Origin of the sequence: Streptomyces tibetensis (assembly GCF_040647715.1) — a bacterium.
Classification (GTDB): domain Bacteria; phylum Actinomycetota; class Actinomycetes; order Streptomycetales; family Streptomycetaceae; genus Streptomyces; species Streptomyces tibetensis_A.
Genome location: NZ_JBEZCR010000008.1, coordinates 397,580 through 450,766, shown reverse-complemented (window position 1 = coordinate 450,766; position 53,187 = coordinate 397,580). Strand labels below are relative to the sequence as shown.

The following is a 53,187-nucleotide window of genomic DNA, read 5'->3' as shown; positions in this document are numbered from 1 at the left end:
AGTTCTCAAGGAACGGTCGCTTCCTTTGTACTCACCCTCTCGGGCTTTCCTCCGGGCGCTTCCCTTCGGTCTTGCGTTTCCGACTCTATCAGATCCTTTTTCGATCCGATTCCCTGTCGGCGGGATTTGTCGTTGGGCCCGGGCTTTCGCTCGTCGGCCTTTCGACATTCACTACGTTAGCGGATTCCCCGTCCAACTCATAATCGAGTCTGTCGGCGTCGAATTCAGGCATGCGAGCACGCCGAATTCGCCCCTGCTGAGGGGAGTCGCTAGGTAGTTGGTTTGGCCGCTTCCCGCTGTTGGCGATCGCCATACCCGGTTCAACGGCTCGGGCTACATTACGCACCTCGGCAGGGCGCGTCAACTTCGGCGGCGCCTCGGGACGTGGGCCCGATACGGGCTCACCGTCGGGTCGTTGGCCACCCAGAAGCGCCAGGGATGCACGGCCCCCTCGCCGCCGACCCCGGTCCGTGGCCCGTTGAGTACCTGGTCGGAAGGCACGGGCGTGCCGGTGAGCATGCGGAGCGGGGTGTCCTCGGGGGTGCACGCGTCCGTGCCGTCCAGGGAGCGGTCCACGTTCAGAGCGGTGGCCAGACGGGCCGGGCCTTTGGCCAGTTCCTTGTCGTTGCGGGCCGAGAGCCGACGGGTGCGGGCCAGTTCGGGGCCCTCGATGATCTCGCCGGCGCGGAGCAGCACCGCGCTCGACTTCCCCTCAGGGCCGCAGACCAGGTTCATGCAGAACCACATGCCATAGGTGAAGTAGACGTACACGTGTCCGGGCGGACCGAACATCACGCTGTTGCGGGCCGTGCGGCCGCGGTAGGCGTGGGAGCCGGGGTCGTTCTCACCGTCGTAGGCCTCGACCTCGGTGAGGCGGAGGGCGATCGGACCGTCCGGGGTGCTGCGTACCAGGATGCGGCCGAGGAGGTCGGGGGCGACATCGAGGACGGGCCGGTCGAAGAACTCCCTGGACAGGGGCGTACGGTCAGGGGTCGCGATCATGCCGTCCGAGGGTACTGGAGATGAGTGGTGCGGCGGGGTGGCCGTCGGGCACCGGCCTTGCCAGGGTGGGGCATGGAACCGGCCACGGCCGGATCGCGTTTGTATGGATCAAGGATCCACCCGTTGTGGGCGAGAGGGAGAGACATGGCGTTCAAGAAGCTGCTCGCGAGCCTGGGGGCCGGCGGGGCTTCGGTCGAGACGGTGCTGCACGAGGTCAACGTCGTCCCGGGCGGCGTCGTCCAGGGTGAGGTGCGGATCCAGGGCGGCTCCGTCAACCAGCAGATCGAGGGGCTCTCGGTCGGGCTGCAGGCCAAGGTCGAGGTGGAGAGCGGCGACCAGGAGTACAAGCAGGACATCGAGTTCACGAAGTCGCGGCTGGGCGGTGCGTTCGAGCTGCAGGCCGGCGCAGTGCACGCCGTGCAGTTCGGTCTCGAGATCCCGTGGGAGACGCCGATCACGATGATCGACGGTCAGGCCCTGCGCGGCATGAACATCGGGGTGTCGACCGAGCTGGAGATCGCGCGTGCGGTGGACTCCGGTGACCTGGACCCCGTCAACGTGCACCCGCTGCCGGCGCAGAAGGCGATCCTCGACGCGTTCATCCAGCTGGGCTTCCGGTTCAAGAACGCCGACATGGAGCGCGGTGTGATCCGCGGTACGCGGCAGCGGCTGCCGTTCTACCAGGAGATCGAGTTCTACCCGCCGCAGCAGTACCGCGGGCTGAACCAGGTCGAGCTGAGCTTCGTGGCCGACCAGAACGCCATGGACGTCGTGCTGGAGATGGACAAGAAGCCCGGACTGTTCAGCGAGGGCAGTGACACCTTCCGGTCCTTCCAGGTGGGCCTCAACGACTACCAGGGGACGGACTGGACCGCGTACCTGAACCAGTGGCTGTCGGAGGTCGGCAGCAAGCGCAACTGGTTCTAGGCTCGGGGGCTACTGCACGAAACGATCAGGAGGTACCGAGGTGACCGAGCTCAAGCGGCGGCCGCTCCCCCACGACTTCCATCCGCCCGTCGCGTCGTTCACGGTGACGAGCGAGGACATCGAGGAAGGTGCGACGCTCAAGGACGCTCAGGTCCACGCGGCCGGCAACACTTCGCCGCAGCTGCGGTGGGAGGGTTTCCCGCCCGGGACCAAGAGCTTCGCCGTGACCTGCTACGACCCCGACGCCCCGACGGGCAGCGGTTTCTGGCACTGGGTGCTGTTCGACATCCCGGCGTCGGTGACCGAGCTGCCGGTGGGTGCGGGCAGTGGCAAGTTCGAGGGTCTGCCGGAGGGCGCGATCCACGCGCGCAACGACTACGGCGGTAAGGAGTTCGGTGGGGCCGCGCCGCCTCCCGGGGACGGGCCGCACCGGTACGTGTTCACGGTGTACGCCGTGGACCAGGAGAAGCTGGGTCCGGACTCGGACGCGTCGCCTGCGGCCGTGGGCTTCAACCTGCGGTTCCACACGATCGGGCGGGCTCAGCTGATCGGTGAGTACGAGGTGCCCGCCGAGGGCTGAGCAAGCCGCCTCGAATGTCGGCGTTCATGGAACGTTTGCCCGCTCCTGGTCTTGGAATTGATCAGGAGCGGGCATTTTTGTTGCCGGGGGTCGCGGGGGTCACCCCCCGTGAGAGCAGCAGATATTGCGTTGTCCATCTCGGCGTGCCCGGCCAGAGTTGATCCCAGCCCGCCAGGGGGTGGGCCGGTGCACGGGAGGTGGGCTGGTATGCGGGACACGCTGGTACTGAACGCGAGCTTCGAGCCGCTGTCGACGGTGACGTTGAACCGAGCCGTCGTTCTGGTGCTTCAGGACAAGGCCGTCGTCGAGCAGGCCCACCCCGAACTGCGGATGCGGGGTGCCGCGGTCGACATACCGGCGCCCCGGGTGATCAGGCTCTGCCAGTACGTGCGGGTGCCGTTCCGAAGACGAGCGCCGTGGTCGAGGCGGGGGGTGCTGGTCAGGGACCGGCACCGCTGCGCGTACTGCGGCAGGCGGGCGACGACCGTGGACCACGTGGTGCCGCGGTCGCAGGGAGGTCAGGACACGTGGCTGAACACGGTGGCCTCGTGTGCGGAGGACAATCACCGGAAGGCGAATCGGACTCCTGTCGAGGCGGGTATGCCGCTGCTCCGGGAGCCGTTCGAGCCGACGCCGGCGGGTGCGATGCTCTTGGCTCTGACACAGGATGACTTTGCGGCGCTGCCGGATTGGCTGGCGCTGGACGCGGCGTGACCGGTCGCCGGGGGGCCTTGGTGGTTCGTCGGCCGCGGGTTTGAGTGTGGTTGTTCGCGCAGTTCCCCGCGCCCTGGAAGGAAGGGGGTCGCGGGGAACGTTGCGTGGTTGGTGCTGTCAGTCGATCGAAGGCTTCTCGCGGCGTTCCTGGGCGGGGACGCTTGCTCCGGTGGTGCCGCCGTTGCCGCCGGAACCGCCGCCGAGGCCGCCGAAGTTGCCCATGGCGCCGGAGAGGCCCTTGAGGGCGTCGCCGATTTCGCTGGGGACGATCCAGAGCTTGTTGGCGTCGCCCTCGGCGATCTTGGGGAGCATCTGGAGGTACTGGTAGGACAGGAGCTTCTGGTCCGGGTCGCCGGCGTGGATGGCCTCGAAGACCGTACGGACGGCCTGGGCCTCGCCCTCGGCGCGCAGTGCGGCGGCCTTGGCCTCACCTTCGGCGCGCAGGATCTGGGACTGCTTCTCACCTTCGGCGCGCAGGATCTCTGACTGCCGGACACCTTCGGCCTGGAGGATCGCGGCGCGCTTGTCGCGGTCGGCGCGCATCTGCTTCTCCATCGAGTCCTGGATGGAGGTGGGCGGTTCGATCGCCTTGAGCTCGACGCGGTTGACGCGGATGCCCCACTTGCCGGTGGCCTCGTCGAGGACGCCGCGCAGGGCCGCGTTGATCTCCTCGCGGGAGGTGAGGGTCCGCTCCAGGTCCATGCCGCCGATGATGTTGCGGAGCGTGGTGACGGTGAGCTGCTCGATCGCCTGGATGTAGCTGGCGACTTCGTAGGTCGCGGCCCGGGCGTCGGTGACCTGGTAGTAGATGACGGTGTCGATGTTCACGACCAGGTTGTCCTGGGTGATCACCGGCTGCGGCGGGAAGGGCACGACCTGTTCGCGCAGGTCGATGCGGTTGCGGATGGTGTCGATGAACGGGACGACGATGTTGAGGCCCGCGTTGAGTGTGCGCGTGTAGCGCCCGAAGCGCTCGACGATGGCCGCGCTGGCCTGTGGGATGACTTGGATCGTCTTGATCAGGGCGATGAAGACCAACACCACCAGGATGATCAGGACGATGATGACCGGTTCCATCGTCGTTCCCCGTGTCCCTTCTCCGCTTCGGCGTCTTCGGCAGATCTTATGGTTGTCGAAGATCTTGCTGGTCGAGTCTGACAGACCGTCGCGTGGCTGGCGAGGAGTTCCACTCCTGTTACGTCCTGCGAGGTCACATGACGATCGCGGTGGCTCCTTCGATGTCCACGACATCCACTTCCTGGCCTACTTCGTAGGCGTGGCCGGTGTCGAGAGCGCGGGCCGACCAGACCTCGCCGGCGAGTTTGATCCGGCCGCCGGAGCCGTCGACACGTTCCAGGACGACGGCTTGTCTGCCCTTCAACGCGTCGACACCGGTGGCGAGTTGGGGTCGCTGCGCGCGGTGCCGGTTCGCGATGGGCCGTACGACGGCGATGCCCGCGGTCGAGATGACGGCGAAGACCGCGACCTGGGCGACGGCTCCGCCGCCGAAGACGCCGGTGACCACCGCCGCCGCGATGGCGCCCACCGCCAGCATGCCCAGTTCGGGCATGGCGGTCACCACGAGCGCGATGCCGAGCGCTGCCGCGCCGATCAGCCACCACAACCATGCGTCGATGTCCACCTGGTCATGGTAGGTCCGCGGGCCCCGTCGACGACAGGGCGCCCGTGGTGTGAAATCCCGTTCTCACCCTGGGGATTGCGCGTCGGCGGGCCGGGTCAGGAGAGCGGGAGGCCCTGGGCGGTCCAGCGCTCGCCCGACTGTTCGACGACGAGCGGGAGGCCGAAGCAGAGGGAAAGGTTGCGGGAGGTGAGTTCGAGCTCCAGCGGGCCGGCGGCGAGGACCTTGCCCTGGCGGATCATGAGGACGTGGGTGAAGCCCGGGGGGATCTCCTCGACGTGGTGGGTGACCATGAGCATCGAGGGGGCGATCGGGTCCAGGGCCAGGCGTCCGAGGCGGCGGACGAGGTCCTCGCGGCCGCCGAGGTCGAGGCCGGCGGCGGGCTCGTCCAGGAGGAGCAGCTCGGGGTCGGTCATCAGGGCGCGGGCGATGAGGGTGCGCTTGCGCTCGCCCTCGGAGAGGGTGCCGAAACGGCGCTCCAGGTAGTCGCTCATGCCGAGGCGGTCGAGGAAGGCGCGGGCGCGCCGCTCGTCGATCTCCTCGTAGTCCTCGTGCCAGGTGGCGGTCATGCCGTACGCGGCGGTCAGGACCGTCTCCAGGACCGTCTGGCGCTTGGGGAGCTTCTCGGTCATGGCGATGCCGGCCATACCGATGCGGGGGCGCAGCTCGAAGACGTCGGTGCCGGGCTTGCCGAGGGTCTCGCCGAGGATGGCGGCGGTGCCCGAGCTGGGGAAGAGGTAGGTGGAAGCGAGGTTGAGGAGGGTGGTCTTGCCGGCGCCGTTCGGGCCGAGGATGACCCAGCGCTCGCCCTCCTTGACCGACCAGGAGACCTGGTCCACCAGAGCCCGGCCCTCACGGACCACGGATACGTCCTGAAGCTCCAGAACATCGCTCATGAGCGCGTTGTCTCCCCTTGCAGTGTGGCCGGTCTCGGCTGTCGCGTAAGCCTGTGGCTCGGTCCGCCGCGCCGGTGGGCGCAGCCCTCCATGAAATCTACGCCACCGGTCGTACCGGGCGTTCCCTCGGTCCGGTCCTTGGAGGGTCCTAGGGTGGAGGCATGCTCTCGGAACCGCGTGCTGGACGCCTCGCAGCCTGGGGAAATGCCCTATTGGCCGGACTTGTCTCGCCGGACGACGCCGTTGCCGCCGTCGTCGGTGAGGACGCGGTGCACCGGGTGGAGGGGCTGCCGGGTGAGTCGGGGCAGGTCGGGCTGACACTCGCGCTCGGGCGGTTGCGGACGCTCGGGGTGAGCGGGCTGCGGGTGGCGTTGCCCGCGCCGGGGCATCCGCTGGGGCTGAGCGGGCCGCCGGAGTTCAACGCGCGGGCGTTGGAGGCCGAGGAGGCGGTGGTCTGTCACGGGGCGGCCTACGGCTTGGTGCCGGACGTGTACGAGGCCGGACCTGTGGGTGTGCAGGTCGAGGTGGTGTGGCATGTGCTGCCCGTACGGGAGGCGCCGCCCGCGGATGTGCCGTCGCTGGGTGAGGCGGAGCGGGAACTGGCGGAGGCTCTGCGGGAGGCCACCGAGGTGTTGACACGGCTGGATGTGGCCGGGTCGGGGCCGGTGGCGGAGGCGGCGATCGATGCGTACCGGGCGCGGGCCGAGCGGGGGCGGGAGGTGCTGGCTCCGGGCTATCCGCCGCGGGCGGTCCGGGTGCTGGAGCTGGCGCAGCGGGTGGGGACGCTGATCGCCGTGGCGACGGAGGGTGGGCACGGGGGTGCGGTGAGTTCGTCCGAGATCTCCGCGCGGCGGGAGGCGTTGCGGCCGGTGGAGCGGACGGCTCGGCGGGCGCAGGTCGCGGCGTACAACTCCGTTGTGGAGGAGCGGGAGCGGGGGGTGCGGTGACGGTTCTTCGTGTGGTGCCCGGCGTGGAGGCTGGAGGCTGGAGGCTGGAGGCTGGAGGCTGGAGGCTGGAGGCGATGGTTTCGCAGCCCGGCGTAGCGGGACGCCGAGCGGCCTCCCGGTGGGGGCCGGGAGGCCGTTTCACCTCCGGCTCGGAGACGGAGGTGGGGCGTCAGTGGTTGACGGCGAGGTTGCCGAAGGCCGGGTTCAGGATGCCCACGACGTTCACGCTGTTGCCGGACACGTTGACCGGGACGTGCACCGGGGCCTGGACCACGTTGCCCGAGCCGACACCCGGGGAGCCCACGGCCTGGCCGTCGGCGTGCGCGCTGGTGGCGGAGGCCATACCCGCGCCGGCGGCCAGCAGGCCGCCCGTCACCATCGTCACGGCCGCTGCCTTCTTCAGGTTCTTCACTTCTGAGCCCTCCTAGCGATTGCCGCGGCAGGCGCCGCAGCACGCACTGGAGAACGGCGGAGATCCATCGAGGTTGCGCCATCCGGGGGACGTTCCCACGACAGTATGAATCTCGGTCCGGAACGCAACCTTCCGTGTTGCCGTCGGGTGAGCGTCAGCCGGTCACACCATGGCGAACGGCCCACAGAGCGGCCTGCGTTCGGTCGGACAGATCGAGCTTCATCAGGATGTTCGACACGTGGGTCTTGACGGTCTTCTCGGACAGGACCAGCGCGCGGGCGATCTCCCGGTTGGACCGGCCGTCCGCTATGAGGCCGAGGACCTCGCGCTCCCGCTCGGTGAGCGAACCGGCCCTCGTGGTGCCCGTGTTGGTCTCCTCCTGCGCCAGCAGCGCGCCGGCGACCTCGGGCTGGAGGAGGATGTGCCCGGCGTGGACCGAGCGGATGGCTCCGGCGAGGGCGTCGGGGTCGACGTCCTTGTACACGTACCCGGCGGCGCCCGCGCGCAGGGCCGGGACCACCGTGCGCTGTTCGGTGAAGCTGGTGACGACCAGCACACGTGCGGGGTTGTCCAGCTCGCGGAGTCTGCGCAGGGCGTCGACGCCGTCCATGCCCGGCATCTTGACGTCCATGAGGATGATGTCGGGCTTCAACTCCTCGGCGCGGTCCACTCCTTCGGCGCCGTCCGCCGCCTCTCCGACGACCTCGATGTCGTCCTGCACTTCGAGGAAGGTGCGCAGACCCCGGCGGACGACCTGGTGGTCGTCGACGAGCAGCACCCTGATTGCGTCAGCCACCGGGGACCTCCATCTCGATCACGGTGCCCTTGCCGGGCGCCGATTCCACGGCCAACGTGCCGCCCGCACCGCTCGCCCGGTCCCGCATCGAGACCAGGCCGAGGTGGCGTCCCGCGCGGCGGACCGCGCTGGGGTCGAAGCCGCTGCCGTCGTCCGTGATGCGCAGGACGGCTCCGCCGCCGCGGCGGTCCAGGGTCACGTCGACGTGGTCGGCGCCGGAGTGGCGAAGGGCGTTGTGCAGGGCTTCCTGAGCCACGCGCAGGAGGGCTTCCTCCTGGGAGGCGGGCAGGGCCTTCACTCCGTGACCGGCGAAGGTGACGCGGGCGCTGTGCGCCCGGTCGAGGACCTGGATCTGCGTGCGGAGGGTCGCGACGAGACCGTCCTCGTCGAGGGCGGCGGGGCGCAACTCCACCACGGCTGCGCGCAGTTCGTCGGCGGCCTCGGCAGCCAGGACGGCCACCTGCTGGAGTTCGCCCTTGGCCCGGGAGGGGTCGCGGTCCACGAGGCGGGCCGCGGCCTGCGCGGTCAGGCGCAGGGAGAACAGCTTCTGGCTGACCGCGTCGTGCAGTTCGTGGGCGAGGCGGGAGCGCTCCTCGGCGATGGTGAGCTCGCGGCTGCGTTCGTAGAGGCGGGCGTTGGTGAGGGCGATCGCGGCGTGCTGGGCGAGGATGCCGAGCAGTTCCTCGTCCTCCTCGGTGAAGCCGCAGCCGCCTTCGGGCCGCTCGCAGTTCTTGTTGGCCAGGAACAGCGCACCGATGACCTCGTCGCCGTCACGGATCGGCAGGCCCAGGAAGTCGACCAGGTCGGGGTGGGCCTTCGGCCAGCCCTCGAAGCGGGGGTCCTTGCGGACGTCGGCGAGGCGCTCGGACCTGGCCTCGCGCAGCATCGCGGCGAGGATGCCGTGCTGGCGCGGGAGGGGGCCGATGGCCTTCCACTGTTCCTCGCTGACGCCGTCCACCACGAACTGGGCGAAGCCGCCGTGGTCGTCCGGGACGCCCAGGGCGGCGTACTGCGCGTCGAGCAGCTCGCGGGCCGAGGCGACGATCGTCTTGAGGACGTCGCGCACCTCGAGGTGCCTGCTCATGGCCAGCAACGCGGAACTCACCGCGGCGAGGCCGGACCGGGGGCCGTGACTCATGACCTCACGGTACCGGCGGGCTGTGACAGCGCGGATCGGACCGGTGGCGGCGGGGCGCCCGTTCCGTGGGCCTAGGTCGCTGGGCCGAGAGGCCGGGCCTCGCGGTGCACCGCCGGTCCGCGGGCCCAGGTCGCGGGGCCGAGAGGCCGGGCCCTAGGTCCGGGTCCCGGGGCGCCGGGCCCGCGGCGTAGGGCGAAGGGACCCGGTGGAGTGCGGCCCGCGTCCGAGGCGGTCCGGGCGGGCCCGTTCCTACGTTGAGGGCAAGCGATCACGACGAGGGAGCTGATCATGCCGGTTGCGATCATCACCGGGGCCTCGAAGGGGCTGGGCCGTGCCCTGGCCGAGGCCCTGGCCGGGCGGGGCTGGGACCTGGTGCTCGACGCCAGGGGTGCCGAGGCGCTGGCGAACACCGTCGGAGCCGTCTCCGCGCGCGGCACGCGGGTGACCGCCCTGCCCGGGGACGTGACGGACGCCGCTCATCGGGCGGAGCTGGTGGCGGCGGCCCGGCGGCTGGGCGGGGTCGACCTGCTGGTGCACAACGCGAGCGCACTGGGTGCCGAGCCGCTGGTCAGGCTGGCGGAGCTGCCCCTGGAGGGGCTGCGCCGGGCGCTGGAGGTGAACCTGGTGGCGGGGCTGGGCCTGGTCCGGGAGGCGCTGCCGCTGCTGCGGGCCTCGCGCGCGGGCACCGTCATCGCGGTCAGCTCGGACGCGGCCGCCGAGGCGTACGAGACCTGGGGCGGTTACGGGGCGTCCAAGGCGGCCCTGGACCATCTGGTGGCCGTGCTCGCCGTGGAGGAGCCGGGGCTGCGGGTCTGGGCGGTGGATCCCGGGGACATGGCCACGGACCTGTACGCGACGGCCGTACCGGACGACCGGGAGCCGCGGCCCGAGCCTGCGGCGGTGGTGCCGGCGTTCCTGCGGCTGCTGGACGAGCGTCCGGCGAGCGGGCGCTACGGGGCTCCGGCGCTGCTGGACGAGGCCCGATGACGGTGCGGGTGCGGGTGCCGGAGGAGCTGTCGGCGCGGGTGCCTGTCGAGCAGCGGGGCCCGGGGCTCGAGCGGGACGCCGTACGGATGCTGGTGTCGCGGGGTGCCGAGGTGGCGCATCACACGTTCACGGAGCTGCCGCGGCTGCTGAGGGCCGGGGACCTGCTCGTGGTGAACACCTCGGCCACGCTGGCGGCGGCCGTGGACGGTTGGTCCGGCCCCGCGCGCGTGGTGGTGCATTTCTCCACCCGGGGGGACGACGGCCGCTGGGCGGTGGAACTGCGGGAGCCCGACGGGCGGGGCACCACGCGCGCGCGTGCGGGCGGGCCCGCGGGGAGGGAGGTGTGCCTGCCGGGGGGTGTGCGGCTGGTTCTGGAGGAGCCGCTGAGCGGGCGGAGCGAGCGGCTGTGGTGGGCGCGGGTCTCCGGGGCCGCGGTGCCGGGGCTGCTGCGGGAGTACGGGCGGCCTGTCCGTTACGCCTATACGGAGCGCGACCAGCCGCTTTCCGTCTACCAGACGGTGTTCGCGCTGCCGTCGGCGGACGGCACGGGAAGCGCGGAGATGCCGAGCGCGGCGCGGCCCTTCACGGCGCGGATGGTGGCGGAGCTGGTGAGCCGGGGGGTGCAGTTCGCGCCGGTCACCCTGCATACGGGGGTGGCCTCGGCGGAGGCGCACGAGCCGCCGTACCCGGAGCGATTCGCGGTGCCGGAGGCGTCCGCGCGGCTGATCAACGCGGCGCGGGCCGGTGGGGGCCGGGTGGTGGCGGTGGGGACGACCGCGGTGCGGGCGGTGGAGTCGGCGGCGGGCACGGACGGGTCCGTACGCGCCGTTGCGGGGTGGACGGATCTCGTCGTCACCCCGGAGCGCGGGGTGCGGGTGGTGGACGGGCTGCTGACCGGGCTGCACGAGCCGGAGGCCTCGCATCTGCTGATGCTGGAGGCGGTCGCGGGGCGGGGGGCGATCGAGCGGGGATACGAGGCCGCGCTGCAAGGCCGCTATCTGTGGCACGAGTTCGGGGACGTGCACCTCGTGCTGCCCTGAAAAGGCCTCACACAGAGCATCGCTTGTGCAACGCGCCGTAAGTCTGATCTCAGGGCGATGTGAGCCCCCGCATAGGACCCACGTCACGTACGAAAGTGCGTAGGAGACAAAGCCCCACCTTTTGAGCGGCGCAGACAGTCCAATCTGTCCTGATTTCACCCTCCCTGATCCACTATCTCCTTTCGTACGTCACACCTTTGCCACGCCATTTTGCGGCCGCTAAGAATTGCTGACGTCGCTCAGCGCCGTGGGTTCACCTCCGCGGCGTTCGTGTCGGAAACACACCGAGTCCAACGCCGGACGCCGAGCGACTCCCGCGCTATTCGAAGAGGTCCAACGCAGCATGCCCAAGAACATCTTCAGCCGTGTTCAGAGTCGTAGCCTGACCCGTCACCACAAGATCGCCATGGCGGGTGTCGCCACCCTCGGCGCCGCCGCCATCGGGTTCTCCGCGGTGCCGAGCGGCGCCTCGACCAAGACCACGACCGAGGCCGCTCAGCCGGCTGCGGTGGCGTACAGCAACCAGCAGATCAAGGACGTCAAGGCGAGCGTCACGGACCAGATGGCCGGCGCCACGCTGAAGGCCGAGCAGATCGCGGCGAAGAAGAAGGCCGACGCCGCGGCCGCCGCCAAGAAGAAGGCCGCCGCCGAGGCGGCGAAGAAGAAGGCCGAGGCCGCGCGCCAGGCCAAGGAGGCCGCGAGCCGCGCCGCCAAGCGCGCCGAGGCCAAGAAGGCCGCCGTCAAGACCTACCCGAACAACCTCGACGGCTGGATCCGCGAGTCGCTCGCCATCCTGAAGAAGCACGACATCCCTGCGTCCTACGACGGCATCCACCGCAACATCATGCGCGAGTCCTCGGGTAACCCGAAGGCGATCAACAACTGGGACATCAACGCCATCAACGGCATCCCGTCGAAGGGTCTGCTCCAGGTCATCCCGCCGACCTTCAAGACCTGGCACGTCCCCGGTACCTCCTGGGACATCTACGACCCGGTCGCCAACATCACCGCCGCCTGCAACTACGCGGCCGACAAGTACGGCTCGATGGACAACGTCAACAGCGCGTACTGAGGCCGGCGCGGACCTCTCTGCTTCGCTGTACGCAACGCCGAAGGGCGGCACCCACCTGACGGGGTGCCGCCCTTCGGGCGTCGCGGAGCGGGGACTACTTGCGCATGACCTCCGGCTCGTGGCGGCGCAGGAAGCGGGCCACGAAGAAGCCGCAGATCACGCCGAGAACGAGGAGGGCGCCCATGTCCATGGCCCAGGCCCCGACCGTGTGCTCCCACAGCGGATCGTTGTCACCGGCCGTCTCGGGCGGGCTGATCTTGTTGAAGTCCAGCGTGGCACCGGAGGCGGCGACCGCCCAGCGCGACGGCATCAGGAACGAGAACTGGTTGACGCCGATCGAGCCGTGCAGGGTGAACAGGCAGCCGGTGAAGACGACCTGGATGATGGCGAACATCACCAGCAGCGGCATGGTCTTCTCGGCGGTCTTCACCAGTGAGGAGATGATCAGGCCGAACATCATCGAGGTGAAGCCCAGCGCCATGATCGGCACGGACAGCTCCAGCAGCGTCGCGCTGCCGAAGACCAGGCCCTCCTCGGGGATCTCCCGGCTGGAGAAGCCGATCACGCCGACCAGCAGGCCCTGGAGCACGGTGATCATGCCGAGCACGAACACCTTGGACATCAGGTACGCCGAGCGCGAGAGGCCGGTCGCGCGCTCCCGCTCGTAGATGACCCGTTCCTTGATCAGCTCCCGGACCGAGTTCGCCGCGCCGGCGAAGCAGGCGCCGACCGCGAGGATCAGCAGGACGGTGGTCGCCGTGCCGTTCGGGATGATCCGGCCGGTCTGCGGATTGGCCGGGTTCGGCAGCAGGCCCCGGTCTGCGTCGATGAGCAGACTGACCGCGCCGAGCACGGCCGGCAGGATCACCATCAGGGCGAGGAAGCCCTTGTCGGAGGCGATCACTGAGACATAGCGCCGGACAAGCGTGATGAACTGGGACATCCAGCCCTGCGGCTTCGGCGGCTTCATCGCCTGCATCGGCGGAACCTGTACGGACTGCGGCGCAACGGCGTCGATGTCCGCGGCGTACATCTGGTAATGCTGCGAGCCCTTCCAGCGACCCGCCCAGTCGTAGTCGCGGTAGTTCTCGAAGGCGGAGAAGACATCGGCCCAGGTGTCGTAGCCGAAGAAGTTCAGCGCCTCGTCGGGCGGGCCGAAGTAGGCGACCGAGCCGCCCGGCGCCATCACCAGCAGCTTGTCGCAGATCGCCAGCTCGGCCACCGAGTGGGTGACGACCAGGACCGTGCGGCCGTCGTCGGCGAGGCCGCGCAGCAGCTGCATGACGTCGCGGTCCATGCCCGGGTCGAGGCCGGAGGTCGGCTCGTCCAGGAAGATCAGCGACGGCTTGGTGAGCAGCTCCAGGGCGACCGAGACGCGCTTGCGCTGGCCGCCCGACAGGGACGTGACCTTCTTGTCCTTGTGGATGTCGAGCTTGAGCTCGCGCAGCACCTCGTCGATGCGGGCCTCGCGCTCGGCGGCCGTGGTGTCCGCCGGGAAGCGCAGCTTGGCCGCGTACTTGAGGGCCTTCTTGACGGTCAGCTCCTTGTGCAGGATGTCGTCCTGCGGGACCAGACCGATGCGCTGGCGCAGCTCGGCGAACTGCTTGTAGAGGTTGCGGTTGTCGTACAGCACCTCGCCCTGGTTGGCGGGGCGGTAGCCGGTGAGCGCCTTGAGCAGGGTCGACTTGCCGGAGCCGGACGGGCCGATGACCGCGATCAGCGACTTCTCCGGCACGCCGAAGGAGACGTCCTTGAGGATCTGCTTCCCGCCGTCGACCGTGACGGTCAGGTGGCGGGCGGAGAAGGACACCTCACCGGTGTCGACGAACTCCTCGAGCCGGTCGCCGACGATGCGGAACGTCGAGTGACCGACGCCGACGACGTCGGCCGGGCCGAGCAGTTGAGAGCCGCCCTTGGCGATCGGCTGGCCGTTGACGTACGTGCCGTTGTGGGAGCCGAGGTCGCGGATCTCCATGCGCCCGTCGGGCATCGCGTGGAACTCGGCGTGGTGCCGGGAGACCTGCAGGTCGGAGACGACCAGCTCGTTCTCCAGGGCACGGCCGATGCGCATCACGCGGCCGAGGGAGAACTGGTGGAACGTGGTCGGGCTGCGGTCGCCGTGAACCGGCGGAGCCCCCGCGGCACCGCCGGAACCCTGCTGCTGCGGAATGTGCGCGGCGGCCTGCTGCGGCTGCTGCCAGCCGGCCTGGGGGGCCTGCTGCTGCGGCGGCTGCTGGGCCGGAACCTGCTGACCCCAGCCGGGGTTCGCGCCCTGCGCCGCGTACGGCTGCTGGGGCTGGGCCTGCGGCGTGGCGACGGAGGCCGCGGCGCCGGACAGGTTCAGGCGCGGGCCGTCGGTCGCGTTGCCCAGGTTGACGGCCGAGCCGGCGCCGAGCTCCATGTGATGGATGCGCTGGCCCTGCACGAATGTGCCGTTGGTGCTGCCGTGGTCCTCGATGACCCAACTGCGGCCGTTGAAGCTGACCGTGGCGTGACGCCAGGAGACCCTGGCGTCGTCGAAGACGACGTCCCCCTGCGGATCACGTCCGAGGGTGTAGGCCCTGGACGGATCGAGCGTCCAGGTACGTCCGTTTGATTCCAGTACGAGTTCCGGCACTCCATGCCCCACTGAGTTGTCCCCCGAGTTACCCCCGACATGGGGAGTCTAGGGATGTCGAACATCGGGGGGAACTATTTCAGTAGCGCCCCCCTGACCGAAAGTCGGGCCTTGTGAAGACCGCGTTCGGACGCATCGGCCGATTCCGTTGACGGGGTTGAAACCGGGCCGGAGAGTGGTATTTCGACGCGAGGGGGACATGCGTGGTGTTCCCGTCGTGCCGCGGATCGGGGGGTCTGCCATGAGTGCTGCCGCAGGGGCCGGGACGGCGAAGGGTCACGGGCGCGTGCCGTGGGGGGACGTTCTGATGTCCGCCGTGGCCGCCGTGAGCTGGGCGTTGATCGGGATGGCGGGGACGGCGGCGCTGGGGCTGCGGTTGCTTCAGGCGGACAGCGCGGGGTCGTTGGGACCGATGACCGCGGCCGTGGTGGCCCTCGGGGCGGGTGGTTCGGTCACGCCGTCCGGGGATGTGTCGGTGTTCGGCCTGTCGGGCGCCGAGGCGGACACGGCCATCGAGATCACGCCACTGGGGGTGAGCCTGGTCGGGGCGGTGCTGCTGTCGTGGTTCTTCCTGCGGTCCCTGCGGGGGGTGGGAGTTGTGATCGCACCGTCCGAACTGCTCGCGCGGGCGGGGTCGGTGGTGGTGCTGTTCGTGGCGATGCTGGGCGGGCTGGCGTGGGCGGGGCACGACGTCATCACGATCGACGGCGGGTCGCTGGGGCTGGACGACGTCACCGGCGGGAGCGGCAGCGTGGAGATCCCGGGGCTGGGGGACATCGGGGGGCTGCTGCCGGACCGGCTCGGCGACCTGGTCGACGCGCAGGCCACCGTCGGGTTCACGGTCGACACCGCCCCGACGCTGCTCGGCGGGTTCGGCTGGTCGGCCGGGATCCTCCTCGTCGCCCTGCTGGCCTCGCGCCGTACGCCGTTGCCGCGGGGCTGGGAGGCCGTGCACCGGGTCGTGCGGCCGGCCGTGTCCGCGCTGGTGACCGTGCTGCTGGTGGCGGTGGCGGCGGGATGGGCGGCGGCGGCGTCCGCGGCGGTCGGCGACGGCCACCCCCGGCGCATCGCGGGTGCGGCGCTGCTCGGAGCGCCGAACGGGGTGTGGCTGGGGTTGCCGCTCGGCCTGTTCGTGCCGTGGGACGGCCGGGCGACGGGTGAACTGACCCGGTTCCTGCCCGACCCCCTGGGCGGGCTGCTCGGTACCGGGTCCGACCGGCCGGTGACGCTGGGCCGGCTGGCCGATCTGGACGGGCGGGTGTGGCTGCTGGGGGTGGCGGCCGCGTTGACGATGCTGCTGGCAGGGGTGCTGGCAGCGGTACGGACGCCGGTCGGGGCGGCGGACGGTGCCCTGCGTTTCGCGGGGCGGTGTGCGCCGGCGGTGGGTGCCGCGACCGCGCTCGCCCTGCCGCTGCTGGTCTGGCTCACGGACGTGTCCGTGACCGCGTCCCTGTCCGTGCTCGGCTTCGACGCCCTCGGCGCGGGCATCGCACTGCACGGCCATCTCGGCGCGGCCCTGCTGCTGGGCGGGGTGTGGGGCGCCGGGGCCGGAGCGGCCGGGGCGCTGCTCGCGTGGGGGTGCGGGGCGGCGGGGCGCAGGGCTACCGCCTGGGCTCAAGGGGAGGCGGTGGCCGGAGCCGGTGGGGCAGCGGATGTGCCGGGCGCGGTGTGGGGCGAGCGCGGGGCCTCGGCCGGGCAGGCGGAGGCCCGGGGTGTCTCCGGGCCAGCGGGACGAGGCGATGGGGCCGGGCAGGGGTGGCCGGGCACCAGTGGCACGGTGCGGCACGGAGACGCCGCCGGGGCCGGGCAGCCAGGGGAGCGAGGCGGGTGGGTGCCGCGGGGTGAGGGGGCCGGGCCGTACGAGCCCGGTACGCCGTACCGGCCGCCCGATCCGGGCACCAACCCCTACCTCCGGGTACCGGAGGAACTGCGCGAGCCGGAGGACGCACGGCCTCCCGGGGTGGAACGGCATCCCGGGGCTGAACCCTCCGGGGCGGAACGGCCCTCCGTGGTGGAACGGCCCCCAGGCGAGGAGCGGCCCTCCGGCGCTGCGCCCGGGCCCGGGTACGACGCAGTCCGGGACGACGAGCCCCCGGCCCCGGGCGACCTCTACAGCGCCCCCACCGTCGTACGGCCGGTCGGGCCGCCCCCGCGTGGCCCGCGGCAGTCGCCCGGGCCGCGGAACGGGAACGGGCCGCCCGCGCGTCCGGACGACGGCCCGCCGCCTCCCCCGCCTCCCCCGCCACCGCCGCGGAAACCGCGGGGCGGGAAGTGAGCCGGTGAAGGCGCCGGGCACCGTACCGGTACGTAGGGTGCACGTCATCAACGCGCCATGCAGTGTTCGCTGTCCGCCAGACGGACCTCGGGGGTGACAGGTGCCGCGCGCCGGATACGGTGGAACCACCATGAGCGCTTCGCAGACCTCGTCTTCCGACGTCCCTGCCGACGTCCCCACCCTCCTTGTGAAGATCTTCGGCAAGGACAGGCCGGGCATCACCGCCGGCCTCTTCGACACCCTTGCCGCCTACTCCGTCGACGTCGTCGACATCGAGCAGGTCGTCACCCGTGGCCGGATGGTGCTGTGCGCGCTCGTGACCGAGCCGCCCCCGGGCGTCGAGGGAGACCTGCGGGCGACCGTCCACAGCTGGGCCGAGTCGATGAAGATGCAGGCGGAGATCATCTCCGGCCTCGGCGACAACCGGCCGCGCGGTCTGGGCCGCTCCCTGGTCACCGTCCTCGGGCACCCGCTCACCGCCGAAGCCACGGCTGCGATCGCCGCGCGGATCACGAAGACCGGCGGCAACATCGACCGTATCTTCAGGCTCGCCAAGTACCCCGTGACCGCCGTCGAGTTCGCCGTTTCCGGCGTGGAGACCGAGCCGCTGCGCACCGCCCTGGTGACCGATGCCGCGCGGCTCGGTATCGATGTGGCGGTCGTCGCCGCCGGTCTGTACCGGCGTGCACAGCGCCTGGTCGTCATGGACGTCGACTCGACGCTCATCCAGGACGAGGTCATCGAGCTGTTCGCCGCGCACGCCGGCTGCGAGGACGAGGTCGCCGAGGTGACGGCGGCCGCGATGCGCGGGGAGCTGGACTTCGAGCAGTCCCTGCACGCGCGCGTGGCGCTGCTGGAGGGGCTGGACGCCTCGGTCGTGGACAAGGTGCGCAGCGAGGTGCGGCTGACGCCGGGCGCCCGCACCCTGATCCGTACGCTGAAGCGGCTCGGCTACCAAGTGGGCGTCGTGTCGGGTGGATTCACCCAGGTCACGGACGATCTGAAGGAGCGGCTCGGGCTGGACTTCGCCCACGCCAACACCTTGGAGATCGTCGACGGCAGGTTGACCGGCAAGGTCACCGGCGAGATCGTCGACCGTGCGGGCAAGGCCAGACTGCTGCGCCGGTTCGCGGCGGAGGCGGGTGTGCCGCTGTCGCAGACGGTGGCGATCGGTGACGGCGCCAACGATCTGGACATGCTGAACGCGGCGGGGCTCGGTGTCGCCTTCAACGCCAAGCCGGTGGTGCGCGAGGCCGCACACGCCGCGGTGAACTTCCCCTTCCTGGACACGGTCCTGTACCTGCTGGGCGTCACGCGGGAGGAGGTCGAGGCGGCGGACACCCTCGACGTCGTCTGAGCCGACAGGAGGGGCCCGGCGCCGCACCGGCGCCGGGCCCCTCTGTCACGCGATCACGAGGTCACGCGATCACGAGGTCACGCGGAGGTCGTCACTCGGCCGGCGCCCAGTAGTCCTGCAACGTGGCCACACCCGGCTCCAGGCTCTTCCACGTGCCGCCGAACGACAGCACGGCGAAGGCGGCGGCCGGGAAGCCGCGGCGGGTCATGCGCTCCCTGGCTTCGTCCTCGCCCGAGCCCGCCAGGATCTCGGCGAGTCCCTGGATGCCCGGGTTGTGCCCGATCATGAGGACGTTCTGCGCGTCGTCGGGGGTCTCGTTGAGCAGGGCGATGAGCTCGCCGGGCGAGGCCTCGTAGATCCGCTCCTCGTAGACGGTTTTCGGCCGCTGCGGGAACTCCTGGACGGCGAGCTTCCACGTTTCCCGGGTCCGGACCGCGGTGGAGCACAACGCCAGGTCGAAGGCGATACCGGTGTCGGTCAGCCTGCGCCCGGCCTCCGCCGCGTCCATTCGGCCGCGGTCGGCGAGGGGACGCTCGTGATCGGTGACCTGTGGCCAGTCGGCTTTCGCATGGCGGAAGAGGACAATCCTGCGGGATTCTGCGACGCTCATGAGATCCAGCTTCGCATGAAACACGCCAGCTGGCGCAGGGAGTTGACCACCGGCTTCGGCCGTGATCAGCGGGCGGTGAGCTGCTGTATACGCTCGAAGAGGTGGGTGATCACCGGCTCACCCGTGGCCGCGTGCGCGTCGGAGGGGTTGAGGATCAGGGCGAGCAGCGCGGAGAAGGCGAGCACGGGAAGGGCGAGAGCCCACCAGGGCAGCCGGCCGGCGGCACCGGCCCGGGGCGCCGGATGGAGCCGGGTGTGCGTAGGGGCCGACATGGGTGCCTCCGCTCTTCGAGTGGTCGGTGACCGCCTCGCGGTCACACACTTGAAGCTACGGAATCGGCGGCCGCCGACCCATCCGGTGATCCACCCACTTGACCCTGACCCTCACCCCCTAGGGGACAGGGGGGTTACCCCCACCACGGGCCGCGGGTGCCGGTCATGGCGAGGCGATGGTCGCGATGACGGCGATGACGATGAAGATCGCGAAGAAGGCGCCGAACACGAGCAGCATCTTCTTCTGACCGTGCTGGGGATTCGGGTCGAGCACTGGCATGGGGAAAGTGTCCCACCTCCGTGCATGCGGGATGCCGCGGGGGGTGAGCTCTTGTCCCGGGGCGTGGCTCAGCGGGCCGCCTCGTCCTCCACCGTGCGGTCGCGGCCGGCCAGGAAACCGACGGCCATCTGCGGGACCATCAGGGCGCTCATGAGCGCGATCGGCAGGCCCCAGCCGCCGCTGTGCTGGTAGAGGACGCCCACCAGGAGCGGTCCGGGGATGGAGATCAGGTAGCCGGTGCTCTGTGCGAACGCCGACAGCTGGACCACGCCCGGGCCGGTCCTGGCCCGCATGCCGACCATGGTCAGGGCGAGCGGGAAGGCGCAGTTGGAGACGCCGAGCAGCAGGGCCCAGGCCCAGGCGCCGGCGGCGGGCGCGAGGTACAGCCCGGCGTAGCCGGCGAGGCCGCACAGGCCCAGGGCGAGCACGATCGGGCCCTGGTGGGGCAGCCGGGTGGCCAGGCGGGGTATGACGAAGGCGAGGGGCACGCCCATCACCATGGTGACCGCCAGCAGCAGCCCCGCGGTGCCGGCGGGCACACCGGCGTCCCGGAAGATCTGCGCCATCCATCCCATGGTGATGTAGGCAGCGGTGGCCTGGAGTCCGAAGAAGACGGCCAGGGCCCAGGCGGTCCCGCTCCGTGCCATGCGCAGCCGAGGCGCCTCCACGCGCGCGTGCTCCGTCGAAGCCGGAGCCGGGCCGCGCGTCGGTGTCGCGGCCCCTGCGGCCTTCTCCTCCGCCCCGGGCGGCGTGACGCGTCCCCGGACGAAGGGCAGCCACGGCAGGACGGCCGCCACGGCGAGTCCCGCCCACAGGGTCAGGCCGGTCTGCCAGCGGCCGCCGAGGGCGTCGGTCAGGGGCACCGTGACCGCGGCCGCGAGGGCCGTGCCGAGGGCGAGGGCCATCGAGTACAGGCCGGTCATGGAACCCACGCGGTCGGGGAACCAGCGCTTGACGATGACCGGCATCAGGACGTTGCTGACCGCGATGCCCATGAGGGCCAGGGCGCTCCCGGCCAGGAAGCCGGCCGTGCCGCCCGCGAACGGGCGTATCAGCAGGCCGGTGGCGATGGCGGCCATGCCGGCGCACACCACCGCGCCGGGCCCGAAGCGGCGGGCGAGCCGCGGGGCCATGACGCCGAAGACGGCGAAACACAGCGGCGGCACCGAGGTGAGCAGCCCGGCCACGCTGCCGCTCATGCCGAGCCCGTCGCGGACCTCCTCCAGGAGGGCGCCGAGGCTGGTGATGGCGGGACGGAGGTTCAGCGCGGACAGCACGATGCCGAGGACGAGCAGTCGCGTCGTCCACGCGCGCGGGGCGGCGCCGCCCGGTGTCCCCGGCTCGTGCGCGGATGGGCTGCATACGGTCGGGGGTGTCGTCGTCCGGGTTTCCTCACGAGGCATGAGACCCATCATAGAATCATAGGATGATTGACTGTCCACTCCCTGGTTGCCCTGGGGCGCCCCGGTCGTGCGAAGGTGTGCCATGCCCTTGAGCCATACCCGTCGCTCGGCCCTGTCCGAGCAGGTCATCGCCGCGCTGCGGGCCCAGATCACCTCGGGCGAGTGGCCGGTCGGCTCCCGGATCCCGACCGAGCCGGAACTGGTCGAGCAGCTCGGTGTCGCCCGCAACACGGTCCGTGAGGCCGTCCGCGCCCTGTCGCACAACGGGTTGCTGGACATCCGCCAGGGTTCCGGAACGTACGTCGTGGCGACGAGCGAGCTGGCGGGCGTGATGCAGCGGCGGTTCGCCGAGGCCGACCCCCGGCACATCGCCGAGCTGCGCTCCACGCTGGAGTCGGCCGCCGCCCGGCTGGCCGCCGAGCGGCGTACGGAGAAGGACCTCAAGCAGCTCGACGCACTGCTGCTGCGGCGCGAGGAAGCCTGGGAGTCGGGCGACAAGGAGGCGTTCGTGACCGCGGACGCGACCTTCCACCTGGCCGTGGTGTCGGCCTCCCACAACGACGTCATGACGGCCATGTACGCGGACCTGGGCGAGGTGCTGCGGGACTGGCTGCGTGAGGACGTCGGCGAGAGGCTGACGCCGGAGACGTACATGGACCACGGGCGGTTGCTGGAGGCGATCCGCGCGGGCGAGGCGGACACGGCCGCATCGGAGGCCGCCCGCTACCCGTTCCTGTGCCGCCCGGGCGGGCTCAGCTCCCCGGCCGGTGACTGATACCGCCCGGAAAGCTCTGCTCCCCCACCGGTGACCGATGCCGCCCGGAAGGCTCAGCCCCCGGCGATTGATGCGCCCGGCAGGATCAGCTCCCCCGCCCGTGACTGACCCACACGTCGGCGACCTCTTTCCAGCAGCGTCCCGTCAGCCGCACCGTCTGCGCGGGAGCGGCCTCGATCGGTGAGCTGTCGGTGTCGATGTCCCACCAGCGGACGCACTCCACGTGCAGGCTCACACGGTCGGTCTCCGGGTAGGGGTTGTGGCAGTAGGCGAGCACCTTGGAGCCGGTCACGCGGATCCGGCAGGCCGCGCCGAAGAGGTCCGGGGATTCGCGCTCGCCGGCGGGCACGCGCGCGTGGGGCACCGCCTCGTACGCCAGGGTCAGCACGAGCGCGACGGCGAGGGACACTGAGGCCGTTCGGCGGGACAAGCGCACAAGGGGACCTCCTCGACCGTGCTGGGGAGGGGCTCGCGTGGTGAACGCGTACTCAACAGTGCCCGGTGGACGGCCTCCCCCGCCCGGCCGGCTGAGCCGAACGGGTGACGCCCCGCTCCCCGCACGCGGCGGGAAACGGGGCGTCGAGGAGGTGCGGGAGATCAGGCTCCGATGGCGTGCAGACCGCCGTCCACGTGGACGATCTCGCCGGTGGTCTTCGGGAACCAGTCGCTCAGCAGGGCGACGATGCCGCGGCCGGCCGGCTCGGGGTCCTTCAGGTCCCACTCCAGCGGGGAGCGGCTGTCCCACACCGAGGCCAGCTCGCTGAAGCCCGGGATGGACTTGGCGGCCATGGAACCGATCGGGCCCGCCGAGACCAGGTTGCAGCGGATGTTCTGCTTGCCCAGGTCACGGGCCATGTAGCGGCTGGTGGCCTCGAGTGCGGCCTTGGCCGGGCCCATCCAGTCGTACTGCGGCCAGGCGAACTGGGCGTCGAAGGTGAGGCCGACGACGGAACCGCCGTTCTGCATCAGCGGCAGGCAGGCCATGGTCAGCGACTTCAGGGAGTACGCCGAGACGTGCATGGCGGTGGCGACGGACTCGAACGGCGCGTTGAGGAAGTTGCCGCCGAGGGCGTCCTGCGGGGCGAAGCCGATGGAGTGCACGACACCGTCGAGGCCGCCCAGCTCCTCGCCGACGAGGTCGGCGAGACGCCCGAGGTGCTCGTCGTTGGTCACGTCCAGCTCGATGACCTTGGTGGGCTTGGGGAGCTTCTTGGCGATGCGCTCGGTCAGCGTGGGCCGCGGGAACGCGGTGAGGATGACCTCGGCGCCCTGCTCCTGGGCCAGCTTCGCGGCGTGGAAGGCGATGGAGGCCTCCGTCAGCACACCGGTGATCAGGACGCGCTTGCCCTCGAGAATTCCGCTCATGGTGATCAGTGACCCATTCCCAGTCCGCCGTCAACGGGGATGACGGCTCCAGTGATGTACGAGGCGTCGTCCGAGGCGAGGAACCGCACCGCTGCGGCGATCTCCTCCGGGTGCGCGTACCGTCCCAGCGGCACCTGCGACACGATGTTCGACCGCTGCTCGTCGGTGAGCGCCTTGGTCATGTCGGTGTCGACGAAGCCCGGCGCGACGACGTTGAAGGTGATGTTGCGCGAGCCCAGCTCGCGGGCGAGGGAGCGCGCGAAGCCGACCAGGGCGGCCTTGGACGCGGCGTAGTTCGCCTGGCCGGCCGAGCCCAGCAGCCCGACCACCGAGGAGATCAGGACGACGCGGCCCTTCTTGGCGCGCAGCATGCCGCGGTTGGCGCGCTTGACGACGCGGAAGGTGCCGGTGAGGTTCGTGTCGATGACCGAGGTGAAGTCCTCCTCGGACATGCGCATCAGGAGCTGGTCCTTGGTGACGCCGGCGTTGGCGATGAGGACCTCGACGGGGCCGTGCGCCTCCTCGATCTCCTTGTAGGCCTGCTCCACCTGCTCCGCGTCGGTGATGTCGCACTTGACGGCCAGGCAGCCCAAGTCCGTGAGGGCGGCCGGCGGCTCACCCGAGCGGTACGTGATGGCGACCTTGTCGCCGGCATCGGCGAAAGCGCGGGCGATGGCGAGGCCGATGCCCCGGTTGCCTCCGGTGACGAGAACCGAGCGGCTCAACGGATCACCCTTTCGATAGCGGTCTGGATACCCGCCCGGGCGCCTGGACGACAGGCGGTGATGACAGGCGGCTTCCTCGAAAACCTATCGGTCCCGGCAGGCCCGCGGACAATCGGGCACCGACAGTGGCGTAGGGGACTACCTGTCGGGTCCCTACAGAAAGCCGCGAACCCGGCTCGGGAAAGTCGTGGCCCGCGCGGTGGATGGGCGACATGATCGGAGCAGTCACGACGCACGGCAACCACGGTCACCTCGACAGAAAGAGACGGCGGTGCCTCATACCATCGACGAGGCCTTCACGGCCCTCCCCCTACGCCCTCTGGCCGACGCCGCCCTCGCACGCGCGCGTGCGCTGGGCGCCGAGCACGCGGACTTCCGGTTCGAGCGGGTGCGGGGCGCCTCCTGGCGGTTCCGGGACGCCAGACCCGCCGGGTCGTCGGACACCACCGACCTCGGCTATGCGGTGCGGGTGGTGCACGGCGGTACGTGGGGCTTCGCGTCCGGCGTCGACCTCACCCTGGACGCGGCCGCCAGGGTCGCCGGGCAGGCGGTGGCGATGGCCAAGCTGTCCGCCCAGGTGATCAAGGCGGCGGGGTCGGACGAGCGGGTGGAGCTGGCCGCCGAGCCGGTACACGCGGACAAGACGTGGATCTCGTCGTACGAGATCGACCCCTTCTCCGTGCCCGACGAGGAGAAGGCCGGGCTGATCGCGGAGTGGAGCGCGCGGCTGCTGGCGGCCGACGGGGTCGACCATGTGGACTCCTCACTGCTGACGGTCCACGAGAACAAGTTCTACGCCGACACCGCCGGGACGGTGACCACGCAGCAGCGGGTGCGGCTGCACCCGGTGTTCAACGCGGTGTCGGTGGACGAGTCGAGCGGCGAGTTCGACTCCATGCGCACCCTCGCGCCGCCGGTGGGACGCGGCTGGGAATACCTGACGGGCACCGGCTGGGACTGGGAAGGCGAGCTGGAGCGGATCCCGGAGCTGCTCGCCGAGAAGATGCGCGCGCCGAGCGTGCGCCCCGGCCTGTACGACCTGGTCGTCGACCCGTCCAACCTGTGGCTGACCATCCACGAGTCGATCGGGCACGCCACCGAGCTCGACCGTGCGCTCGGCTACGAGGCCGCCTACGCCGGCACCTCCTTCGCCACGTTCGACCAGCTGGGCAAGCTGCGCTACGGCTCCGAGCTGATGAACGTCACCGGCGACCGCACCGCCGAGCACGGCCTGGCCACCATCGGGTACGACGACGAGGGCGTCGCGGGCCAGTCCTGGGACCTGGTCAAGGACGGCACACTCGTGGGCTACCAGCTGGACCGGCGGATCGCGAAGCTGACCGGCTTCGAGCGGTCCAACGGCTGCGCCTACGCCGACTCCCCCGGACACGTGCCGGTCCAGCGCATGGCCAACGTGTCGCTGCGACCGGACCCGGCGGGGATGTCGACCGAGGATCTGATCGGGGGCGTGGAGCGCGGCATCTATGTCGTCGGTGACCGGTCCTGGTCGATCGACATGCAGCGGTACAACTTCCAGTTCACCGGGCAGCGCTTCTACCGCATCGAGAACGGGCGGCTCGCCGGGCAGCTGCGCGATGTCGCCTACCAGGCGACGACCACCGACTTCTGGGGGTCGATGTCCGCGGTGGGCGGACCGCAGACCTACGTGCTCGGCGGCGCCTTCAACTGCGGCAAGGCCCAGCCGGGCCAGGTCGCCGCCGTCTCGCACGGCTGCCCCTCGGCCCTCTTCAAGGGCGTCAACATCTTGAACACGACTCAGGAGGCCGGTCGATGAGTCCTCTCACCAGCAAGCCGCACGAAGTGGTCGAGCGGGCCCTCGAACTGTCCCGGGCGGACGGCTGTGTCGTCATCGCCGACGAGCAGTCCACCGCCAACCTGCGCTGGGCGGGCAACGCGCTGACCACGAACGGCGTCACGCGCGGGCGCACGCTCACCGTCGTCGCGACCGTCGACGGCAAGGAGGGCACCGCCTCCGGGGTGGTGTCACGGTCCGCCGTGACACCCGACGAGCTGGAGCCCCTGGTGCGGGCCGCCGAGGCCGCCGCGCGCGGCGCCGGGCCCGCCGAGGACGCCCAGCCGCTGGTCACGGGCGTGACGCAGGCACCGGAGTTCACGGAGGCACCCGTCGAGACCTCCTCCGCCGTGTTCGCCGACTTCGCTCCCGCGCTCGGCGAGGCCTTCGCCCGCGCGAGGGCGGGTGGCCGCGAGCTCTACGGCTTCGCCAACCACGAGCTGGTGTCGTCGTACGTCGGCACGTCGACGGGGCTGCGGCTGCGGCACGACCAGCCGAACGGGACGCTGGAGCTCAACGCCAAGTCGCCGGACCGGACCCGGTCGGCGTGGGCCGGCCGCTCCACGCGGGACTTCAAGGACGTCGACCCGGCGGCCCTGGACGCGGAGCTGGCCGTGCGCCTCGGGTGGGCCGAACGGCGCGTGGAACTGCCCGCCGGGCGCTACGAGACGCTCCTGCCGCCGACGGCCGTGGCGGATCTGCTGATCTACCAGATGTGGTCGGCGTCCGGCCGGGACGCCGTCGAGGGCCGCACGGTGTTCTCCAAGCCGGGCGGCGGCACCCGGGTCGGTGAGAGGCTGACCGACCTGCCGCTGACCCTGCGCAGCGACCCGAACGAGCCGGGCCTGGAGTCGGCGCCCTTCGTGATCGCGCACTCCTCCGGGGGCGACCAGTCGGTGTTCGACAACGGGCTGCCGCTCGCCCCCACCGAGTGGATGCGCGAGGGCGAGCTGCGGCACCTGACGACGAGCCGGCACAGCGCGGGCCTGACCGGCCTGCCGGTGGCGCCGGGGATCGACAACATCGTCCTCGACGGGGGCGAGGACCAGTCCCTGGAGGAGATGGTCGCGAACACCGGGCGCGGGTTGCTGCTGACCTGCCTGTGGTACATCCGCGAGGTCGACCCGGCCACGCTGCTGCTGACGGGCCTGACCCGGGACGGCGTCTACCTCGTCGAGAACGGCGAGGTGACGGGCGAGGTGAACAACTTCCGGTTCAACGAGTCGCCGGTGGGGGTGCTGGGCCGGGCCACGGAGGCCGGGCGGACCGAGAAGACGCTGCCCAGGGAGTGGAGCGACTGGTTCACCAGGGCGGCCATGCCCGCGCTGCGGGTCCCGGATTTCAATATGAGCTCTGTCAGTCAGGGCGTATAACCTCGTAGGCGGCTGTCACCCGACTGCCCGAAGATCATCGAGGAGACACGAGAACCGTGACGGACATCGTCGACGAGCTGAAGTGGCGCGGGCTGTTCGCCCTGTCCACCGACGAGGACGCTTTGCGCAAGGCGCTCGCGGACGGTCCCGTCACGTTCTATTGCGGCTTCGACCCGACGGCGCCGTCGCTGCACGTGGGGCACCTGGTGCAGGTGCTCACCGTGCGCCGGCTCCAGCAGGCCGGTCACCGGCCGCTGGCGCTGGTCGGCGGTGCCACGGGCCTGATCGGCGACCCGCGCCCGACCGCGGAGCGCACGCTGAACGACCCGGAGACGGTCCGCGGCTGGGTCGCCAAGTTGCGCGGCCAGATCGAGCCGTTCCTGGACTTCGAGGGCGAGAACGCGGCCGTCATGGTCAACAACCTCGACTGGACGGAGAACCTCTCCGCGATCGAGTTCCTCCGCGACATCGGCAAGCACTTCCGCGTCAACAAGATGCTGACGAAGGAATCCGTGGCCCGGCGCCTGGAGTCCTCCGAGGGCATCAGCTACACGGAGTTCAGCTACCAGCTGCTGCAGGGCATGGACTTCCTCCAGCTCTACCGGCGCTACGGCTGCACGCTCCAGCAGGGCGGCAGCGACCAGTGGGGCAACCTCACCGCGGGCCTGGACCTGATCCACCGCCTGGAGCCCGACGCGACCGCGCACGCGATGGCGACGCCGCTGATGACCAAGGCGGACGGCACCAAGTTCGGCAAGACCGAGGGCGGCGCCGTCTGGCTCGACCCGGAGATGACGACGCCGTACGCGTTCTACCAGTTCTGGCTGAACGTGGACGACCGGGACATCTCGAAGTACATGCGCATCCTGTCCTTCCGCTCCCGCGAGGAGCTGGAGGAGCTGGAGCGGCAGACCGAGGAGCGTCCGCAGGCCCGGGCCGCGCAGCGTGCCCTCGCCGAGGAGCTGACGACTCTGGTGCACGGCGACGACCAGACGGCCGCCGTGATCGCCGCGTCGAAGGCGCTCTTCGGTCAGGGCGAGCTGGCGGAGCTCGACGAGCGGACACTGGCCGCAGCCCTCTCCGAGGTGCCGCACATCCAGGTCGCCGAGCTCGGCCCGGCCGTCGACCTCTTCGCCGAGGTCGGCCTGGTGGCCAGCAAGTCGGCCGCGCGCCGCACGGTCAAGGAGGGCGGTGCCTACGTGAACAACGTCAAGGTCGCCGGCGAGGACGCCGTCCCCGCCAAGGAAGACCTGCTGCACGGCCGCTGGCTGGTGCTGCGCCGGGGCAAGAAGAACCTGGCCGCGGTCGAGGTCACGGGCGGCTGAGAGCGCGACGGCGAAGGGGGCGGTCTCCGTTTTCGGAAGGCCGCCCCCTTCGCCGTGCGCCCCGTTGTGCCCTGCTCCGGTCTCCTCGCCGTGCGCCGCGTTATGCCCTGCTCCGGTCTCCTCTGGCCGCCGTCCAGGCCCGGTCGCCCAGGCCGACGAGGATGATCGCCATCACCAGCTGGAAGACGTGCCGCCACCAGTCGATTCCCGAAGTGGCGTCGACACCGGCCGCCCGGGCGATGGCGTTGCCGGCGATGCCGCCGATCATGCCCAAGATGACGGTCAGCCACAGGGGAAGATGTTGCTTGCCCGGAATGATCGCCTTCGCGAGCAGGCCGAGTACCAGTCCCACGATGATCGCCCACAACCAGCCCATCGCTGCCTCCTCGTGCGGCTCGACGTGAGCACTACGGCCAGTGTCGGCCCAGCTGCCGTACGCCGCATGCCGACGCGGGCCGTACGCGGGACGGCGCAGGCCGTTCGTCCCGCGCTGCGCGACCCGCTCTCGTGGCGGGCCCAGCCGCGGCGTAACGTAAGAGCTGTCCCGGTCAGGTTCCCCGGCCGGCCGGGGAACGGCCACGGGGCGGGTGAGAGTCCGATACGGGCGGATGGTGGAATGCGATGCGGAAGCGGCATGGCGGCGGCAACGTCCAGGTTTTCCGGATCACCGGCGCCCGGACAGGGCTGCAGGAGGACGTGCGCGGGCGGCAGCGCCGGTACGTGATCTCGATGACGGTCCGCACGATCTCCGTGATTCTCGCGGCCACCCTGTGGAACGTCGAACGGCACGTCGCCATCGTGGCGTTGGTGCTGGGGCTGGTGCTGCCGTACATCGCGGTGGTGATCGCCAACGCCGGGCGTGAGAATGCGCCGTCTCTGCCGTCGACGTTCGTGGTGTCGCGGTCGCATCCGATGATCGGCCCGCCGGGTGCGGGTGACGGGTCGGGGGAATCGGTTGCGGAAGATGCGGTGTCCGGGCCGGGGGCGAGCGCGGGGAGCGGATCGCACGAGCGGTAGGCGTGCCTCGGCGCCGTTCGGCGGGAGATCGCGGGAGGGCGGGAAGGGAAGTCAGCTTCCCGCCAAGCTCAAGAAAAGCTCAGATCAATCATGTTGTTCCAGTGCCGGGGTCGGGGTTACCCGTGACATACTTCGTACGCGCTCCGCATCCCCCGTCGGAGCGACGGACCGACGCCGGGCAGCTCCCCCCGTGGCTGCTCGGCGTCGCCTTTTCTGTGTGCTGTGGTGAGACGAACCTGTGAGTGACGAGACGCCCATCTGTTCCGCGAAGGGCTGCCGTGTCGACGCCGTGTGGGTGCTGGCGTGGAACAACCCGAAGATCCATACGCCGGAGCGGCGCAAGACGTGGCTGGCCTGTGAGGAGCATCGCGAGCATCTGTCGCAGTTCCTCGGGGTGCGGGGGTTCTTGAAGGACGTGGTTCTTCTGAAGGAATGGGAAGCGCGGGAGCTCTAGCCGCCGATCGCCGACATCGGCCGGTCCGGCTGTACGAACGTCGGGTCGTCCAGACCCGCTCCCGCCTTCTTGCCCCACATCGCCAGGCGCCAGATGCGGGCGATCTCCTCGTCCGGGGCGCCGGAGCGCAGCGCGGCGCGCAGGTCTGTCTCCTCCTGGGCGAACAGGCAGGTGCGGACCTGTCCGTCGGCGGTGAGGCGGGTGCGGTCGCACGCCGAGCAGAAGGGGCGCGTGACGGAGGCGATGACGCCGACCACATGCGGGCCGCCGTCGACGAGCCAGCGCTCCGCGGGGGCGGAGCCGCGCTTCTCCTCGCCCTCGGCGGTCAGCTCGAAGCGGGTGCGCAGGGAGGCCAGGATGTCGCCGGCCGTGATCATGCCGTCGCGCTTCCAGCCGTGCTGCGCGTCGAGGGGCATCTGCTCGATGAAGCGCAGTTCGTAGTCGTGCTCCACGGCCCAGGCCAGCAGCTCGGGGGCCTCGTCGTCGTTGAGCCCCGGCATCAGGACCGAGTTGACCTTGACCGGGGTCAGGCCCGCGTCGCGGGCGGCGTACAGGCCCTCGATGACGTCCTTGTGGCGGTCGCGGCGGGTGAGGGTCTTGAAGACGTCCGGGCGGAGCGTGTCGAGGGAGACGTTGACCCGGTCCAGGCCCGCCTCCTTCAGGGCGGCGGCGGTGCGCTTGAGGCCGATGCCGTTGGTCGTGAGGGACATCTGGGGGCGGGATTCGAGGGCCGCCACGCGCTTGACGATGCCGACCAGGCCGGGGCGCAGCAGGGGCTCACCACCGGTGAAGCGGACCTCCTCGATCCCGAGGGACGTGACCGCGATGTCGATCAGGCGGACGATCTCGTCGTCGGTGAGCAGGTCGGGCTTGGCCAGCCACTGCAGGCCCTCCTCGGGCATGCAGTACGTACAGCGCAGGTTGCACCTGTCGGTCAGTGAGACCCTCAGGTCGGTGGCCACCCGGCCGTAGGTGTCGATGAGCACGTGGGCCCCCTCCCTCGTCGCGGATCATGCGTGCGGCACTGCTTCTCCGACTACCTGCGAGCCTACGTGACCGCACCGACAACGCCACAGGCCCGATCCCCACGACGCACGGCGCGGCCGGGCCGCGGGGACCTGGAGGTTCCTACGACGCGGCCGCGCGGGTGGGGTGGTGCTCAGTGGGCTCCGGTGCCGGTCAGGGACCGGACCTCCAGCTCCGCGTACTTCTTGGCGTCGGGCTCCTCCTTGGACAGGACCGTGCCGAGCCAGCCCATGAGGAAGCCGAAGGGGATGGAGATGATGCCCGGGTTCTTCAGCGGGAACCAGGCGAAGTCGACCTCGGGGAACATCGCCTTGGGGTCGCCGGAGACGACGGGCGAGAACAGCACGAGGCCGACGGCGACGATCAGACCGCCGTAGATCGACCAGAGCGCGCCCTGGGTGGTGAAGCGCTTCCAGAACAGGCTGTAGAGGATCGTCGGGAGGTTGGCGGAAGCGGCGACCGCGAAGGCGAGGGCGACGAGGCCGGCCACGTTCAGGTCGCGGGCCAGGGCGCCCAGGCCGATGGAGACGACGCCGATGAAGACGGTCGCCCAGCGGGCCGCGCGGACCTCCTCGGCGCCGGAGGCCTTCCCCTTGCGGATGACGTTGGCGTAGATGTCGTGCGCGAAGGACGACGACGAGGCGAGGGTGAGGCCGGCGACGACGGCGAGGATCGTCGCGAAGGCGACGGCCGAAATCGTGGCGAGCAGGATCGCGCCCCACGTCGAGTCGACACCGCCCAGGTGCAGGGCGAGCAGGGGCGCCGCCGTGTTGCCGGACGGGTTGGAGGCGATGATCTCCTCCTGCGAGATGAGTGCGGCGGCGCCGAAGCCGAGCGCGATCGTCATCAGGTAGAAGCCGCCGATGATGCCGATCGCCCAGTTCACGGACTTACGGGCGGCCTTGGCGTCGGGCACCGTGTAGAAGCGGATCAGGATGTGCGGCAGGCCGGCGGTACCCAGGACCAGGGCGATGCCCAGGGAGATGAAGTCCAGCTTGGAGGTGCCGGTCGCGCCGTACTGGAGGCCGGGCTCCAGGAAGGCGGCGCCCTTGCCGCTGTTCTCGGCGGCCGTGCCGAGCAGGTCGGAGATGTTGAAGTTGAACTTCAGCAGCACCAGGAAGGTGATCAGGATGGTGCCGCCGATGAGCAGCACGGCCTTGACCATCTGCACCCAGGTGGTGCCCTTCATGCCGCCGATCGAGACGTAGACGATCATCAGGAGACCGACCAGGGCGACGATGAGGATCTTGCCGGCGTCGGAGGTGATGCCGAGCAGCAGCGAGACGAGGACGCCCGCACCGGCCATCTGCGCGAGCAGGTAGAAGATCGACACCACGATCGTGGAGGTGCCGGCGGCGGTGCGGACCGGGCGCTGGCGCATGCGGTACGCGAGGACGTCGCCCATGGTGTAGCGGCCCGAGTTCCGCAGGGGCTCGGCGACCAGGAGCAGGGCGACCAGCCAGGCGACCAGGAAGCCGATGGAGTAGAGGAAGCCGTCGTAGCCGAAGATGGCGATCGCGCCCGCGATGCCGAGGAACGACGCGGCGGACATGTAGTCGCCGGAGACGGCGAGTCCGTTCTGGAAGGCGCTGAACTGGCGTCCGCCGGCGTAGAAGTCGGCGGCGTCCTTGGTCTGGCGGCCCGCCCAGATGGTGATGCCGAGGGTCGCGAGGACGAACAGCGCGAACAGGGTGATGATCAGCGGGCGGTGCTCGCTGGCCTCGTTCGCGGCGAGGAAGGTCTGCTGTACGGGGCTCATGCGCCGCTCTCCATCCGGGTCTTGATGGCCTCGGCCTTGGGGTCGAGCTTCGCGGCGGCGTGCCGCGAGTACCACCAGGCGATGAGGAACGTGGTGACGAACTGGGCGACGCCGAGGACGAAGGCGACGTTGATGTTGCCGAAGAGCTTGGTGCCCATGAAGCCGCCCGCGTAGTTCGAGAGCAGGACGTACAGCAGGTACCAGGCGATGAAGCCGACGGTCAGCGGGAAGGCGAAGGAGCGGTAGGAGCGGCGCAGTTCACCGAACTCCGCGCTCTCGTGCACCTCGGAGAACTCCTCTGGTGAGGGGAGCTTGTGTTGCTCTTTCGAGGGGGGCGGTGCGTCGGTGGCCACGAAGTCTCCTCGCAAGGACGGCAGCGGTTGTGAACGTGGGCGGAGGCGCGTGTCCTCGCGCTCCTTGTTCAACGTCACGGCGGCGCGTGAGAACCGGTTCAAACGCCCGGCGTTGTTTCCGAAGTCGTTTCGACAAAACGTTGCTGGCCAGCGAGAGGCCGGGATAGCTTCACCCTGCACCACGTCATGTACCTGCCCAGGCACCACCTGTGTCTCGGGCCGGTTTCGTTTCCGGAGGATGTGGAGACCCCATGTCTCACTTGCGTTCCAGACGCCGGCTCGCTCTCGCCGTGCCCGTCGTGCTGTCCCTGACCGCCTCGCTGGGCTTCCTGCCCGCCGCCGCGTCGGCGGCCCCGCAGGCGGAGTCGGCCGTCCGGACGGCGGACGGGCCGAAGCTGGCGTACGTCGTCAACACCAAGGTGGACCGCCACACGGTCGCCTCGGTGAGGAAGGCGATCGGGAAGGCCGACGGCTCGGTCGTGGCCGCCTACGAGCGGATCGGCGTGCTCGTCGTCCACTCCTCGAACCCCGACTTCGCCAAGACGATCCGCAAGGCCCGCGGGGTGCAGTCCGCCGGCGCGACGCAGACCACGCCGCTGGCGCCCGCGGGGACGAAGGAGGAGGGTGCCGTCGAGTACCTGACGGCCGCCCAGGCCAAGCGCACCGAGGCCGCCTCGGCGACGACGCCCGAGAGCGAGCCCCTCGAAGCGGACCAGTGGGACCTGCGTGCGATCGGCGCCGACAAGGCCGCGCGGATCAACCCGGGCAGCCGCAAGGTGACCGTCGCCGTGATCGACACCGGCGTGGACGACACCCACCCCGACATAGCCCCGAACTTCTCCGCGTCCCAGTCCGCCAACTGCGCGGGCGGCAAGCCCGACACCAGTGAGGGCGCCTGGCGGCCGTACACCGCCGACGACTACCACGGCACGCACGTCGCGGGTGAGATAGCCGCCGCCCGCAACGGCGTCGGCGTCGCGGGCGTCGCTCCCGGCGTGAAGGTGTCCAGTATCAACGTGACCGACCGGGCGAACGGCCTCTTCTACCCGGAGAGCGTCGTGTGCGCGTTCGTGTTCGCCGCCGACCACGGCGTCGAGATCACGAACAACAGCTACTACGTCGACCCGTGGCTGTACAACTGCATGGACGACCCGGACCAGCGGGCCATCGTCGACGCGGTCAACCGGGCGCAGCTGTACGCCCAGAGGAAGGGCACGCTGAACGTCGCCGCGGCGGGCAACTCCAACCACGACCTGGACTCGGACGCGATCGTCGACGACTCCAGCCCGGACGACTCCACCCCGGTCGAGCGCACCATCGACCCGCACGAGTGCTTCGACGTGCCGAACCAGCTGCCGGGTGTCGTCACGGTGAGCTCGACGGGCGTCGACAACGTCAAGTCGTACTTCTCGACGTACGGCAAGGGTGTCGTCGACGTCGCGGCGCCGGGTGGCGACGGGCGCTACCAGATACCCGACACGCCCTCGAAGAACGGCCGCATCCTCTCCACCCTGCCGGGCGGCACGTGGGGCTTCCTGCAGGGCACCTCGATGGCCTCGCCGCACGCCTCGGGCGTCGCCGCGCTGCTGAAGTCCAAGCACCCCTCGGCATCTCCGGCCCAGCTGCAGGCACTGCTGAAGGCCCAGGCCGACAAGACCGCCTGCCCCGCCTCCTACGACCAGGACGGCGACGGAACGCAGGACGCGGTCTGCAAGGGCGGCGAGCGCGTCAACGGCTTCTACGGCCACGGCATCGTCAACGCGCTGCGCGCGGTCAAGTGACCCGGCCCGCCATCGAGACCTTCGCACGATCAGCTCGTACCGTGAACGAACTGGAGACAGCATGACTGCGCCGTACGCGCGCTACCGTCGCGCCGCCGCGATCCCGGCCGGGATGGCCGTTGCCACGGCCCTCGCGTTCCTGCCGAACACCGCTGCCTCGGCCACCGAGGACGCCCCGGCCCCCACCGCGGCCGCGGCGACCCCGCTCAGCTACGTCGTCAACGTCAAGCCGGGGCACGGCACTTCGGCGCACGTGAAGACGGCCGTCGCCAAGGCGGGCGGCACGATCGTGACGTCGTACGACCAGATCGGCGTCATCGTCGTCCACTCCTCGAACGCCGACTTCGCCAAGACGATCCGTACGGTGCGCGGCGTGCAGTCGGCGGGGGCCACCCGCACCGCGCCGCTGCCCTCGGCGTCGACGGGTGACCTGGGCGCGCCGAAGGTGCTGAGCGCGGCCGAGGTCGCCGCGGCCGACGCCCCGGCCGGGCAGGACCCGCTGCAGCCCCAGCAGTGGGACCTGCCCGCCATCAAGGCGGACAAGGCGCACCAGAAGACGCTGGGCAGCAAGAAGGTCACGGTCGCCGTGATCGACACCGGCGTGGACGACACCCACCCGGACATAGCGCCCAACTTCGACCGCAAGGCGTCGGTCAACTGCGTGTCGGGCAAGCCGGACACGGCCGACGGGGCCTGGCGGCCGAGCGCCGAGGAGAGCCCGCACGGCACCCACGTCGCCGGTGAGATCGCCGCCGCCAAGAACGGCGTCGGCATGACCGGTGTCGCGCCCGGGGTGAAGGTCTCCGGCATCAAGGTGTCCAACCCGGACGGCTTCTTCTACACGGAGGCCGTGGTCTGCGGCTTCGTGTGGGCCGCCGAGCACGGGGTCGACGTGACGAACAACAGCTATTACACGGACCCCTGGTACTTCAACTGCAAGAACGACCCGGACCAGCGGGCGCTGGTGGACGCCGTCACCCGGGCCTCGCGGTACGCGGAGAAGAAGGGCGCGGTCAACGTCGCCGCGGCCGGCAACGAGAACTACGACCTCGCCTCCGACGAGATCACCGACCCGTCGTCCCCGAACGACAGCACACCGGGCGACCGGGTCGTCGACCCCTCGAAGTGCCTCGACATCCCGACCCAGCTGCCGGGTGTCGTCACGGTCGCCTCGACGGGCGCCAAGGGCATCAAGTCGTCGTTCTCCAACTACGGCCTGGGCACCATAGACATAGCCGCCCCGGGCGGTGACTCGACCAGCTACCAGAAGCCGGAGGCGCCGGCCACGAGCGGCCTCATCCTGGGCACACTGCCCGGCGGCAAGTGGGGCTACATGGCCGGTACGTCGATGGCGTCCCCGCATGTCGCAGGCGTCGCCGCGCTCATCAAGTCGACGCACCCGCACGCCTCTCCGGCCCTGGTGAAGGCCCTGCTGTACGCGGAGGCCGACGCCACGGCGTGCACGGACCCGTACGACATCGACGCCGACGGAAAGGTCGACGCGGTGTGCGAGGGCTCGAAGAACCGGAACGGCTTCTACGGCTGGGGCATCGCGGACGCGCTGGACGCGGTGACCAAGTAGAGCTCGTGTGAAGGTGATCGGGCCGGGCGGGGGCACCCGTCCGGCCCGCTCCACGCCTGCGGCAGGATTCCTTGTCATGGACGTGTACGAGAATCCGGCGACCTGGGCGGCCCGGCCCGTGCGGCCTCAGTGGCAGTTGGCCCTGCGGTTCGCCGGAAGTGTGGTGTGGTTCCCGGTGGTGTGTGTGCTGTGGGCGGCGGTCATGGCCGTGTTCCTCGTCGTCGGCATGTTCGCGGAGGTCGTCACGGCGTTCAGCAACACCCTCGAACGCGGCTACCTCAAAGCCATGAGCTGGACCCTCGACCGCATCGGGAGCCTGGCCTCCTGGTGCGTGTCCTGGCCCGAGCTGCGTCACGAGGGCGACGTCGCGTACTACAGGGCGCGGGTGGACAAGGCCGTGGCGAAGTGGACCGCCCGGGCCTCGGCCCCGGTCGTGCCGAAGAAGCCGAAGCCGCCCGTGGAGTGTGCGATACCCCTGCGGACCTACCGGGGGGTCGGCGGCTGGTACGTCGCCGAGGTCGCCCTCGCGCAGGGGTGGGAGCTGCGGCCGACGGACGAGTACAAGAGGGTGCGGCTGTGGTGGTCGGCCGCACCGAAGCCTTCTTGAGGCCTCTGTGCCGACCTGCCCGGCGGCATCGACGGCCGCTTGAGGCCTCTGTGCCGACCTGCCCGGCGGCATCGACGGCCGCTTGAGGCCTCTGTGCCGACTTGCCCGGCCGTGTGAAGGTTGGTGAAGATCCTGGGGTGACCCTGACACCACCCCCGCCCGCGCCGGCCGGCCGGCAGGAACGCGTGCGGCGTACCGGCGCGGGCCGGGCCGCCGCCGTCCTGGCGCTGGTCGCACTGGCCGCGCTGATCCCGCTGCTCGGCCCGTCGGCCGCGCTGCACGGCACCGGGGAGGCCGAAGCGCCCGGCGCCGGTGGCATCGCGCTGCTGCGCACGGTGCTGTTCGCGGCGTTGTGCATACCCGTCGGCGAACTGTTCGTGAACCGGCTGGCGCGCTCGCTGCCCCTCCCGGACGGGACTCCCCCGGTGCTGCCCCGCAGTTGGGCCCCGCTCGCGGCCGGCGCCGGTTTCCTGGCCGCCCTCGGGCTCGCCGCGGTCGTGGCCACCGGAAATCTCGTGCCGGGCGAGGGGACGGACATCGACGTCGGGGGTCTTTACGCCTCCCGGGACGGCAAGCTCGCCCTGCTGGAGGTCAACGCCTTCTTGCTGGCGGGGCTCTGCGCCGCGTCGCGCCGACCGGTCACACAGGCCTGGCCGCTCGCCGCCGTGGTCGTCGCCGAGGCGCTGCGCGCCCACCCCACGACCGAGCACACCCCGCTGACCGGCGCCGCGCTGACGCTGGTTCACCTGACCTGCGCGGCGCTGTGGGCGGGCGGCCTGCTGCACGTGCTGCGCGTCCTGCGGCCCCGACGCGGCCGGCCCGACGCGGTGGCGGGCGCGGCGCTGCTGGGCCTCTACGCGCGCGTGGCGGTCGTCCTGCTCGCCGCCCTCACCGCGACGGGCGTGTGCAGTTCACTGCGCCGGATGCCGCCGGAGACGATCCTGGAGCAGCTGACCGGGACGGCGTACGGGCGCACGCTGCTCGCCAAGGTGCTGCTCGTGGCGGTCGTCGCCGCCCTCGCGGTGTGGGCCCGGCGACGGCTGCGCCGGGCTGCCGACCCGCTGACCGCGTACGCGCCGGCCCGGGCGGAGGTCGCCGCCCTGGGCCTGGCGGTCGCGGTGTCCGGGGTCCTGACGGCGCTTCCCGTGCCGATCCGCTGGTGACGCCGACGCCCCGATCGCGCCTGCTGCGCGGCCATGATCGTTCTCACCGGATTTCCTGTACCCCGGCTGTTCCGGCCCGGAAGCGTCGTCGGGTCTCCTCCCGTGTCTCCTCGCGTGTCGTGTGCTCTCTAGGTCCACATGCGCGCCGCAGGGGATTGGTGTAGTTCTCGAAGGAGAGACACGCACCACGCTCGGCCCGCCGGCGACGTCCGGACGGCTCGCCCCCGGACTCGTGCACCGTCATGTCCCGCTTCGTACGAGACGGAGGCCGCCGCCATGCAACCCGTCGTCACCGTGGGCCTCGACGGCTCACCAGAGAGCCTCACCGCCGCGCGCTGGGCCGCCGACGAGGCCGAGAAGCGCAAGCTCACCCTGCGGCTGCTGCACGCGTGGCCGATGCTGGTGCCTGAACCGGCCCGCGGGCCCTCGGAAGTCGACCAGAACTACTGGGCGAAGCGTCTGGTCCACACCGCGCAGTCGGAGCTGCAGACACGCCATCCGGGCCTGTCGGTCGTGGGCAGCCTGGTCGCCGAGGACGCCGGAGAGGCCCTGCTGCGGGCGGCATCGGACTCCGAGATGCTCGTGCTCGGCTCGCGGAGGCTGGAGACCTTCTCGAGCTACTTCCTGGGCGACGTCAGCCTCCCGGTCGTGGCACGCGCCGAGCGGCCCGTCGTCGTGGTCCGCACGGCCCCGGGAGAGGAGCACCCGCCTCCGGCAACCGCGAGCCGCGTGGTCGTGGCGGTGGAACCGCGCGGGTCCAGCGACGAATTGCTCGACTTCGCCTTCCACACCGCCGCCGCGCGGGGCGTTCCCCTGCTGGCCGTCCTCGGCCGCAGCGTGCCGCTGCACGCGCGCACCCCCTGGGGTGTGGACCACGACGCCACCGAGGAGATCACGAGGAACGGCCGGAAGGAACTGGGCAAGGCGCTGCGCCCCTGGCAGGAGAAGTACCCGGGGGTGGACGTGTCCGACAGTGTCCGTCTCACGAGCCCCGCCAAGGCCGTCGTGCAGGCCACCGCGGACGCCGGGCTGCTGGTCGTCGGCCGGCGCGTGCACCGGCACACGCACACGGGGCCGCTGCTGAGCCACGTCGCCCACGCCGTCCTCCACCACGGACGCTGCCCCGTGGCTGTCGTCCCCCATACCTGAGTCCGTGGTTGCCGGTCGGATCACTCCGTGAGGGGCAGGCACTCGGCGAGCAGGTCGACGACGTCCCGCCAGGCTCGCTGCGCGTGCCGGGGGTGAAAGCCGACCCCGGGACGCACGGTGTGGTCGACCGGTGGGTGATGGAAGGCGTGCAAGGCGCCGCCGTAGACGACGAGGCGCCAGTCGACGCCCGCAGCCTGCATCTCGGCAGTGAATGCGTCCCGTTGCGCGGGAGGCATGATCGGGTCCTCCGACCCGACCCCGGCCCACACCGGGCAGTGAATGCGCGCCGTCTCGCCTGGTCGGCCCGTGGTCAGTCCGTTGACGGTCGCGATCGCGCGCAGGCCGACGCCGTCGCGCCCGAGTTCCAGCGCGATCGCGCCCCCGGTGCCGTAGCCGACGGCGGCGATCCGGTCCGGGTCGGTCCGCGGCTCGGCGCGGAGCACGTCGAGCGCCGCGTGGCCGATGCCTCGCATCCGGTCGGGGTCGGCGAGCAGCGGCATGCAACGGGCGAGCATCTCCTCGGGGTCGCCCAGATAGCGCCCGCCATGGAGGTCGAAGGCCAGGGCCGCGTATCCCAGCTCGGCGAGCGCATCGGCCCGGCGGCGCTCGACGTCGCTGAGCCCCACCCCCTCGGGCCCGACCAGGACTCCCGGCCGGCGGCCGGCACCGGCCGGGAGCGCGAGATGCCCGATCATCGTCAGGCCGTCGGCCGCGTATGCGATCGTGCGCGTGGTAACGGTCGTCATGGGCCTGGACTGTAGTGATCGCCGAGCCCGGTCGGGCCGGTGTTCTGCCGCCGGCAGAAGGCAAGGCTCCGGCGTCTTCCGGAACCACCCCGTCAGCTGCTCGAAGGTCGGGGAGAACGCCGTGAGCGCACGGCGGCGCGCATCTCGCCGTACGTGGCGGCCGGTGCCCTGCGTGCGTCGAGCGCCCCGAGCGTGCCGACCGTCAGCAGGGTCTGCGCGGCGAGGTACGTCAGCATGATCCAGAAGTCCGGCGCGGGCAGCTGCGGCCACTCGGCCACACCGGTCGCGATGAGCGTGTCGGACAGCAGGAACAGTGCCCCGCCGAGCCCCGCGAAGAGACCCAGCCGGATGCCGGACCGGTACGCCATGGCGGTGAGCAGGAGGCTGTAGCCGGTGACCGGAATGCGCAGGTCCGCGGGCAGGTCCGGCCAGAGCAGCGCCACGGTCGTCACGAGGGCGGCGGCGTAGCCGAGGGCCAGGACGCCCGCACGCGCGCGTGGGACGGCGCCCCGGCTGCCGTACGTCGTGAAGAGCACGAGGTAGCAGACGTGGCCCGCCGCGAAGGAGGCCATGCCCGCGAGGAAGGCCGGCTCGGCGTCCGACAGCAGCAGGACGTCACCGCCCCAGCCGAACAGCAGGGCGGCCAGGAGCGGTCGGGGCGCCTTGCGCAGGGCGGCCCACAGGGCCAGCAGCGGCATCAGCAGGGGCTTGGCGACGGTGTGCCCGGCGTCGGCGCCGGTGGCGAGGCACACGAGGTCGACGGCGCAGGCGAGGCCGAAGGCGGCCAGGAGAAGGCGCGAGGGGGTCACGCCGGCGTGCCCTGCCCGGCCGGGGCGGTCCCGGCACCGGGGGCGACGTCGGCGACCGGCGCTGCCTCGGCGAGGGGCAGGGCCTCGGGGGCCGGGGCGCTCTCGGAAACCAGCCCGCTCCCGGCGACCGGCGGCCTCTCGGTAACCGGCCCACTTGTGGAGATCGACGTGCTCTCAGGCACCGACGTGGTCACGGCGGCCTGGGACGAAGCTGGTGCGGGGCTCGGGGACGGAGCCGGTGCGGGGGCCGCCGGTCCCGGTCCCGGTCCCCAGCCCGGTCCGCGGAACACGCGCCCGGCGCGCTCGCGCCAACTGCGTGCCGCTCGCAGGTCCTTGGCGATGGCCACGTACTCGTGCGTGGCGACCTTGAGCAGGTTGTACGTCGTGATGTTCTTCGTCAGCCCGTACCGGGGCCGCTCGGTCTCCGCGACGAACGACCCGAACAACCGGTCCCAGACGATGAGGATGCCGCCGAAGTTACGGTCCAGGTAGCCGCCCTGGGAGGCGTGGTGGACGCGGTGGTGGGAGGGGGTGTTGAAGACGAACTCGAACCAGCGGGGCATCTTGTCGATGCGCTCGGTGTGGATCCAGAACTGGTAGACGAGGTTCGCCGAGGAGCAGAACGCGAGCGCGGCGGGGTGGACGCCGACGGCGATGAGGGGGACGTAGAACGGCCACACGGTCAGGGATGTCCAGGGCTGGCGCAGCGCGGTGGTGAGGTTGAACTTCCGGCTGGAGTGGTGGACGACGTGACAGGCCCACAGGATGCGGATGACGTGGTGGCCGCGGTGGGACCAGTAGTAGAAGAAGTCCTGCCCGAGCAGCATCAGCGGGACGGTCCACCAGAGCACGGGAACGCGCAGCGGCGTGAGTTCGTACAGGGCCGTGTAGATCGCCAGAATCGGGATCTTCCACACGAAGTCGAAGGCGAGACTGCCGAGCCCCATGCCCACACTCGTAGCGGCGTCCTTCGCCTCGTAGCCCTCCGCGTCCTCGTCGGGATGGAGGCGGTAACTCACCATTTCGACCACGGTGAGCAGCACGAAGGCGGGGATGGACCACAGCACGACATCGGGCAGGTTCGGCATGCAAGCACCGTAGGACCGGAGTCCCGCCCCGGCCAGACGTTGTTACCCACAAGTATTACCGACGGTACGCGCTTGCTTCTTGGCGATCTCCGCCAATCCGGTACGGGGCGAATTCAGACATCGGACGAGGAGACGTCCGGCTGGTCGACTGAGGACCGATCAGACGTACGCCCCTCGAACGGACAGACCGGACAACACGCCTGAGGGGATGTCGGAAGAGGCCGGCCGGCACACCTGACGGACGGCGGTGTCAGTCGCGGCCCGTATCCTCAGTGACCATGCTGGAAGACCTGACGACCGCAGTGTTCTCGGCCACGCCGTGGCCGGCCGCGTATCCCAAGGGATACGCGGTCGTTGACGTGGAGACCACGGGCCTGGCCCGGGACGACCGCATCATCTCCGCGGCGGTCTACCGGCTGGACGAGCGCGGCGAGGTCGAGGACCACTGGTACACGACGGTCAACCCCGAGCGCGACCCGGGGCCGGTGTGGATCCACGGGCTGACGAGCGAGGCGCTCGAGGGGGCGCCCCTCTTCCCTGACATCGCCGAGGAGTTCACCGCCCGGCTGGCCGACAGGGTCCTCGTCGCGCACAACGCCGTCTTCGACTGGCAGATGATCGCCCGGGAGTACGCGCGTGCCGAGCGCGAGGCGCCGGTGCGCCAGCGGCTGTGCACCATCGCGCTCTCCAAGGAACTCGGGCTGCCGTTGCCCAACCACAAGCTGGAGTCCCTCGCGGCGCACTTCGGCGTCGTCCAGCAGCGGGCGCACCACGCCCTGGACGACGCGCGCGTGCTGGCGGAGGCGTTCCGGCCGAGCCTGCGGGCGGCGGCGGCGAACAACGTACGGCTGCCGCTGCACGAGTGCCGGCCGCTGACCGAGTGGACGGACCGTCCCGCCGCGCCCCGCATCGGGCAGCAGGCGGGCCCCGGGGGCTACGGCGGTTACCGGCCCGGCAGTTGGCGCCCGTCCCGCAAGCGCCCCGCCTGCCCCTACCCCAACCCCGGGCGCTACGAGGCGGGCGGGCGGCTCAAGCAGGGCATGCGGGTCGCCTTCTCCGGTGACACCTCCACCGAGCGGGACCTGCTGGAGGACCGGGCGACCGAGGCCGGGCTGCACGTCGCCACGAGCCTGTCCCGTCTGACCAGCCTGCTCGTCACGAACGACCCGGACTCGGGCACCTCCAAGGTCGTCAAGGCCCGGCAGTTCGGCACGCCGGTCGTGGACGAGGCGGCCTTCGGGCAACTCCTCGCGGATGTGGAGCCGGCGCCGGAAGGGTGAGCCGCGTCGCCGGGGTGACACCGCAGGGGTGACCGTACGGACGGGTGATTGCCGGGCGACTCGCCCGGCGCCCGCTCGCTCGCGCGGGGACGACGGCTCACCCTGTGGCGCATGGCGACCTGTGAGGTATGTGGCAATCAGTACGGAATGACCTTCGAGGTGCACGCGCAGGGCGCGGTGCACGTCTTCGACTGCTTCTCCTGCGCGATCCACCGGATGGCCCCCATCTGCGAGCACTGCCGGGTGCAGATCATCGGCCAGGGTGTCGAGGTCGAGGGCCACTGGTACTGCGGCGCCCACTGCGCCCGCGCGGAGGGAAAGGCAGGAATTGTCGACAAGGTCTGAACCCGTACCCGACTGAATGCACCCCACGACCGAGTTGTACGGTCGTGGGGTGTACCGCTTCCTGATGTCCCGGCAGTGGGTGATCCTCACGTTGATCGCCCTGCTCCTCATCCCCACGATGATCAGGCTGGGCATCTGGCAGATGCATCGCTACGAGGAGCGCACCGCCCGGAACCAGCTGGTCACCGACGCGCTGGCGGCCGACCCGGTGCCCGTGGAGCGGCTGACCGCGCCCGGGCACACCGTGACCAGCGCGGAGCGGTACCGCACAGTGACCGCGAAGGGCCGTTTCGACACGGAGGACGAGGTCGTCGTCCGGCGCCGCACCAACTCCGACGACGAGGTCGGCTACCACGTCCTGACCCCGTTCGTCCTGGACGACGGCAAGGTGCTGCTGGTCAACCGGGGCTGGATCCCCTCCGACGGCCCGAGCCAGACGACGTTCCCGCAGGTCCCCGCGCCGCCGAGCGGCGAGATCACCGTCAAGGGTCGGCTGATGCCCGACGAGACGACCGCGGCGAGCGGCATCAAGAACCTCCAGGGCCTGCCGGACCGGCAGATCATGCTGATCAACAGCGAGCAGCAGGCCCGGCGCCTGGACGCCCGCGTGCTCGGCGGCTACATCGCCCAGACCGCCCCCGACCCCAAGGGCGACGTTCCCGAGCTGCTGGGCAACCCCGGCAAGGAGGACGCGGCGCTGAACTACGCGTACGCCGTCCAGTGGTGGCTGTTCTCCGCGGCCGTCCCGGTCGGCTGGGTGGTCCTGGCCCGCCGCGAAGCCCGCGAGCGGGCCCAGGAGGCGGCCGAGGATTCCGACACGACGGAGACCGAGCCGGCTGCGGTGTAGACACCGCCGCCGATCGCGCGAGGCGCGGCCCGACGCCTCGCCCGACGCCCCGCCCGACACCACGGACGACGGCCGCGTGGACATCGGCCGCCCGGCCCCGCACCGGCGGTGGCAGCCGGCCAGGCCACGTCACTCCCCCGGACCCCGCCCTGATTGCCGGGCCGACTTGCCGGGAACCCGCACTGGGTGCCCAGCATCGAGGACTACGCGCTCATCGGCGACGAACAGACCGCGGCCCTGGTCGGTACGGACGGATCCGTCGACTGGTTGTGCCTGCCCCGCTTCGACTCGGCCGCCTGCTTCGCCAGACTGCTCGGCGACGAGGACAACGGCTTCTGGCGCATCGCCCCCGTGGGGGCGGACCGCTGCACCCGGCGCGCCTACCGCCACGACACCCTCGTCCTGGACACCGAGTGGGAGACCGGACAAGGGACGGTCCGGGTCACCGACCTGATGCCCCAACGCGACCGGGCCCCCGACCTGGTCCGTATCGTCGAGGGCCTCGACGGCGAGGTGACGTTGCACAGCGTCCTCAAGCTGCGCTTCGACTACGGCTCGATCGTCCCCTGGGTGCGCAAGGCCGACGGCCACCGCATCGCGGTGGCCGGACCCGACTCGGCCTGGCTGCGCAGCGAGCCGGAGGTGACCAGCTGGGGCGAGGACTTCGGCACGCACGCCGAGTTCACCGTCAAGAAGGGGGAAAAAGTCACCTTCGTCCTGACCTGGCACCCCTCCCACGAGGAGCGCCCGCCGCTCGTCGACCCGCACGACTCTCTGCGCCACAGCGTGGAGGACTGGCGCACCTGGGTGTCGCGCTGCCGCTACAACGGCCCGTACCGGGACGCCGTCGTCCGCTCCCTGATCACCCTCAAGGCACTCACCTACGCCCCCACGGGCGGCATCGTCGCCGCCCCCACCACCTCGCTGCCCGAGGAACCGGGCGGGGTGCGCAACTGGGACTACCGCTACTGCTGGTTGCGCGACTCCACCCTCACCCTGAACGCGCTGCTCGCCGCGGGCTACCAGGCCGAGGCGGAGGCCTGGCGGAACTGGCTGCTACGGGCGGTCGCGGGCGACCCGGCGGACCTGCAGATCATGTACGGCGTGGCGGGCGAGCGCCGGCTGCCCGAGTCCGAGCTGCCGTGGCTGTCCGGCTTCGCCGAGTCAGCCCCCGTACGCATCGGCAACGACGCCGTGAACCAGCTCCAGCTGGACGTCTACGGCGAGGTCATGGACTCCCTGTCCCTGGCCCGCGAGTCGGGCCTCTCCCCGCAGCCGGACGTGTGGGCGCTGCAGACGGCCCTGCTGGACTTCCTGCGCACCCACTGGCAGCAGCCGGACGAGGGACTGTGGGAGGTGCGCGGCGGCCGACGCCAGTTCGTGCACTCGAAGGTGATGGTGTGGGTGGCCGCCGACCGTGCCGTACGCACCCTGGAGCGCCATCCGGAGCTGGACGGCGACCTGGACGGCTGGCGTGCGCTGCGCGACGAGGTGCACGAGGAGGTGTGCGAGAAGGGTTACGACGCGGAACGCAACACCTTCACGCAGTCCTACGGCTCCCGCGAACTGGACGCCGCGCTGTTGCTCATCCCGCGCGTCGGGTTCCTGCCGCCGGACGATCCGAGGGTGATCGGCACGATCGACGCGGTCCGCGAGGAGCTGGCCCACGGCGGCTTCCTGCGCCGCTACAGCACGGACGACGCCGACGTCGACGGACTGCCCGGCGGCGAGGGCGTCTTCCTGGTGTGTTCGTTCTGGCTCGCGGACGCCCTGTACATGACGGGCCGCACGAAGGAGGCCCGGGAGCTGTTCGAGCGGCTGGCGGGGCTCGCCAACGACGTCGGGCTGCTGTCCGAGGAGTTCGACCCGGTGACCGGACGGCATCTCGGCAACTTCCCGCAGGCGTTCAGCCACATCGGGCTGGTGAACACCGCCCTCGCCCTGTTCGGTGAGGACGGGGCAGGATAGGGACCATGGATCTTGGACTGAAGGACCGGGTGTACGTCGTCACCGGGGCCACGCGCGGCCTCGGCAACGCCACCGCGCGTGAGCTCGTCGCGGACGGGGCGAAGGTGGTCGTCTCGGGGCGGGACGAGAAGAGTGTCGCCGAGGCGGCCGCCGAGCTGGGACCGAACGCGGTCGGGGTCGCCGTCGACAACGCCGACCCGGAGGCGGCGGCCCTGCTGATCGCGGCCGCGCGGGAGAACTTCGGCCGTTTCAACGGTGTCCTCGTCAGCGTGGGCGGGCCGCCGGCCGGGTTCGTCGCGGACAACACCGACGAGCAGTGGCAGACGGCGTTCGAGTCGGTGTTCCTCGGTGCGGTGCGGTTGGCCCGCGCCGCCGCGGCCGAGATGGAGGCCGGGGGCGTCATCGGGTTCGTGCTGTCCGGGTCCGTGTACGAGCCGATCCCGGGGCTGACCATCTCGAACGGCCTGCGGCCGGGGCTCGCGGGATTCGCCAAGTCGCTCTCGGACGAGCTGGGGCCGCGGGGCATCCGGGTGGTCGGTGTCCTGCCCGGACGGATCGACACCGACCGGGTACGGCAGTTGGACGCGCTGTCGGCGGATCCCGAGGCGACCCGGGCCGCGTCGGAGTCGCGGATTCCGCTGCGCCGGTACGGGACGCCCGAAGAGTTCGGGCGGGTAGCGGCGTTCTTGTTGTCGCCGGCCGCTTCGTACCTGACCGGTGTGATGGTGCCCGTCGACGGGGGCGCCCGCCACGGGTTCTGACCGTCGCCGTCCGCGGGTCGCGGGGGGCTGGTCGCGCCCACGCGGCAAAGCCGCAGGTCGATCCGGCCCCGCGCCCCTCGGGGCCCGCCCCTGGAGTGCGTCGTCAACTCACTCTTTCCGCGCCGTGCTTGACGGCCCGCAGGCGTACGTCCACCGGAAGCGACTCGAGACCCGCCGACGTCCTCGCGTGGACCAAGGCGCCGCTCGTGAAGTCGGTCAATGCCGTGCCCGGGTCCACGTGGGGCTCCAGTGCGAGACGCACGTGGGCCTCGGGTGCGCTGCGGCGGCCCTTCAGACGGGCGTGGGCCGCGTCCACCCCGTCGACGTGGGCCGACTCCTGGGTGAGGACCTTCTCCAGGGCCCTGCCCCGCACCAGCGCGCCGTCGCCGTCGCCGGTGTCGACGAGGACCTCGGCGAGGCGGCGCCGGCGCAGGACCGCGACGAGCCACCACAGGGCGAGCAGCAGCAGGACCGCGAGGACGGCGATGACGACCGGCCACCACCAGCCGTCGTCACGCCAGCGGGTGCGCTCGGCGTTGCTCAGCAGCACGTCGTGCTTGCTGTCGTGGATCCACCACGAGGGCGCCGAGACGCCGAGGCCGACGGCGAGGACGGAGCCACCCAGCACCAGCAGGATCAGGCCCACCAGGCCGAGGAACAAGCGGTTGACGGTCCTGAGCATCGCTCTCACCCCTTCCGGCCGGGCCGCCGGACCCGCACCGACAGCGAGGGCGGCCGGGACAACCCCAGTCCGCGGACCGCGTCGGTGAGCACGGCGTCCAGATCGGTCTTCACGTCGTCCACCTCCCGGAAGTGCGCCATCGCGCGCACGTCGGCCCGTCTCCGGCGGACCCGCACCTGTGCCGACTGCACGCCGGCCACTTCCATGGCGCGGTCCCGCAGCGCGACGGCGGCGGCTTCCCGGTGCAGTCCGGCACGGACCTCGGTGTGGGTGCGCCGCATCGGGAGCACGGCCCGCAGGCCGGGAGTGGCGGCCAGGATCAGCAGCCACAGGCCGAGGACGGCGGTGATCCCGGCGCCCACGAGCACCCACGTGTCGTCGAGGGGCCGTTCGGCGAGCTGCCGGGCCAACTCCCGCCGCCAGTACATGCCGGGCCGCCCGGCGCGCACGGAGACGATGTCGTAGAGGAACAGCCCGGTCAGGCCCAGGAGCAGCAGGGCGACGATGCCCGCGGGGACGCGGCGCGCCGACCAGAAGCGGCCCTCGCGGCCACCGCCCTCCCCGGGTTCGGCCGATGGCTCGTGGGCGTCCGACGCATCGGACCGGCCGGGTCCGTCGTCGTTCCGCCTCTCCTGCTCGTCGAGGACCGGCAGGCGCTGCGTGGTGCCCTCGGGCGGTTGTTCCCGGCCGTGGGGTTCGCTCATCGCGTCCTCCCCTGTACCGCGCCGGGCCCCGCGACCAGGTGGAGCTGCTCGACGTGGACGACGACCTCCGGCACCTGCATGCCCACCAGGGTTCCCACCCGCTCGACCACGTGGCGACGCACCGTGCGGCAGCGAGCGCCGATGTCGCAGGGGTAGTCGAGGTCGATGTGGACCCGGACGTGGGCGACGTCGTGGTGGACGACGACGGACGCGGAGGGCCGGTCGGCGTCGGGCGGCAGCGTGCCGACCGCCTCACGGGCCGCCTGCGAGGCGATCTTCGCGACGACCCGGTCGGCGATCCGCGTCCCGCCGCGCTCGCCCGGCGGGACGACGCTCAGAGGTCTGTCGAGCTCACCGGCCCCCGTACTCATGGGCGTCACCGCCGCCGTTCGCGTTCACGAGGGCGGAAGAAGTCGCCGAACTCCAGGTCCCCGTCCAGGAACCGGCCGACGACGAAGCCGACGGCGCCCAGCGCCGCCACCAGCACGAAGGCACCGAATCCGCCGAAATATCCGGCGAAGGCCAGCGCCATGCCGGCGATCATGCCGACCACGGCCATGCTCATGCGCTCCTCAGCTCCTCAGCCGCTGTGTCGTTGTCCGATGGCCCGTGCCTCACTGGATCCGGCGCTCCGGTTCCTCTTCCTCCTCGTCCGGCAGCTTCACGTCGCTCACCGCGATGTTGACCTCGACGACCTCCAGGCCGGTCATCCGCTCCACGGCGGTGATGACGTTCTCCCGTACGTCACGGGCCACATCGGCGATCGACACGCCGTACTCGACCACGATCTCCAGGTCGAGGGCCGCCTGCACTTCGCCGACCTCGGCCTTCACGCCGCGCGACACCGACTTGGTGCCGCCGCCGGGCACGCGGTCGCGCACTGCTCCGAACGTGCGGGACATGCCGCTGCCCATGGCGTGCACCCCGTCGACGTCGCGTGCGGCGAGGCCGGCGATCTTCTCCACGACGCCGTCCGCGATGGTCGTCCGGCCGCGGGAACCGGCGTCTCCGCCGCTGCGCTTGGCCAACGGGCTCCTGCGTACCGCCGCGGTCTCGCTCTCCGCACCCCGGTTCTCGGTCATGTCAGTCATCGCCGTACGTCCTTTTCGTCGTCCTTGGACCACCGTAAGCACGGTTACGTGGAAGCGCGCCTCTGATACGGCAGGCTGGAGGAATGACGGCCGACCGATGGGCGCAGACAGTGAGACATCAGCTGGGAATCGGCAGGCTTCTGCCACTGGGTGACGCGCGGGACGGCGCGTGGATCGCGGAGCGGGCAGCGGAGGCGGTGCTGCGGCGTGCGGCGTGGGACACGCCGGGCGTGCGCCTCGACGTGCTCCGGCTCGCCGTCGCCGACGCGGCGGACACCGCCGAACCGGCCGTGCCGGCTCCTCCGAGTGCGCTGCCGCCCGGGCCGCTGAGGGTGACCGCGGAGTTCGCCGCGACGACCTCGCAGTCGCTGCCCGCGACGGCGGCCCTGCTGCGGGAAACGCTGGCGACCGCGGCGAACAGGCGGCTCGGCCTGACGGTGACGGAGGTGGACCTGCGGGTGACGGGGCTGCTGGACGAGGACGAGGAGGCGTCTGCGGCCGCGGGCCTTCCCGAGCCGCCGGGCCCCGCACGGGCCGAGGGAGACGACGAGGCCCGGGTGGCCGCCGCCGCGCTCGGCGTCCAGGGCGTCCTCCATCTGACCGGCACGCTGGGCCACCCCGTTCACATCGAGCTGCTGTTCCCCGAGGGCGCGGCGCTGCCCCACCGCCATGTCCGGCTGGAGCTGGCGGTGAGCTCGGACCGGCGGGCCAGGGACGCGGCCCGGGAGGTCCGGACGGCGGTCAGGCGGACGCTGTCGGATCACCCGACGGTGGCGGTCGTGGTGAGCGCGATCGGCTGACCGCGCTCACGGTCCCGGGCCGGTGGTGCCGCGCGGCCCAAGGCCGGCGGCCTGCCGGCGCGCAGGGCGCCGGTGGACGGGACACCTGCGGCGGACGGCTGGGGTCGGCGCTCTCCCGGCGAGGCTCCCGCCCGGCGCGGCTCAGTCCTCGACGCCCGCGAGGTCCCGCAGCCTTCGGGCCTGGGACTGGCGCTCGGCGGCGCGCTGCTCCTCGTACGTGCGGTCCTGGGCGCCACGCAGCAGCGCCTTGGTCTCGATGACCGCGTCGCGGGGCGCGGCGAGCACGGCCGAGACGAGGTCGCGGACCGTGTCGTCCAGCTGGCCGACGGGCACGGCGAGGTTGGCCAGGCCGGTGGTGACGGCCTCCTCGGCCGTGACGAAGCGTCCGGTCACGCAGATCTCCAGCGCGCGGGCGTATCCGACGAGTCCCACCAGCGGGTGCGTGCCCGTCAGGTCGGGCACGAGTCCGAGGCTGGTCTCGCGCATGGCGAACTGCACGTCGTCGGCGACGACGCGCAGGTCGCAGGCGAGGGCGAGCTGGAAGCCCGCCCCGATGGCATGCCCCTGGACAGCGGCGACGGAGACGATGTCGCTGCGCCGCCACCAGGTGAACGCCTCCTGGTATTCGGCGATGGTCGCGTCCAACTCGGCGTCGGCGCCGCGCGCGAGGTCGATGAACGACGGTTCGCCGTCGAAGCCCTCGGGCGTGAACGCCTGTCGGTCGAGCCCGGCCGAGAAGGACTTGCCCTCGGCCCGCAGCACCACGACGCGGACGGAGCCCGGCAGCTGCCGGCCGGCCTCGGTCAGCGCGCGCCACAGAGCGGGGCTCTGCGCGTTGCGCTTGTCCGGGTTGGTCAGCGTCACCGTGGCGATCGCGTCGTCGACGGTGAGCCGTACGCCGTCCTTGTCGAGTACGGGAACGAGGTCCTTGTCGGGCGAAGCCATGGGACGCCTCCGATGTGTGCGGTCTTACGAGCCCGTTGGACGGCTGCGCCGTCGTGGCAGGCCACGCTTAAGTGACTGCACAGTAACCACCCGGCCGATCAGTCGACCGACCGGGTGGCCACCATCGGAGCCGAGGGGCCACCCGGGGTCAGGCCGTGGCCTTTTTGCCCCGGGTCGCCCCGCCACGCCCTCGCAGCGTGACGCCCGACTCACTGAGCATGCGGTGCACAAAGCCATACGAGCGGCCGGTCTCCTCGGCCAACGCCCGGATGCTCGCACCGGCGTCGTACTTCTTCTTCAGGTCTGCCGCGAGCTTGTCGCGCGCGGCGCCGGTCACCCGGCTGCCCTTCTTCAGAGTCTCGGCCACCCGTGCCTCCTCATGGGAAGTGCGCTCTGGTCTCCTCATGATCACCCCTCCGGGCCTTCCTGGCCACCCATTCGGCAAGGTCCGTGAGACAAGGTTGTGACGACGGGAGCACATCCCCACATGCGGAATGCGGAATTCCGAAGCGTGATGTCCGTACGGCCGAACGGATCGTTCCGGAAAGGCCCAGGTCAGAATGGCGGCGCGGCCGAGCCCGGAAGGATTGGGGGCTCGGCCGCGAAATCGATGTAGGACACACCTCGGTACGAGGAGATCTCACACAGATGATGGATCACCGCTAGGCCGAATGATCCATACGCCGTTGATCACGCATTCGATCACGCGGCGGTGCCGCTCTAGGCCAGGGCGACGAGATCCGCGTAGTCGGCGCCCCACAGGTCCTCGACGCCGTCCGGCAGCAGGATGATCCGCTCCGGCTGGAGCGCCTCGACCGCGCCCTCGTCGTGCGTGACGAGGACGACCGCGCCCTTGTAGGTGCGCAGCGCGCCGAGGATCTCCTCGCGGCTGGCGGGGTCGAGGTTGTTGGTCGGCTCGTCGAGGAGCAGCACGTTCGCCGAGGACACCACGAGGGTGGCGAGGGCCAGGCGGGTCTTCTCGCCGCCGGAGAGGACCCCGGCCGGCTTGTCGACGTCGTCGCCGGAGAACAGGAACGAGCCGAGCGTCTTGCGGACCTCCACCAGGTCCAGGTCGGGGGCGGCCGAGCGCATGTTCTCCAGGACCGTGCGCTCCGGGTCGAGCGTCTCGTGCTCCTGCGCGTAGTAGCCGAGCTTGAGGCCATGGCCCTGGATGACCTGGCCGGTGTCGGGCTTCTCGGCGCCGCCGAGGAGGCGGAGCAGGGTCGTCTTGCCCGCGCCGTTCAAACCGAGGATGACGACGCGCGAGCCCTTGTCGATGGCCAGGTCGACATCGGTGAAGATCTCCAGCGAGCCGTAGGACTTCGACAGGCCCTCGGCCATGAGCGGGGTCTTGCCGCACGGGGAGGGCTCGGGGAAGCGCAGCTTGGCGACCTTGTCGGACTTCCGCTCGGCCTCCAGGCCGGCCAGCAGCTTGTCGGCCCGGCGGGCCATGTTCTGCGCGGCGACGGTCTTGGTGGCCTTGGCCCGCATCTTGTCGGCCTGGGAGTGCAGTGCGGAGGCCTTCTTCTCGGCGTTCTGCCGCTCGCGCTTGCGGCGCTTCTCGTCGGCCTCGCGCTGCTGTTGGTAGAGCTTCCAGCCCATGTTGTAGATGTCGATCTGGGCGCGGTTGGCGTCCAGGTAGAACACCTTGTTGACGACCGTCTCGACGAGGTCCTCGTCGTGGGAGATCACGACGAAGCCGCCGCGGTAGGTCTTGAGGTAGTCCCGCAGCCAGACGATCGAGTCGGCGTCGAGGTGGTTCGTGGGCTCGTCGAGCAGCAGGGTGTCCGCGTCGGAGAAGAGGATCCGGGCCAGCTCGATACGGCGGCGCTGTCCACCGGACAGGGTGTGCAGGGGCTGGCCGAGCACGCGGTCGGGCAGGTTGAGCGC

At 71.1% G+C, this 53,187-nt stretch carries 56 protein-coding genes (1 of these 56 running past the window's edge); 26 read left to right on the top strand and 30 right to left on the bottom strand.

Annotated features, from left to right (window positions below; genetic code table 11):
* Positions 1-360: 360 nt before the first annotated feature.
* Positions 361-1,002, bottom strand: coding sequence for a DNA-3-methyladenine glycosylase (locus tag AB0B29_RS23650; RefSeq protein WP_362243053.1), 642 nt, complete (start codon positions 1,000-1,002; stop codon positions 361-363).
* A 144-nt stretch (positions 1,003-1,146) separates the two neighbouring features.
* Here AB0B29_RS23650 and AB0B29_RS23645 point away from each other — a divergent pair, with 144 nt between their 5' ends.
* The 3 genes from AB0B29_RS23645 to AB0B29_RS23635 all read left to right on the top strand — a co-directional run bounded on the left by AB0B29_RS23645 (position 1,147) and on the right by AB0B29_RS23635 (position 3,223).
* Positions 1,147-1,929: a sporulation protein gene (locus AB0B29_RS23645; RefSeq protein WP_234850249.1), complete on the top strand. Its 783-nt coding sequence runs from the start codon at positions 1,147-1,149 to the stop codon at positions 1,927-1,929.
* A gap of 40 nt (positions 1,930-1,969) precedes the next feature.
* The gene (locus AB0B29_RS23640; RefSeq protein ID WP_362243050.1) at positions 1,970-2,509 is read left to right on the top strand and encodes a YbhB/YbcL family Raf kinase inhibitor-like protein; all 540 of its coding nucleotides are present in this window, start codon (positions 1,970-1,972) and stop codon (positions 2,507-2,509) included.
* A gap of 207 nt (positions 2,510-2,716) precedes the next feature.
* Entirely contained in the window at positions 2,717-3,223 is a 507-nt protein-coding gene (locus AB0B29_RS23635) for an HNH endonuclease (protein WP_362243047.1), read from the top strand.
* A 117-nt stretch (positions 3,224-3,340) separates the two neighbouring features.
* On the opposite strand, the gene AB0B29_RS23630 is transcribed toward AB0B29_RS23635, so the two are convergent.
* The 3 genes from AB0B29_RS23630 to AB0B29_RS23620 form a co-directional block, all read right to left on the bottom strand.
* Positions 3,341-4,300, bottom strand: a complete 960-nt coding sequence (locus AB0B29_RS23630) for an SPFH domain-containing protein (protein ID WP_362243045.1) — start codon at positions 4,298-4,300, stop codon at positions 3,341-3,343.
* A 133-nt stretch (positions 4,301-4,433) separates the two neighbouring features.
* A complete protein-coding gene (locus AB0B29_RS23625) occupies positions 4,434-4,865 on the bottom strand; it encodes an NfeD family protein (protein WP_351626264.1) in 432 nt (143 codons plus the stop codon).
* 95 nt (positions 4,866-4,960) lie between these two features.
* The gene (locus AB0B29_RS23620; RefSeq protein WP_362243042.1) at positions 4,961-5,758 is read right to left on the bottom strand and encodes an ABC transporter ATP-binding protein; all 798 of its coding nucleotides are present in this window, start codon (positions 5,756-5,758) and stop codon (positions 4,961-4,963) included.
* A gap of 161 nt (positions 5,759-5,919) precedes the next feature.
* Between AB0B29_RS23620 and AB0B29_RS23615 the strand changes: the two genes are divergently transcribed.
* Positions 5,920-6,705 carry a hypothetical protein gene (locus AB0B29_RS23615; RefSeq protein ID WP_362243039.1) on the top strand — a complete coding sequence of 262 codons (786 nt, stop codon included), beginning with the start codon at positions 5,920-5,922 and terminating at the stop codon, positions 6,703-6,705.
* Between the two features lie 169 nt (positions 6,706-6,874).
* Here the strand turns inward: AB0B29_RS23615 and AB0B29_RS23610 are convergent, their stop codons facing one another.
* The 3 genes from AB0B29_RS23610 to AB0B29_RS23600 form a co-directional block, all read right to left on the bottom strand.
* Complete coding sequence (locus AB0B29_RS23610) at positions 6,875-7,117, bottom strand: chaplin (protein WP_030852293.1); 243 nt, start codon at positions 7,115-7,117, stop codon at positions 6,875-6,877.
* Between the two features lie 154 nt (positions 7,118-7,271).
* Positions 7,272-7,913: a response regulator transcription factor gene (locus AB0B29_RS23605; RefSeq protein ID WP_362243036.1), complete on the bottom strand. Its 642-nt coding sequence runs from the start codon at positions 7,911-7,913 to the stop codon at positions 7,272-7,274.
* Positions 7,906-9,051, bottom strand: coding sequence for a GAF domain-containing sensor histidine kinase (locus tag AB0B29_RS23600; protein ID WP_362243034.1), 1,146 nt, complete (start codon positions 9,049-9,051; stop codon positions 7,906-7,908). The genes AB0B29_RS23605 and AB0B29_RS23600 overlap by 8 nt, the downstream gene beginning before the upstream one ends.
* 288 nt (positions 9,052-9,339) lie before the next feature.
* Between AB0B29_RS23600 and AB0B29_RS23595 the strand changes: the two genes are divergently transcribed.
* From AB0B29_RS23595 to AB0B29_RS23585, 3 genes are all read left to right on the top strand, one after another.
* Positions 9,340-10,038 (top strand): SDR family NAD(P)-dependent oxidoreductase, encoded by a 699-nt coding sequence (locus AB0B29_RS23595; protein ID WP_362243032.1) that lies wholly within the window; start codon positions 9,340-9,342, stop codon positions 10,036-10,038.
* Positions 10,035-11,078, top strand: a complete 1,044-nt coding sequence (locus tag AB0B29_RS23590; RefSeq protein ID WP_362243029.1) for an S-adenosylmethionine:tRNA ribosyltransferase-isomerase — start codon at positions 10,035-10,037, stop codon at positions 11,076-11,078. Before AB0B29_RS23595 ends, AB0B29_RS23590 begins: the two co-directional genes overlap by 4 nt.
* Positions 11,079-11,421: 343 nt before the next feature.
* A complete protein-coding gene (locus AB0B29_RS23585) occupies positions 11,422-12,150 on the top strand; it encodes a transglycosylase SLT domain-containing protein (RefSeq protein ID WP_362243026.1) in 729 nt (242 codons plus the stop codon).
* 94 nt (positions 12,151-12,244) lie between these two features.
* Here AB0B29_RS23585 and AB0B29_RS23580 read toward each other — a convergent pair whose 3' ends face one another.
* Complete coding sequence (locus AB0B29_RS23580; protein WP_362243024.1) at positions 12,245-14,767, bottom strand: ABC transporter ATP-binding protein/permease; 2,523 nt, start codon at positions 14,765-14,767, stop codon at positions 12,245-12,247.
* Between the two features lie 241 nt (positions 14,768-15,008).
* On the opposite strand from AB0B29_RS23580, the gene AB0B29_RS23575 reads away from it, so the two are divergent.
* Both AB0B29_RS23575 and serB read left to right on the top strand, forming a co-directional pair.
* Positions 15,009-17,042 carry a streptophobe family protein gene (locus AB0B29_RS23575; RefSeq protein ID WP_362243021.1) on the top strand — a complete coding sequence of 678 codons (2,034 nt, stop codon included), beginning with the start codon at positions 15,009-15,011 and terminating at the stop codon, positions 17,040-17,042.
* 130 nt (positions 17,043-17,172) lie between these two features.
* On the top strand, positions 17,173-18,399 hold the full coding sequence (serB, locus tag AB0B29_RS23570) for a phosphoserine phosphatase SerB (protein ID WP_362243018.1): 1,227 nt from the start codon (positions 17,173-17,175) through the stop codon (positions 18,397-18,399).
* A gap of 91 nt (positions 18,400-18,490) precedes the next feature.
* On the opposite strand, the gene AB0B29_RS23565 is transcribed toward serB, so the two are convergent.
* From AB0B29_RS23565 to AB0B29_RS23550, 4 genes are all read right to left on the bottom strand, one after another.
* Positions 18,491-19,009: a SixA phosphatase family protein gene (locus AB0B29_RS23565; RefSeq protein ID WP_362243015.1), complete on the bottom strand. Its 519-nt coding sequence runs from the start codon at positions 19,007-19,009 to the stop codon at positions 18,491-18,493.
* Between the two features lie 65 nt (positions 19,010-19,074).
* Positions 19,075-19,281 carry a hypothetical protein gene (locus tag AB0B29_RS23560; RefSeq protein ID WP_362243012.1) on the bottom strand — a complete coding sequence of 69 codons (207 nt, stop codon included), beginning with the start codon at positions 19,279-19,281 and terminating at the stop codon, positions 19,075-19,077.
* Between the two features lie 163 nt (positions 19,282-19,444).
* Positions 19,445-19,561 carry an SGM_5486 family transporter-associated protein gene (locus AB0B29_RS23555; protein WP_097215821.1) on the bottom strand — a complete coding sequence of 39 codons (117 nt, stop codon included), beginning with the start codon at positions 19,559-19,561 and terminating at the stop codon, positions 19,445-19,447.
* Between the two features lie 68 nt (positions 19,562-19,629).
* A complete protein-coding gene (locus AB0B29_RS23550; RefSeq protein WP_362243009.1) occupies positions 19,630-20,976 on the bottom strand; it encodes a CynX/NimT family MFS transporter in 1,347 nt (448 codons plus the stop codon).
* A 70-nt stretch (positions 20,977-21,046) separates the two neighbouring features.
* Here AB0B29_RS23550 and AB0B29_RS23545 point away from each other — a divergent pair, with 70 nt between their 5' ends.
* Positions 21,047-21,739: a FadR/GntR family transcriptional regulator gene (locus AB0B29_RS23545; protein ID WP_362243006.1), complete on the top strand. Its 693-nt coding sequence runs from the start codon at positions 21,047-21,049 to the stop codon at positions 21,737-21,739.
* Between the two features lie 85 nt (positions 21,740-21,824).
* Here AB0B29_RS23545 and AB0B29_RS23540 read toward each other — a convergent pair whose 3' ends face one another.
* The 3 genes from AB0B29_RS23540 to fabG form a co-directional block, all read right to left on the bottom strand.
* Entirely contained in the window at positions 21,825-22,175 is a 351-nt protein-coding gene (locus tag AB0B29_RS23540; protein ID WP_362243003.1) for a hypothetical protein, read from the bottom strand.
* A gap of 161 nt (positions 22,176-22,336) precedes the next feature.
* Positions 22,337-23,104 (bottom strand): enoyl-ACP reductase FabI, encoded by a 768-nt coding sequence (gene fabI / locus AB0B29_RS23535; RefSeq protein ID WP_362243000.1) that lies wholly within the window; start codon positions 23,102-23,104, stop codon positions 22,337-22,339.
* 5 nt (positions 23,105-23,109) lie between these two features.
* Entirely contained in the window at positions 23,110-23,829 is a 720-nt protein-coding gene (gene fabG, locus AB0B29_RS23530) for a 3-oxoacyl-[acyl-carrier-protein] reductase (protein ID WP_362242997.1), read from the bottom strand.
* A gap of 271 nt (positions 23,830-24,100) precedes the next feature.
* Between fabG and AB0B29_RS23525 the strand changes: the two genes are divergently transcribed.
* Genes AB0B29_RS23525 through tyrS form a run of 3 tightly spaced genes read left to right on the top strand, consistent with a single transcriptional unit; the run spans position 24,101 to position 28,340 of the window.
* Positions 24,101-25,624, top strand: a complete 1,524-nt coding sequence (locus AB0B29_RS23525) for a TldD/PmbA family protein (protein ID WP_362242994.1) — start codon at positions 24,101-24,103, stop codon at positions 25,622-25,624.
* The gene (locus AB0B29_RS23520) at positions 25,621-27,015 is read left to right on the top strand and encodes a metallopeptidase TldD-related protein (protein WP_362242991.1); all 1,395 of its coding nucleotides are present in this window, start codon (positions 25,621-25,623) and stop codon (positions 27,013-27,015) included. The genes AB0B29_RS23525 and AB0B29_RS23520 overlap by 4 nt, the downstream gene beginning before the upstream one ends.
* Before the next feature lie 56 nt (positions 27,016-27,071).
* The gene (tyrS, locus tag AB0B29_RS23515) at positions 27,072-28,340 is read left to right on the top strand and encodes a tyrosine--tRNA ligase (protein WP_362242988.1); all 1,269 of its coding nucleotides are present in this window, start codon (positions 27,072-27,074) and stop codon (positions 28,338-28,340) included.
* Between the two features lie 100 nt (positions 28,341-28,440).
* Here tyrS and AB0B29_RS23510 read toward each other — a convergent pair whose 3' ends face one another.
* Positions 28,441-28,716, bottom strand: a complete 276-nt coding sequence (locus AB0B29_RS23510) for a GlsB/YeaQ/YmgE family stress response membrane protein (protein ID WP_362242985.1) — start codon at positions 28,714-28,716, stop codon at positions 28,441-28,443.
* Positions 28,717-28,961: 245 nt separating this feature from the next.
* Between AB0B29_RS23510 and AB0B29_RS23505 the strand changes: the two genes are divergently transcribed.
* Together AB0B29_RS23505 and AB0B29_RS23500 are read left to right on the top strand one after the other, a co-directional pair.
* Positions 28,962-29,357 (top strand): DUF3099 domain-containing protein, encoded by a 396-nt coding sequence (locus tag AB0B29_RS23505; protein ID WP_362242983.1) that lies wholly within the window; start codon positions 28,962-28,964, stop codon positions 29,355-29,357.
* A 238-nt stretch (positions 29,358-29,595) separates the two neighbouring features.
* On the top strand, positions 29,596-29,811 hold the full coding sequence (locus tag AB0B29_RS23500; protein WP_362242980.1) for a hypothetical protein: 216 nt from the start codon (positions 29,596-29,598) through the stop codon (positions 29,809-29,811).
* On the opposite strand, the gene moaA is transcribed toward AB0B29_RS23500, so the two are convergent.
* From moaA to AB0B29_RS23485, 3 genes are all read right to left on the bottom strand, one after another.
* Positions 29,808-30,797 carry a GTP 3',8-cyclase MoaA gene (moaA, locus tag AB0B29_RS23495; protein ID WP_362242978.1) on the bottom strand — a complete coding sequence of 330 codons (990 nt, stop codon included), beginning with the start codon at positions 30,795-30,797 and terminating at the stop codon, positions 29,808-29,810. The two genes, AB0B29_RS23500 and moaA, sit on opposite strands and share 4 nt — an antisense overlap.
* Positions 30,798-30,970: 173 nt before the next feature.
* Complete coding sequence (locus AB0B29_RS23490) at positions 30,971-32,596, bottom strand: solute symporter family protein (RefSeq protein ID WP_362242976.1); 1,626 nt, start codon at positions 32,594-32,596, stop codon at positions 30,971-30,973.
* Positions 32,593-32,949 carry a DUF485 domain-containing protein gene (locus AB0B29_RS23485; RefSeq protein WP_362242973.1) on the bottom strand — a complete coding sequence of 119 codons (357 nt, stop codon included), beginning with the start codon at positions 32,947-32,949 and terminating at the stop codon, positions 32,593-32,595. The genes AB0B29_RS23490 and AB0B29_RS23485 overlap by 4 nt, the downstream gene beginning before the upstream one ends.
* 251 nt (positions 32,950-33,200) lie before the next feature.
* On the opposite strand from AB0B29_RS23485, the gene AB0B29_RS23480 reads away from it, so the two are divergent.
* The 5 genes from AB0B29_RS23480 (at position 33,201) to AB0B29_RS23460 (ending at position 39,231) form a co-directional block, all read left to right on the top strand.
* Positions 33,201-34,730, top strand: coding sequence for a S8 family serine peptidase (locus AB0B29_RS23480; protein WP_362242971.1), 1,530 nt, complete (start codon positions 33,201-33,203; stop codon positions 34,728-34,730).
* A 61-nt stretch (positions 34,731-34,791) separates the two neighbouring features.
* Positions 34,792-36,312, top strand: a complete 1,521-nt coding sequence (locus tag AB0B29_RS23475) for a S8 family serine peptidase (RefSeq protein WP_362242968.1) — start codon at positions 34,792-34,794, stop codon at positions 36,310-36,312.
* Positions 36,313-36,388: 76 nt separating this feature from the next.
* Positions 36,389-36,919 (top strand): hypothetical protein, encoded by a 531-nt coding sequence (locus AB0B29_RS23470; protein WP_362242966.1) that lies wholly within the window; start codon positions 36,389-36,391, stop codon positions 36,917-36,919.
* A 143-nt stretch (positions 36,920-37,062) separates the two neighbouring features.
* On the top strand, positions 37,063-38,082 hold the full coding sequence (locus AB0B29_RS23465; protein ID WP_362243088.1) for a CopD family protein: 1,020 nt from the start codon (positions 37,063-37,065) through the stop codon (positions 38,080-38,082).
* A 276-nt stretch (positions 38,083-38,358) separates the two neighbouring features.
* Positions 38,359-39,231 carry a universal stress protein gene (locus tag AB0B29_RS23460; RefSeq protein WP_362242963.1) on the top strand — a complete coding sequence of 291 codons (873 nt, stop codon included), beginning with the start codon at positions 38,359-38,361 and terminating at the stop codon, positions 39,229-39,231.
* A 20-nt stretch (positions 39,232-39,251) separates the two neighbouring features.
* Here AB0B29_RS23460 and AB0B29_RS23455 read toward each other — a convergent pair whose 3' ends face one another.
* From AB0B29_RS23455 to AB0B29_RS23445, 3 genes are all read right to left on the bottom strand, one after another.
* The gene (locus AB0B29_RS23455; RefSeq protein ID WP_362242960.1) at positions 39,252-39,977 is read right to left on the bottom strand and encodes a dienelactone hydrolase family protein; all 726 of its coding nucleotides are present in this window, start codon (positions 39,975-39,977) and stop codon (positions 39,252-39,254) included.
* Positions 39,978-40,069: 92 nt separating this feature from the next.
* The gene (locus AB0B29_RS23450) at positions 40,070-40,786 is read right to left on the bottom strand and encodes a lysoplasmalogenase (protein ID WP_362242957.1); all 717 of its coding nucleotides are present in this window, start codon (positions 40,784-40,786) and stop codon (positions 40,070-40,072) included.
* Positions 40,783-41,874, bottom strand: coding sequence for a sterol desaturase family protein (locus AB0B29_RS23445; protein WP_362242954.1), 1,092 nt, complete (start codon positions 41,872-41,874; stop codon positions 40,783-40,785). Before AB0B29_RS23445 ends, AB0B29_RS23450 begins: the two co-directional genes overlap by 4 nt.
* A 278-nt stretch (positions 41,875-42,152) precedes the next feature.
* Here AB0B29_RS23445 and AB0B29_RS23440 point away from each other — a divergent pair, with 278 nt between their 5' ends.
* From AB0B29_RS23440 to AB0B29_RS23420, 5 genes are all read left to right on the top strand, one after another.
* The gene (locus AB0B29_RS23440) at positions 42,153-43,154 is read left to right on the top strand and encodes a DEDDh family exonuclease (protein WP_362242951.1); all 1,002 of its coding nucleotides are present in this window, start codon (positions 42,153-42,155) and stop codon (positions 43,152-43,154) included.
* Positions 43,155-43,265: 111 nt separating this feature from the next.
* A complete protein-coding gene (locus AB0B29_RS23435; RefSeq protein ID WP_078615365.1) occupies positions 43,266-43,499 on the top strand; it encodes a hypothetical protein in 234 nt (77 codons plus the stop codon).
* Between the two features lie 49 nt (positions 43,500-43,548).
* Positions 43,549-44,346, top strand: coding sequence for an SURF1 family cytochrome oxidase biogenesis protein (locus tag AB0B29_RS23430; protein ID WP_362242948.1), 798 nt, complete (start codon positions 43,549-43,551; stop codon positions 44,344-44,346).
* 186 nt (positions 44,347-44,532) lie between these two features.
* Positions 44,533-46,314: a glycoside hydrolase family 15 protein gene (locus AB0B29_RS23425; RefSeq protein WP_362242945.1), complete on the top strand. Its 1,782-nt coding sequence runs from the start codon at positions 44,533-44,535 to the stop codon at positions 46,312-46,314.
* A 5-nt stretch (positions 46,315-46,319) separates the two neighbouring features.
* Complete coding sequence (locus AB0B29_RS23420; protein WP_362242942.1) at positions 46,320-47,075, top strand: SDR family oxidoreductase; 756 nt, start codon at positions 46,320-46,322, stop codon at positions 47,073-47,075.
* A gap of 103 nt (positions 47,076-47,178) precedes the next feature.
* Here the strand turns inward: AB0B29_RS23420 and amaP are convergent, their stop codons facing one another.
* Genes amaP through AB0B29_RS23395 form a run of 5 tightly spaced genes read right to left on the bottom strand, consistent with a single transcriptional unit; the run spans position 47,179 to position 49,552 of the window.
* Positions 47,179-47,757: an alkaline shock response membrane anchor protein AmaP gene (gene amaP / locus AB0B29_RS23415; protein WP_362242939.1), complete on the bottom strand. Its 579-nt coding sequence runs from the start codon at positions 47,755-47,757 to the stop codon at positions 47,179-47,181.
* 5 nt (positions 47,758-47,762) lie between these two features.
* Positions 47,763-48,461, bottom strand: coding sequence for a DUF6286 domain-containing protein (locus AB0B29_RS23410; RefSeq protein ID WP_362242936.1), 699 nt, complete (start codon positions 48,459-48,461; stop codon positions 47,763-47,765).
* Positions 48,458-48,832, bottom strand: a complete 375-nt coding sequence (locus AB0B29_RS23405; protein ID WP_362242933.1) for a hypothetical protein — start codon at positions 48,830-48,832, stop codon at positions 48,458-48,460. The genes AB0B29_RS23410 and AB0B29_RS23405 overlap by 4 nt, the downstream gene beginning before the upstream one ends.
* A gap of 5 nt (positions 48,833-48,837) precedes the next feature.
* A complete protein-coding gene (locus AB0B29_RS23400; protein WP_362242930.1) occupies positions 48,838-49,026 on the bottom strand; it encodes a hypothetical protein in 189 nt (62 codons plus the stop codon).
* Between the two features lie 49 nt (positions 49,027-49,075).
* Complete coding sequence (locus AB0B29_RS23395) at positions 49,076-49,552, bottom strand: Asp23/Gls24 family envelope stress response protein (RefSeq protein ID WP_362242928.1); 477 nt, start codon at positions 49,550-49,552, stop codon at positions 49,076-49,078.
* Between the two features lie 83 nt (positions 49,553-49,635).
* Here AB0B29_RS23395 and AB0B29_RS23390 point away from each other — a divergent pair, with 83 nt between their 5' ends.
* Positions 49,636-50,352 carry a nucleopolyhedrovirus P10 family protein gene (locus AB0B29_RS23390; protein WP_362242926.1) on the top strand — a complete coding sequence of 239 codons (717 nt, stop codon included), beginning with the start codon at positions 49,636-49,638 and terminating at the stop codon, positions 50,350-50,352.
* A gap of 141 nt (positions 50,353-50,493) precedes the next feature.
* Here the strand turns inward: AB0B29_RS23390 and AB0B29_RS23385 are convergent, their stop codons facing one another.
* The 3 genes from AB0B29_RS23385 to AB0B29_RS23375 all read right to left on the bottom strand — a co-directional run.
* Positions 50,494-51,297 carry an enoyl-CoA hydratase/isomerase family protein gene (locus AB0B29_RS23385; RefSeq protein WP_362242923.1) on the bottom strand — a complete coding sequence of 268 codons (804 nt, stop codon included), beginning with the start codon at positions 51,295-51,297 and terminating at the stop codon, positions 50,494-50,496.
* 148 nt (positions 51,298-51,445) lie between these two features.
* The gene (locus tag AB0B29_RS23380; RefSeq protein WP_010037790.1) at positions 51,446-51,664 is read right to left on the bottom strand and encodes a helix-turn-helix domain-containing protein; all 219 of its coding nucleotides are present in this window, start codon (positions 51,662-51,664) and stop codon (positions 51,446-51,448) included.
* Positions 51,665-52,017: 353 nt separating this feature from the next.
* Positions 52,018-53,187, bottom strand: partial view of an ABC-F family ATP-binding cassette domain-containing protein gene (locus AB0B29_RS23375; protein WP_362242920.1) — the 3' portion only. 429 nt of this gene lie beyond the right edge of the window; only the last 1,170 of its 1,599 coding nucleotides appear in the window; its start codon lies beyond the right edge, outside the window; the stop codon is at positions 52,018-52,020.

Bases quoted from the DNA above. Each gene is read 5' to 3' on its own strand.
- AB0B29_RS23650 (WP_362243053.1), bottom strand. From the start codon at position 1,002: ATGATCGCGACCCCTGACCGTACGCCCCTGTCCAGGGAGTTCTTCGAC.
- AB0B29_RS23645 (WP_234850249.1), top strand. From the start codon at position 1,147: ATGGCGTTCAAGAAGCTGCTCGCGAGCCTGGGGGCCGGCGGGGCTTCG.
- AB0B29_RS23635 (WP_362243047.1), top strand. From the start codon at position 2,717: ATGCGGGACACGCTGGTACTGAACGCGAGCTTCGAGCCGCTGTCGACG.
- AB0B29_RS23630 (WP_362243045.1), bottom strand. From the start codon at position 4,300: ATGGAACCGGTCATCATCGTCCTGATCATCCTGGTGGTGTTGGTCTTC.
- AB0B29_RS23620 (WP_362243042.1), bottom strand. From the start codon at position 5,758: ATGAGCGATGTTCTGGAGCTTCAGGACGTATCCGTGGTCCGTGAGGGC.
- AB0B29_RS23615 (WP_362243039.1), top strand. From the start codon at position 5,920: ATGCTCTCGGAACCGCGTGCTGGACGCCTCGCAGCCTGGGGAAATGCC.
- AB0B29_RS23600 (WP_362243034.1), bottom strand. From the start codon at position 9,051: ATGAGTCACGGCCCCCGGTCCGGCCTCGCCGCGGTGAGTTCCGCGTTG.
- AB0B29_RS23595 (WP_362243032.1), top strand. From the start codon at position 9,340: ATGCCGGTTGCGATCATCACCGGGGCCTCGAAGGGGCTGGGCCGTGCC.
- AB0B29_RS23590 (WP_362243029.1), top strand. From the start codon at position 10,035: ATGACGGTGCGGGTGCGGGTGCCGGAGGAGCTGTCGGCGCGGGTGCCT.
- AB0B29_RS23585 (WP_362243026.1), top strand. From the start codon at position 11,422: ATGCCCAAGAACATCTTCAGCCGTGTTCAGAGTCGTAGCCTGACCCGT.
- AB0B29_RS23575 (WP_362243021.1), top strand. From the start codon at position 15,009: ATGAGTGCTGCCGCAGGGGCCGGGACGGCGAAGGGTCACGGGCGCGTG.
- serB (WP_362243018.1), top strand. From the start codon at position 17,173: ATGAGCGCTTCGCAGACCTCGTCTTCCGACGTCCCTGCCGACGTCCCC.
- AB0B29_RS23565 (WP_362243015.1), bottom strand. From the start codon at position 19,009: ATGAGCGTCGCAGAATCCCGCAGGATTGTCCTCTTCCGCCATGCGAAA.
- AB0B29_RS23560 (WP_362243012.1), bottom strand. From the start codon at position 19,281: ATGTCGGCCCCTACGCACACCCGGCTCCATCCGGCGCCCCGGGCCGGT.
- AB0B29_RS23555 (WP_097215821.1), bottom strand. From the start codon at position 19,561: ATGCCAGTGCTCGACCCGAATCCCCAGCACGGTCAGAAGAAGATGCTG.
- AB0B29_RS23550 (WP_362243009.1), bottom strand. From the start codon at position 20,976: ATGATGGGTCTCATGCCTCGTGAGGAAACCCGGACGACGACACCCCCG.
- AB0B29_RS23545 (WP_362243006.1), top strand. From the start codon at position 21,047: ATGCCCTTGAGCCATACCCGTCGCTCGGCCCTGTCCGAGCAGGTCATC.
- fabI (WP_362243000.1), bottom strand. From the start codon at position 23,104: ATGAGCGGAATTCTCGAGGGCAAGCGCGTCCTGATCACCGGTGTGCTG.
- AB0B29_RS23520 (WP_362242991.1), top strand. From the start codon at position 25,621: ATGAGTCCTCTCACCAGCAAGCCGCACGAAGTGGTCGAGCGGGCCCTC.
- AB0B29_RS23510 (WP_362242985.1), bottom strand. From the start codon at position 28,716: ATGGGCTGGTTGTGGGCGATCATCGTGGGACTGGTACTCGGCCTGCTC.
- AB0B29_RS23505 (WP_362242983.1), top strand. From the start codon at position 28,962: ATGCGGAAGCGGCATGGCGGCGGCAACGTCCAGGTTTTCCGGATCACC.
- AB0B29_RS23490 (WP_362242976.1), bottom strand. From the start codon at position 32,596: ATGAGCCCCGTACAGCAGACCTTCCTCGCCGCGAACGAGGCCAGCGAG.
- AB0B29_RS23480 (WP_362242971.1), top strand. From the start codon at position 33,201: ATGTCTCACTTGCGTTCCAGACGCCGGCTCGCTCTCGCCGTGCCCGTC.
- AB0B29_RS23475 (WP_362242968.1), top strand. From the start codon at position 34,792: ATGACTGCGCCGTACGCGCGCTACCGTCGCGCCGCCGCGATCCCGGCC.
- AB0B29_RS23470 (WP_362242966.1), top strand. From the start codon at position 36,389: ATGGACGTGTACGAGAATCCGGCGACCTGGGCGGCCCGGCCCGTGCGG.
- AB0B29_RS23460 (WP_362242963.1), top strand. From the start codon at position 38,359: ATGCAACCCGTCGTCACCGTGGGCCTCGACGGCTCACCAGAGAGCCTC.
- AB0B29_RS23455 (WP_362242960.1), bottom strand. From the start codon at position 39,977: ATGACGACCGTTACCACGCGCACGATCGCATACGCGGCCGACGGCCTG.
- AB0B29_RS23445 (WP_362242954.1), bottom strand. From the start codon at position 41,874: ATGCCGAACCTGCCCGATGTCGTGCTGTGGTCCATCCCCGCCTTCGTG.
- AB0B29_RS23440 (WP_362242951.1), top strand. From the start codon at position 42,153: ATGCTGGAAGACCTGACGACCGCAGTGTTCTCGGCCACGCCGTGGCCG.
- AB0B29_RS23435 (WP_078615365.1), top strand. From the start codon at position 43,266: ATGGCGACCTGTGAGGTATGTGGCAATCAGTACGGAATGACCTTCGAG.
- AB0B29_RS23420 (WP_362242942.1), top strand. From the start codon at position 46,320: ATGGATCTTGGACTGAAGGACCGGGTGTACGTCGTCACCGGGGCCACG.
- amaP (WP_362242939.1), bottom strand. From the start codon at position 47,757: ATGCTCAGGACCGTCAACCGCTTGTTCCTCGGCCTGGTGGGCCTGATC.
- AB0B29_RS23410 (WP_362242936.1), bottom strand. From the start codon at position 48,461: ATGAGCGAACCCCACGGCCGGGAACAACCGCCCGAGGGCACCACGCAG.
- AB0B29_RS23405 (WP_362242933.1), bottom strand. From the start codon at position 48,832: ATGAGTACGGGGGCCGGTGAGCTCGACAGACCTCTGAGCGTCGTCCCG.
- AB0B29_RS23400 (WP_362242930.1), bottom strand. From the start codon at position 49,026: ATGAGCATGGCCGTGGTCGGCATGATCGCCGGCATGGCGCTGGCCTTC.
- AB0B29_RS23395 (WP_362242928.1), bottom strand. From the start codon at position 49,552: ATGACTGACATGACCGAGAACCGGGGTGCGGAGAGCGAGACCGCGGCG.
- AB0B29_RS23390 (WP_362242926.1), top strand. From the start codon at position 49,636: ATGACGGCCGACCGATGGGCGCAGACAGTGAGACATCAGCTGGGAATC.
- AB0B29_RS23385 (WP_362242923.1), bottom strand. From the start codon at position 51,297: ATGGCTTCGCCCGACAAGGACCTCGTTCCCGTACTCGACAAGGACGGC.